The sequence below is a fragment of the Streptomyces sp. OZ13 genome (assembly GCF_052068155.1).
In the GTDB taxonomy this organism is placed as follows: domain Bacteria; phylum Actinomycetota; class Actinomycetes; order Streptomycetales; family Streptomycetaceae; genus Streptomyces.
In genome coordinates this window covers 111,600-169,270 of record NZ_JBQHCZ010000008.1, presented here as the reverse complement: position 1 = coordinate 169,270, position 57,671 = coordinate 111,600, and the positions used below count along the sequence as shown (strand labels likewise).

At 71.8% G+C, this 57,671-nt stretch carries 37 protein-coding genes (2 of these 37 cut by a window edge); 5 read left to right on the top strand and 32 right to left on the bottom strand.

Annotation, left to right across the window (positions count from 1 at the left end):
• From ACTMTU_RS19940 to ACTMTU_RS19815, 26 genes are all read right to left on the bottom strand, one after another.
• Positions 1 to 1,150, bottom strand: the 5' portion of a protein-coding gene (locus tag ACTMTU_RS19940) for an arginine deiminase (RefSeq protein WP_441264845.1). It extends 80 nt beyond the left edge of the window; 1,150 of the gene's 1,230 nt are visible here — the first part of the coding sequence; its start codon is at positions 1,148 to 1,150; its stop codon lies off the left edge, out of view.
• Between the two features lie 100 nt (positions 1,151 to 1,250).
• Positions 1,251 to 3,551, bottom strand: a complete 2,301-nt coding sequence (locus ACTMTU_RS19935; RefSeq protein ID WP_441264844.1) for a hypothetical protein — start codon at positions 3,549 to 3,551, stop codon at positions 1,251 to 1,253.
• Positions 3,548 to 5,680 carry a hypothetical protein gene (locus tag ACTMTU_RS19930; RefSeq protein ID WP_441264843.1) on the bottom strand — a complete coding sequence of 711 codons (2,133 nt, stop codon included), beginning with the start codon at positions 5,678 to 5,680 and terminating at the stop codon, positions 3,548 to 3,550. Before ACTMTU_RS19930 ends, ACTMTU_RS19935 begins: the two co-directional genes overlap by 4 nt.
• On the bottom strand, positions 5,677 to 8,382 hold the full coding sequence (locus ACTMTU_RS19925; RefSeq protein ID WP_441264842.1) for a hypothetical protein: 2,706 nt from the start codon (positions 8,380 to 8,382) through the stop codon (positions 5,677 to 5,679). The genes ACTMTU_RS19930 and ACTMTU_RS19925 overlap by 4 nt, the downstream gene beginning before the upstream one ends.
• A gap of 2 nt (positions 8,383 to 8,384) precedes the next feature.
• Positions 8,385 to 11,843: a tubulin-like doman-containing protein gene (locus ACTMTU_RS19920; protein ID WP_441264841.1), complete on the bottom strand. Its 3,459-nt coding sequence runs from the start codon at positions 11,841 to 11,843 to the stop codon at positions 8,385 to 8,387.
• A gap of 52 nt (positions 11,844 to 11,895) precedes the next feature.
• Positions 11,896 to 14,268, bottom strand: a complete 2,373-nt coding sequence (locus ACTMTU_RS19915) for a VWA domain-containing protein (protein ID WP_441264840.1) — start codon at positions 14,266 to 14,268, stop codon at positions 11,896 to 11,898.
• Between the two features lie 12 nt (positions 14,269 to 14,280).
• Complete coding sequence (locus tag ACTMTU_RS19910) at positions 14,281 to 14,820, bottom strand: Pycsar system effector family protein (protein WP_441264839.1); 540 nt, start codon at positions 14,818 to 14,820, stop codon at positions 14,281 to 14,283.
• Positions 14,817 to 16,028 (bottom strand): hypothetical protein, encoded by a 1,212-nt coding sequence (locus ACTMTU_RS19905; protein WP_441264838.1) that lies wholly within the window; start codon positions 16,026 to 16,028, stop codon positions 14,817 to 14,819. The genes ACTMTU_RS19910 and ACTMTU_RS19905 overlap by 4 nt, the downstream gene beginning before the upstream one ends.
• Positions 16,025 to 18,343 carry a hypothetical protein gene (locus ACTMTU_RS19900; protein WP_441264837.1) on the bottom strand — a complete coding sequence of 773 codons (2,319 nt, stop codon included), beginning with the start codon at positions 18,341 to 18,343 and terminating at the stop codon, positions 16,025 to 16,027. The genes ACTMTU_RS19905 and ACTMTU_RS19900 overlap by 4 nt, the downstream gene beginning before the upstream one ends.
• Positions 18,340 to 19,251, bottom strand: coding sequence for a hypothetical protein (locus ACTMTU_RS19895; RefSeq protein WP_441264836.1), 912 nt, complete (start codon positions 19,249 to 19,251; stop codon positions 18,340 to 18,342). The genes ACTMTU_RS19900 and ACTMTU_RS19895 overlap by 4 nt, the downstream gene beginning before the upstream one ends.
• 69 nt (positions 19,252 to 19,320) lie before the next feature.
• Positions 19,321 to 20,049, bottom strand: a complete 729-nt coding sequence (locus ACTMTU_RS19890; RefSeq protein WP_441264835.1) for a Crp/Fnr family transcriptional regulator — start codon at positions 20,047 to 20,049, stop codon at positions 19,321 to 19,323.
• A gap of 357 nt (positions 20,050 to 20,406) precedes the next feature.
• On the bottom strand, positions 20,407 to 22,968 hold the full coding sequence (locus ACTMTU_RS19885; RefSeq protein ID WP_441264834.1) for a polynucleotide kinase-phosphatase: 2,562 nt from the start codon (positions 22,966 to 22,968) through the stop codon (positions 20,407 to 20,409).
• Positions 22,965 to 24,425, bottom strand: coding sequence for a 3' terminal RNA ribose 2'-O-methyltransferase Hen1 (locus ACTMTU_RS19880; protein WP_441264833.1), 1,461 nt, complete (start codon positions 24,423 to 24,425; stop codon positions 22,965 to 22,967). The genes ACTMTU_RS19885 and ACTMTU_RS19880 overlap by 4 nt, the downstream gene beginning before the upstream one ends.
• A 98-nt stretch (positions 24,426 to 24,523) precedes the next feature.
• Positions 24,524 to 25,426: a homocysteine S-methyltransferase gene (gene mmuM, locus ACTMTU_RS19875; protein ID WP_441264832.1), complete on the bottom strand. Its 903-nt coding sequence runs from the start codon at positions 25,424 to 25,426 to the stop codon at positions 24,524 to 24,526.
• Between the two features lie 15 nt (positions 25,427 to 25,441).
• On the bottom strand, positions 25,442 to 26,365 hold the full coding sequence (locus ACTMTU_RS19870; protein ID WP_441264831.1) for an LLM class F420-dependent oxidoreductase: 924 nt from the start codon (positions 26,363 to 26,365) through the stop codon (positions 25,442 to 25,444).
• A 56-nt stretch (positions 26,366 to 26,421) separates the two neighbouring features.
• Positions 26,422 to 26,907, bottom strand: a complete 486-nt coding sequence (locus ACTMTU_RS19865) for a DUF6099 family protein (RefSeq protein WP_441264830.1) — start codon at positions 26,905 to 26,907, stop codon at positions 26,422 to 26,424.
• Positions 26,908 to 27,096: 189 nt separating this feature from the next.
• Positions 27,097 to 27,429, bottom strand: coding sequence for a nucleotide pyrophosphohydrolase (locus ACTMTU_RS19860; RefSeq protein WP_441264829.1), 333 nt, complete (start codon positions 27,427 to 27,429; stop codon positions 27,097 to 27,099).
• On the bottom strand, positions 27,426 to 28,634 hold the full coding sequence (locus ACTMTU_RS19855) for an AAA family ATPase (protein WP_441264828.1): 1,209 nt from the start codon (positions 28,632 to 28,634) through the stop codon (positions 27,426 to 27,428). The genes ACTMTU_RS19860 and ACTMTU_RS19855 overlap by 4 nt, the downstream gene beginning before the upstream one ends.
• A gap of 56 nt (positions 28,635 to 28,690) precedes the next feature.
• Entirely contained in the window at positions 28,691 to 29,089 is a 399-nt protein-coding gene (locus ACTMTU_RS19850; RefSeq protein WP_441264827.1) for a cell division protein SepF, read from the bottom strand.
• Positions 29,090 to 29,275: 186 nt separating this feature from the next.
• Positions 29,276 to 34,663 carry a pullulanase-type alpha-1,6-glucosidase gene (pulA, locus tag ACTMTU_RS19845; RefSeq protein WP_441264826.1) on the bottom strand — a complete coding sequence of 1,796 codons (5,388 nt, stop codon included), beginning with the start codon at positions 34,661 to 34,663 and terminating at the stop codon, positions 29,276 to 29,278.
• Between the two features lie 89 nt (positions 34,664 to 34,752).
• Positions 34,753 to 36,453: a carbohydrate-binding module family 20 domain-containing protein gene (locus ACTMTU_RS19840; RefSeq protein ID WP_441264825.1), complete on the bottom strand. Its 1,701-nt coding sequence runs from the start codon at positions 36,451 to 36,453 to the stop codon at positions 34,753 to 34,755.
• A gap of 635 nt (positions 36,454 to 37,088) precedes the next feature.
• Positions 37,089 to 38,147 (bottom strand): LacI family DNA-binding transcriptional regulator, encoded by a 1,059-nt coding sequence (locus tag ACTMTU_RS19835; RefSeq protein WP_441264824.1) that lies wholly within the window; start codon positions 38,145 to 38,147, stop codon positions 37,089 to 37,091.
• Positions 38,135 to 39,784 (bottom strand): glycoside hydrolase family 13 protein, encoded by a 1,650-nt coding sequence (locus tag ACTMTU_RS19830; protein WP_441264823.1) that lies wholly within the window; start codon positions 39,782 to 39,784, stop codon positions 38,135 to 38,137. Before ACTMTU_RS19830 ends, ACTMTU_RS19835 begins: the two co-directional genes overlap by 13 nt.
• A gap of 83 nt (positions 39,785 to 39,867) precedes the next feature.
• Positions 39,868 to 40,719, bottom strand: a complete 852-nt coding sequence (locus ACTMTU_RS19825; RefSeq protein WP_441264822.1) for a sugar ABC transporter permease — start codon at positions 40,717 to 40,719, stop codon at positions 39,868 to 39,870.
• Complete coding sequence (locus ACTMTU_RS19820) at positions 40,716 to 41,726, bottom strand: carbohydrate ABC transporter permease (RefSeq protein WP_441264821.1); 1,011 nt, start codon at positions 41,724 to 41,726, stop codon at positions 40,716 to 40,718. Before ACTMTU_RS19820 ends, ACTMTU_RS19825 begins: the two co-directional genes overlap by 4 nt.
• Before the next feature lie 19 nt (positions 41,727 to 41,745).
• Positions 41,746 to 43,020 (bottom strand): extracellular solute-binding protein, encoded by a 1,275-nt coding sequence (locus ACTMTU_RS19815; protein ID WP_441264820.1) that lies wholly within the window; start codon positions 43,018 to 43,020, stop codon positions 41,746 to 41,748.
• A gap of 394 nt (positions 43,021 to 43,414) precedes the next feature.
• Here ACTMTU_RS19815 and ACTMTU_RS19810 point away from each other — a divergent pair, with 394 nt between their 5' ends.
• Positions 43,415 to 44,461 (top strand): LacI family DNA-binding transcriptional regulator, encoded by a 1,047-nt coding sequence (locus ACTMTU_RS19810; protein ID WP_441264819.1) that lies wholly within the window; start codon positions 43,415 to 43,417, stop codon positions 44,459 to 44,461.
• Positions 44,458 to 45,378, top strand: a complete 921-nt coding sequence (locus ACTMTU_RS19805) for a carbohydrate kinase family protein (protein ID WP_441264818.1) — start codon at positions 44,458 to 44,460, stop codon at positions 45,376 to 45,378. The genes ACTMTU_RS19810 and ACTMTU_RS19805 overlap by 4 nt, the downstream gene beginning before the upstream one ends.
• A 95-nt stretch (positions 45,379 to 45,473) precedes the next feature.
• On the opposite strand, the gene ACTMTU_RS19800 is transcribed toward ACTMTU_RS19805, so the two are convergent.
• The 3 genes from ACTMTU_RS19800 to ACTMTU_RS19790 form a co-directional block, all read right to left on the bottom strand.
• Complete coding sequence (locus ACTMTU_RS19800) at positions 45,474 to 46,385, bottom strand: carbohydrate ABC transporter permease (protein ID WP_189471791.1); 912 nt, start codon at positions 46,383 to 46,385, stop codon at positions 45,474 to 45,476.
• The gene (locus ACTMTU_RS19795; protein WP_441264817.1) at positions 46,382 to 47,392 is read right to left on the bottom strand and encodes a carbohydrate ABC transporter permease; all 1,011 of its coding nucleotides are present in this window, start codon (positions 47,390 to 47,392) and stop codon (positions 46,382 to 46,384) included. The genes ACTMTU_RS19800 and ACTMTU_RS19795 overlap by 4 nt, the downstream gene beginning before the upstream one ends.
• 106 nt (positions 47,393 to 47,498) lie before the next feature.
• A complete protein-coding gene (locus tag ACTMTU_RS19790) occupies positions 47,499 to 48,848 on the bottom strand; it encodes an ABC transporter substrate-binding protein (protein WP_441264816.1) in 1,350 nt (449 codons plus the stop codon).
• A 454-nt stretch (positions 48,849 to 49,302) separates the two neighbouring features.
• Here ACTMTU_RS19790 and ACTMTU_RS19785 point away from each other — a divergent pair, with 454 nt between their 5' ends.
• Positions 49,303 to 50,328: a LacI family DNA-binding transcriptional regulator gene (locus ACTMTU_RS19785; RefSeq protein ID WP_441264815.1), complete on the top strand. Its 1,026-nt coding sequence runs from the start codon at positions 49,303 to 49,305 to the stop codon at positions 50,326 to 50,328.
• 99 nt (positions 50,329 to 50,427) lie between these two features.
• On the opposite strand, the gene ACTMTU_RS19780 is transcribed toward ACTMTU_RS19785, so the two are convergent.
• Positions 50,428 to 52,680: a glycoside hydrolase family 9 protein gene (locus tag ACTMTU_RS19780; protein ID WP_441264814.1), complete on the bottom strand. Its 2,253-nt coding sequence runs from the start codon at positions 52,678 to 52,680 to the stop codon at positions 50,428 to 50,430.
• Between the two features lie 492 nt (positions 52,681 to 53,172).
• Here ACTMTU_RS19780 and ACTMTU_RS19775 point away from each other — a divergent pair, with 492 nt between their 5' ends.
• The gene (locus tag ACTMTU_RS19775) at positions 53,173 to 54,585 is read left to right on the top strand and encodes a GH1 family beta-glucosidase (protein ID WP_441264813.1); all 1,413 of its coding nucleotides are present in this window, start codon (positions 53,173 to 53,175) and stop codon (positions 54,583 to 54,585) included.
• Positions 54,586 to 54,748: 163 nt separating this feature from the next.
• Here ACTMTU_RS19775 and ACTMTU_RS19770 read toward each other — a convergent pair whose 3' ends face one another.
• Together ACTMTU_RS19770 and ACTMTU_RS19765 are read right to left on the bottom strand one after the other, a co-directional pair.
• Positions 54,749 to 55,582, bottom strand: a complete 834-nt coding sequence (locus ACTMTU_RS19770; RefSeq protein WP_441264812.1) for an SDR family oxidoreductase — start codon at positions 55,580 to 55,582, stop codon at positions 54,749 to 54,751.
• Positions 55,573 to 56,319 (bottom strand): SDR family oxidoreductase, encoded by a 747-nt coding sequence (locus tag ACTMTU_RS19765; protein ID WP_441264811.1) that lies wholly within the window; start codon positions 56,317 to 56,319, stop codon positions 55,573 to 55,575. The genes ACTMTU_RS19770 and ACTMTU_RS19765 overlap by 10 nt, the downstream gene beginning before the upstream one ends.
• 560 nt (positions 56,320 to 56,879) lie before the next feature.
• Here ACTMTU_RS19765 and ACTMTU_RS19760 point away from each other — a divergent pair.
• Positions 56,880 to 57,671, top strand: the 5' portion of a protein-coding gene (locus ACTMTU_RS19760) for an MFS transporter (RefSeq protein WP_441264950.1). It continues 474 nt past the right edge of the window; the window shows 792 of its 1,266 coding nt (coding positions 1–792); it begins with the start codon at positions 56,880 to 56,882; the stop codon falls past the right edge of the window.

The following is a 57,671-nucleotide window of genomic DNA, read 5'->3' as shown; positions in this document are numbered from 1 at the left end:
CGATGACCTCGATGCCCTGCTTGCGCAGATGGGTGTTGGTGGTCACATTGCGCTCGTAGGCCACGACGACGCCCGGTTCCACGGCCAGGACGTTGCAGCCGTCGTCCCACTGCTCACGCTCGGCCGCGTGCACGTCCTGCGTCGCGGTCAGCACGCGGACGTCCTTCAGGCCGATCGCGGCCGCTATGGCGTCGTGCATCCGCTCCGGCGGATGGTCGCTGACCTTGAGCCCCCCGCCCTCCGCCGGTTCGATGGTGTACGAGCGGAGCATGCCGAGGCCCGCGTACTTGGTGAACGTGTCGCCGTCGACCATGGTCATGACCGTGTCCAGATGCATGAAGGCCCGTCGCTTCGGCATGTCGAGGGCCACGATCGTGCGGGCCGAACCGGCCGCGAACAGACCGCGGGCCAGCATCTCCACGGCCTGCGGTGTCGTGCGTTCGCTCATCCCGATCAGCACAGCGCCGTTGCCGAGCACCAGCACATCGCCGCCCTCGATGGTGGACGGGTAGTCGTCCTGCCCCTCCGACCAGTGATGGAACGGGCCGGCCTCCGGGCCGACGAAGAGCGGATGGTGCTTGTAGATCGCCTCGAAGTGCACCGTCTCGCGCTGGCGGGCCGGCCACCGCATCGCGTTGATGGCGACGCCGTCGTAGATCCAGGCCGAGGTGTCACGGGTGAACAGGTGGTTCGGCAGCGGATGGAGCAGGAAGTCGTCCAGATCCATCACATGGAAACGCACCGACGTCGGCTCGGAATGGCCCGCGAGGAACTCCCGTTTGGTCATCCCGCCGACCAGGGCCTCCACAAGGGCGGCGGTGGGCAGTTCGTCGAAGGCGGCCCGCAGGTGATCCGTGGCGAGCGGGCCGTACTCCTTCTCGTCGAAGACCCGGTCCAGCACGAGCTTCCTGGCTTCGGGGATCTCCAGCGAGTCGCGCAGCAGATCACCGAAGAGATGGACCTCCACCCCCCTGTCGCGCAGCACGTCCGCGAACCCGTCGTGCTCCTGCCGGGCGCGGCGCACCCAGAGCACGTCGTCGAAGAGCAGTGCGTCCTTGTTGCTCGGCGTGAGCCGCTTCAGCTCCAGATCGGGCCGGTGCAGCACGACCCGGCGGAGCCGCCCGGCCTCGGAGTCGACATGGAATCCCATGTCCCCATCCTGGCCGTGCGGGCCCCGGGACACACGCCGTACGCCGATCTTCGGCCGCTCTTCCGTCGCGCTTCGGGCGCCGTTCCGCCGCGGGGGGCTTTCAGGACGCCACGGCGAGGACCACGATGAGGACCACCAGCACCACGCCGAATCCGCCGAGGGCGAGGACGAATCCACGCCCGTTCCCGCCCGTCACACCGGCCGAGCGGTGCCCACCTCGGGACGGCCCGAGGCCGTCGGTCCCGGACCGCACCGTTTCGCCGGGCGGATAAAGGGTGCGGGTCTGCGGCTGGGCGGTGGCACGGCCCGGAGGCTCGGGCTCGCGGCGGGGCGGCTCGGGTGTTCGGCGGGCCGGCTCGGGGCGGTGGGGCGGCTCGGGTGTTCGGCGGGGCGGCTCGGGGCGGTGGGGCGGCTCGGGTGTTCGGCGGGGCGGCTCGGGGCGGTGGGGCGGCTCGGGTGAGCGACCGGCGGACCCCGCCGGCCACTCCGGCACTTCCCGGTACTCCGTGGGGCCGGACGGCTGTTCCGGGGCGGGGGGCCGGTGTTCGAGCCGCTCCGGCGGCCGGGCGGGAGGCTCCGGCGGCTCGTGCGTGACCCGGTCGGGCGGCGGCCCGGGCAACGCCATCGACCGGCGCACCAGCGCCTGCCACACCGGCAGCGTGATCCCGGGGTCACTGCGGCCGGTGAGGATCTGCTCGGCCGCCCCGCGCCCGATCGGGTCGGTCCCGCCGCACAGTTCGGGCAGCAGTCTCTCCAGACGGTTCCCCACATCCGGTTCGGCGGCGAACGGCCGCACGGCCCATCGGTACAGCGACGCCGCGTTCGCGGCCCGGACCGGCTCGTCCGGGCCGCCCCGGGCCGCCGAGGCACCGCGAGAGAGATACAGCCGTCGGCCGAGGACCGCGTCGCACATGCGCTTGCGCTCACCGGCGGTCCAGTCGGGCCAGCCCTCCGCGATCCGGCGCACGACCAGGGTCAGCACGTCGTACGAGGGGTCGCCCTCGAGCACCGTCAGCAGGTCGCCGTTGCCCGACTCCCGGATCGTGTCGGTGAGTTCACGCTCGTCGCGGCAGGTGGCCAGCCGCGCGGGCAGTGAGCCGGTCTCCCTGGGGGCGGAGCGACGGCCGAGGACCGGCCGCCGGCGCCGCTCCCCGTCCGGCTCCGGCCAGGTGGGACGCACGACGGGAAGCCGCCCGGGCGGCCCGGGAGCCGGCGCCGCCGGCGGTCGGGTGTCCTGAACGGGCGACGCGGCGAACGGCGTTGCCGCCGGGGCGGAGGTGGACGGCTCCGCGCGGTACCCCGCGGACCTGGACGGCTCCGCACCGTACTCCGTGGACCCGGACGGCTCCGCTCGGTGCGCCCCGGACGCCCGCGCCTCCCCCGAGCGGTACGACGCCGGCGCGGACGGCTCGTTCGCGTAGTACGTCTCGGCCGCGGACGGCTCCGGACGGTACGTGCGGGGCCCGGACCGGTCGCGCCCGGCGCGGCGCTCGAGCGCGGCCAGGGCGTCCTCCGAGGCCTCCAGCAGCGCACGGCCGTCCCTCACCGCCGCGCCACGGGGAAGCGCCCTCGACAGCGCGTCTGCGAGCTCGAACTCGTCCGCGTCGCCGCGTTCGACCGCGTACAGATAGGCGCGTACCAGGCGCTCCGCCACCTCCTGCGGCCGGCCCTCCGGCGCCTGGAGCGGGTCCGTGCGCACCCTCGGACCGTCCTGGTCGGGCGAGCTGGACCAGCGGCTCACGAACATGAACCTGATCCGGCGGCTCTCCGCCGTGTCGTGCGTCGCGAACGTCCACGGCTGCGGCAGGACCTTGCCGAAGATCCCGTACAGGGCCCACAGCAGCAGGCACGGCCCGTCGTCGCCCGCGCGGTCCAGCACGGTGTGCAGCGCGGCAGGGTCACGCAGCACCTCCGCCGCGACCGCCGTCAGTTCGGCCTCCGTCCGGCGGAGCCCGCCGGACAGCCGCCTCCCGCCCTCGAGGGCCGACCGTTCGAGGGCGCCGAGCGGCACCGGGTCCAGCGCGCCGCGGACCTCGCCGAGCGCGATGCCGCTGCCCTCCCAGTCCCAGGTGTGCAGCCCGAGGCAGGTCTCGGGGCCGAGGCTCCGCTCGGCCCCGTACAGGGCGTGGCACAAGGTGTCCTGGCGGCCTCCGAGACCGCGCCCGGACGTACGGTGCACCAGCAGCGCCGTCGCCGAGTCCTCGCTCACCAGACGCACCAGCGCCGGGGCCGTGCCGGGGCCCGCCGACCTCAACAGGTGCGTGACGGGCCGGAACAGCCGTACGACGTCGCTGCGTTCGCCGGACCAGGCGACCGGGCCGAAGCCCGTGTTGCCCATCGGGTTGGTGGCGTCCCAGCGGAAGACGATCTGGTCCACGGTCCCGGTGTGACGTGACGTCATACCCCTGTCTCCCTCAACTCGGCTCCGGGCAGGAGCCCGCACATCGCGAACACGGACAGCAGCGGGGCGAGGACCCGGCGCGGCCGCACGCCGTGCGGGAAGGTCTCGCCCCTCTCCTGGCCGCCGGTCGCCGCCACGAAGTGCAGCGTGCAGCGGGCGCAGTCGTCGAACGGCTTCAGCCATGCCTGGCTGCCGTGGTGCCTGACGAAGGCGTGGACGTCGCGGCTCTCCGCGCGCAGGGTGCTGTCGTCCAGGACCGCCGGCAGTCCGCGGGCCAGCCAGCGGTCCACCGAGGGGTCGAAGCGGACGAGGTCGCTCTTGTTCAGTGCCACGGCCGCGGGGGCGGTGATGTACGGGCCGGTGCGCGGGATCCGGCCGAGCACGGTGGCGAACGCCTCGTCGCCGAGGTCGCGCTGGACGAGTCCGGTCCGCTCGCGCACCGGGTCGAGCTGGGGCAGCCGCAGGGCCCGCAGCGGGTCGAGCACGAAGATGAACGCGCCCACGCCCATGAGGAACCGGGTCACGTCGCTGTTCTGCGCCAGGTCCTCTCCCGCCAGGTCGAAGAAGACCACGGGCCGGGTCACCCCGTGCCCGGTGACCAGCAGACCGTCCGCGAACTCGGCGAAGCGCACCTGTCCCGTACGGCGCAGCACCTCGCCGCGGTGCAGCGGGTGGACCGTCTCCGCGAGGTACTCGCGGTGCTCCTCCGGGTTGAGCGGCAGGCACTTGAGTCCGTACGGCTCGAGACCGCCCTGCTCGATCTCACCGAGCATGGCGGCCAGCAGATGGGTCTTGCCGGCGGCGGAGCTGCCGACCATGGCGACGGTGAGCGGCTCACCGCTGGTGAGGTAGGGCACGGGCAGCCGGTGCGGCTGGTTCTCGTCCGCGTGCGGGCACATCTGGAAGGCCTGGCGCAGGGCGTCCTGACGGTGCATCGGACGGTACTCCGCGCTGAGGTCGAGTTTCCTGGGCTCCTTCTTGCTGTCGAGCGTGAACAGCTGCGTCTCGTCGTAGTGCACCGGCAGCAGACAGTGCGGGCACAGCGGGGGCCGGGTCGGCAGGGGAACGTCAACGGGGCCGTCGTGCCGGGGTTCGGCGGCCGGTCTGGGGGCCGGTGGACGGCCGCCGCCCAGCAGCCGCCGCAGCGAGCGGCGGGGCGGAGGGTCGACCAGCTCCACGTACACCTGCTCCTGGTCCGCCGGGGCGGCGAGACCGAGCCGGTCCCGCTTCTCCGCGAGCCTGGCGTCGAACTCCGCACGGGCGCGGCCGAGCGGGTCCGGGGCGGAGGAGACGACCGTCAGCGGATCGCCGACGTTCAGCAGGCGCATCAGCTCGGCCGGCGCCGCCCGCATCTCCGCAAGGGGAGCGAACGAACCGCTCTCGCTGAGCGCAGCGAGCCTGCCGAAGTCGGCCAGGTCCTCCGGAGGCGCGGTCGCGTCCCCGGGACGGCCGGACAGCAGGAAGTACATGAGCCGGGCCACCGACCACAGGTCGTCGCGCGGATCGGCGGTGCCCGCGCCGTCCCGCTGCTCCGGCGCGGCCCACGGCGCCGCACCGAACGCCTCGCGGGGTTCGCCGATCCGCTGGGTGCGGTACAGCTCGCCCAGCCGCACATGGGTGCCGTCCCAGCGGACCGTGTGGGGGTTGATGTCCCGGTGCACCAGCTGGACGTTCTCCAGCAGGCGCACCGCGAGCGCCAGCTGGCTGAGCACCTTGTGCTGTTCCGCCACGGTCAGCGCGCCCTGCCGGGCGGCGACGGGCCGGCCGGCGTGCACCTTGTAGAGGACGAAGGGTTCCGGGGCGTCGAGATGGAACCCGACGAGGCGGGTGAACAGCTCGCTGTAGGGCTCGGCCCCGTGCTGCCGCTCCACCGCGACCGCCGCGCTGACCTCCCGCTCGAGCGCGCCGTAGGCGTCGGCGCTGCCGTGCGCGGAGCGCGGCAGCCGGTACTGGATCACCCGCCAGCCCTTGCTGAGGGTCACCTGCCGGGCCAGCAGCGGCGCCCGCTCCGGCAAACGGACGTCGTCGGAGAAACCGGCCGAGAAACGGACGGGGTCCTGGCGGTGGGTGTAGAACTCCAGCTCCTCCACGTCCTCCGCCGGCGCCCCCGTGTTGTGCGGCACGGTCATCGCGTTCCGCCCTCCTCTCCCCTGACCGACCTGACCGTGTCCGGGCGCATCGGCATCAGCCTGAGCACCCCGGCGTGCCTGCCGCCCGCCGTCCACACGACGTCCTCCGCGGCGCCCGGCCACGCGTCCTGGCCCATCTCCGGCTCCGCCCCGCGCCGCAGGGCCTCCGGCGCGAACCGGAACCGCCTTGCCGCGTGCGGGTCCTTGGAGAGCAGCCGCCGGTGCTCGGCCCCGCACAGCGGGACGGCGTGCTCCGTGCCGCCGTCGGCCAGGAGGCGGCGCACCCGGTCGGAGGAGACCCCGAGCAGACCGGCGATGCCGGGCCGGTTCCCGGGGTCAGGGGCGTACGGGGGCGGCGCGGCGACTGCGTCCCTGATCAGCCTCCGGTGCTCCTCGTCGAGGAGTTCGTTCATCAGTGGGCGCAGCGGCACGCCGGCCGCGGTCGCCGGTTCACGCTCCACGGCTGCCCAGCGGGAGGCGAGGATCAGCGCGGCGCCGTGGGTCAGGTCGCCGACCAGCGTGTCGACCAGTTCCGGGCCCCCGTCACCGGTCTCCCGTTCGAGCCAGGGCGGGCCGTCGCCGTCGGAGCGGGACGGCCACAGGCTGCGCAGGGCGAGCGGCTGCTCCTCGACCCCGGGTGGTCGTTCCTCGGCGGCGTGCGGTCGCGTCCCGGCAGTGTGCGGCACGGGGCGGCCGCCGGCGGCCGGGTCCGCGGCGGCGTCCGCGGGGTGGCCGTCGTCGAAGGCCGGGCGGAAGCCGGAACCGGCCCCGGGCGCGGCGTCGCCGAAACCTGGGCGGAGGCCCGGACCGAGGTCCGCGCCGGGGCCCCGCCCCGTATCCGGGCCGAAGTCCCCTGCTCCGTACGGGCCGTGGACAGTGCTGTCGTCCGAGAAGGCAGTGTGCGAGGCCGGGTCCGGGACGGTCGGTTCGGCCCGGTCGTCGTCGGCGTCGCCCCAGCTGTCCCAGTCGAAGCCGCCCGCCGGCCCGGCGGAGGGACCGGCCGGTTCGTCCACCGGCAGCGCCCGGTCCGCGGACGGACCGGCGCCCAGCCTTTCCTCCACGGTGTCGGCGAGTGACCCCACCAGCACGGCGACGGCGCGTGCCGCGTCGGAGCAGTGGTAACGGGCGTCGGCAAGCAGCCAGTCGTGCACGACGGTGTCCGCCAGCAGTTCGTCGACCCCTTCCACGGCTCCCGCGGCGAAGGCCCAGTCCGTCTGCCCCCACCAGTCGTCGACCGCCGCCGTCCAGTCGCGTATCGCCAGCAGCACCAGCGCGGTCAGCGCGAGGGCCAGGGCGATCGCGCCCGCCCAGACCGGCAGGGACAGCGCCGAGCCGGCGAACGCCCCGGCCACCCCGCCGACGGCGCCCGCCGCGAGGCGGGTGAGGGCGCGGGTGTCGCCGCCCCCGTCCAGACGCCCGTCCCGGGAACGACCGGGACGGCGCCGCAGCATCAGTGCGGCGAGAGCCGCGCCCGCAGCCGCGCAGAGCGGTCCGGCGAACCACCCGATTCCCGGCCAGAGCCCGGCGACGCAGCAGATCAGCAGGGCCAGGCCCGCGTCGGCCGCCCACGGGCGGCGCATCAGGAACGGTGGCGGCAGCGGGAGTTCCGCGACCCGCTCCGGCAAACAGGTCTCGTCGAGCCGGCGCAGTCTCGCCGTGCTGCCCGCCGGCGCCGACCGGCCGGAGAGCGCGTTGAGCGTCGCCGCGACGGACCGCAGGGGCAGCCGCTGCCGGAGGAGGCGCTCCGTGTGGTCGCGCAGCGCCGGTCCCACGCTCGCGCGGGTCACCTCCGGCACCTCCGTCAGTTCGATGCCGCGATCGAGCAGACGGCCGCGCTGCTCGGGGCGGACACGGTCGCCGCCGCCGTCGCCGAGCGCACCCGCGACCTCTGTGCGGTACGCGGCCAGCGCGTCGGCGAGGCCCTCGAAGCGTGCGGGGAGGTCGGCCTCCTTGCCGGCCCCGCCGAACAGACCTGCCGCGCCCCGGATCGCCTCGTAGGTCTCCCTGGTGTCGTGCAGGGCGTCCATGCACTCCTCGTGCCGGGTGTCGATCCGGCCACCGGGGGTCAGCCACGGCCGGTCGGCGAGGCTGCGCGGTACCGACCGGCCGAGGAGGAGCGACAGTTCGGGGCTGAGGCCGTCCTGCCGGGTCCCGCCGGACGCGGCGCCGCTCTCCGGCGGGGTGACGGATACGGGCAGGTCCTGGCCGGTGAGGTGCTCCAGCGCCTGCCGCCAGGCCCGTGACCGCGCCTCCTCCGTCAGGTCGTGCTCCAGTACGTGCACGGCGGGCACGGCGACGCCGTGCGGCACGTCCGCCAGTTGCCCGAGGACGCAGTCGAACACGGCCGGTTCCACGAGGAGTTCCAGCAGCGGCCGCAGCGACGCGTCGAACTTGTCGGTCCCCGGCGCGGCGCCCACGAGCGTGTCGGGCAGCCACAGCACACCGGCCTCCGGCGGGCCGAGCGGCAGCGGCCGGTGGAGCTGCCGCTGTCCGGGGGCACCGGTCGCGAGGCAGAGCAGCCGTGCGGGTCCGTAGGAGTAGAGCTGTTCGTAGCGGAGCTGGTGGTCCACGAGGTCCGCCGCGCCGTCGATGACGAGGAACCGCCGCGTGCGGTCGTGTTCCGTCTCCTTCAGTGCCGCGGTCACCGGCGCCCCGTGCCGCAGGTCCACGACGACGGCACGGGCCGGGCGGTTCTGTTCCATGGTCACCATCGGTCGCCGTCCTGGTCGTGGCCGTGCCGGCCCCAGTCGCCTTCGTCCCAGGGGTCGGTGGGGCCCGGCGGCTGGGTGCGGGCGGCGTCCTCGTCCCGGCGGGGGCCTGCGGCCGGTTCGTGGTCGTAGGGGTACGCGTCACGGTCCTGGCCCGGGTCCCGTCGGCCGTGGCCCACGTCGCCCCGTCCGTGGCCGTCGTCCTGTCCGTCCGCGTACGTCCGTTCGCGGCGGGGGTCCGTGCGCGGGTCGGGTCGCGGCTCGTTGCGCGGCTCGTTGCGCGGTTCGTTGCGCGGCCCCGGGACCGGCGCGTCCTCCTGGCGGCGTGCGGCCTCGCTCTGCGCGACGCGCTGGTCGAGCGCGCGCAGGTTGGGCCGGGTGGGGCGGGTGGCGCCGGGGAAGCGCATGTCGAGTGCGCCGGGGAAGGTCTGCTCCCAGAAGTCGCGCAGCGGGACGAGCCATTCCTCGTCCTCGGCGCCGAACTGCCCGCTCAGCTCCTTGATCAGGGCGAGCTGGCGGGGCGCCACCTCGTGCACCAGCCGGCGGAACAGCGGCGAGGGGGCCTCCGGTGTGGTGGCGAGACCGACCGGCTGGGCGCTCATCAGCCGCTCGCACACCTCCTCGACGATCCGGCCCTCGTCGAGCAGCGCCCACTGCTCGTAGGCCCGCAGCAGTCCCGCCCAGCTGGAGACGCTGTTGTCGAAGGCCTCGAGGCGCAGCGTCATGGTGGCCGCGCCGCCCTCCTGGAGGCGGATGCGGATCTGCTCGGGCGAGTCGGGCGATCCCTTCACCTCGACGAGGCCGTTCCAGACCGCGCACAGGATGCGGTGCAGGATCCGGCGCCGGTCCTCCTCGGTGCTGGCCAGCCAGTCGTCGCGGTAGCCGAGGCGCTGGCGCCAGTGCAGGAAGTCGTCCACGCCGGCGGCGTCCCGGGCCTCCGCCCACAGCCGCAGCACGTGCCGCACCTCCGACACGTCGGTGAGGCTCATGCCGCTGCGGAACAGCACGACCGTGATCGACTCCGTGTCCACGGCCCGGAATTCGGGCACCGTCCCGTACGGAAGGCGCAGTTCACGCTTGAGGAACGCCGCGGCGCCCGAGCCGGCCTCGCTCTGCGGGTGCACGATGAGCACCTTGAGCGGGCCGCTGCCGTCCGGCTCGAAGCCGACCGGCAGCAGCCCGACGAGCTGGGAGCGGAACTGCTCCAGCCATCGGGTGTCCACCTTCGCGGCGGCGTCCTCGTCACCGGCCGCGGCCTGCAGCAGCACCCCCAGCGACGGCAGCAGCGGACGGTCGCCGAGCACGCTCGACTCCACGAACAGTCCCTTGACCCGCCGCTCGATGACCTGCTTGATCTCCTTGACGCCGGCCTGCGGCGAACGGCGCACGGACTCCAGGGCCCGCATCCAGTCGTCGGGCCGGATCAGCTTGGCCACCAGGCGGGCGGCGCCCGGGTTCTCCGGCAGGTCCTCGTGCTGGTAGAGCCGGCGGATCACGTCGTCGTAGAAGGCGGCGAGGGTGTTCTGCGGGGGGAGCAGGTACAGCACGCCCTTGCGGTCCTTGCGGTAGAGCTCCTTGCGCCGCTCCGCGAAGAACTTGCGCTCGTCCTCCTCGTGACCGCGCAGCGCCTTGACCAGCTCGCCGATCTCCTTGGTGGTGCGCAGCAGCGGGGGCCGCCAGCGCGACTCCTGGTCCTTCCAGCCGCGGTGCCACTTCTGCCGGGCCCGCCACCGGTACCAGGCGTCCTGCTCGTCGAGGGCGTTCTGCACGTCGGGGTCGCCCCAGCGGGCCGGTACGAGGCCGCCGACCGCCCGCTTGATCAGCGGGATCTGCGGCGGGTGGACGTCCACGCCCTCACCGCGTTCCGGGTCGTTCCTGCGGTTGTCCAGCATGCCGACGAACCCGGCCTCCGCGACCCGCTGCGGATGGCCGGGCAGTCCGGCGAGCAGCCTCTCCAGCCTGAACGGGTCGATCACGCCGAGCAGTTCGCGGCAGCCCGAGCCCGGCCGGAACTCCTCGACCAGCCGCGGGATCTCGGCGTCCAGTTCGCGCTGGAGCCTGCCGAGCGCGTCGTCCATGTCGCCGAGCCGGTTCCGCAGGGCCTGCATGATGGCCCTGGTGCCCTTGGGCAGCGGGTCGGGCGGCACCACCACCGGCGCCTCCCTGGTCCACAGCCGCCCGATGGCGGAGCGGTCGAACAGGTCGCGGACCCGCTCGGTGCCGTCGTCGGCCGGCTTGCGTGCCTCCTCGTCCATCGCCCGCACGGCCTGCGCCAGCAGCCGTCCCGCCACTATCTCGGCGAGGTCGTCGACCGGAACGGTCAGTGAGGCGGCCAGGCTGGTCGACATGGACCGGTGGCCGATGCCCGACCTGGACGGCTTGGAGCGCTCCACGCTCTTGTTGACGAAGCTCGCCGCGAAGGACTGGTAGTCGCCCTCGGTGCGGCCCTGGCTGTTGTCGTCGCCGAGTTCCGTGCCGATGAGGGACATCACCATCGCGGTGATGGAGCGGCGCAGGTCCTCCGGTTCGATGCCGGCGGTGCGGCTGAACAGGAACGCGGTCTGCACCGTCGAGGGGCGCAGCGTGACGAGCCCTTCGCCCGGGTACCGGACGCCGAGCGAGCCCTGCTCCTCCACGTCGCCGAAGTCGGACCGGGCACTGGGCACGTTCTGGTCGTCGACCAGGCGGGAGAGGTCGACCAGGGCGCGGGACGAGTTGAGTTCGGCCTCACGGCCGCCGCCGGCCTCCGGCGGGAAGGCGGAGGGCATGACTACCAGCGGGTAGATCTTGACGCCCTTGACCTTGGACCTGCGGAACTCGTGTCCGATCAGATGGATGAAGTCGTAGAAGATCCCGGCTCCGGTGCCGCCGGCCACGGAGAACGCCACGAACACGTCGCAGCCGCGGATCTGTCCGCCGCCCATCTCCCGCAGGTCGCCCTGCGAGTTGCTGATCGCGCCGATCGCCTCACGCAACTGGCGCAGCACCGGCTCGAGTCCGCTGCGCAGCGTCGCGAACAGCGCCGACCTGCCCACGGTCGGCAGCTGCCCGGCCCCGGTGTGCAGGGGCGCGACCCGGGGCTGCCGCTCCTGGGGCGGCAGCCAGTGGTGGGTCTCCTCGTGCAGCGCGACCCGCAGCATCCGGGCCACCTCGGGCGAGCTGTCGTAGTCGCTGGGCAGCAGGTCGTGGATGATCCGTGAGGTGCGGGCGTGCGCGGCGGTCTCACCGGCCTTGAGGCCGGCCGGCTGGAGCCGGTCCAGTTCGGACTCGCTGAAGTCCGCGTAGACGAACTGCAGGCAGTCCGGCAGCTGGAACGGCAGCCGGCGGCCGTCGGTGACCAGTTTGTTGCCGTCGGGCCCGCACAGCTCCCGGCGCAGTCCGCGCTCCAGGTCCGCGCCGATCCTGGCGCCCGTGCCGCCCAGACCGACGTAGAGCATGGGCTGGTAGATCTTCATGTCTGTCTCCCCTTGCGCCGCCGTGGACGGGCGCTCGTGGCCGAGAGGTGGGTCAGAAGTTGGGGTCGGGAGGGGTGGTTCCGCGTCGCGGCGGGGCGGCGGAGGCGTCGCCCCGGGTCCGTCCGCCGCGGGCGGTGCGATCGGAGGAACCCTGGGGCCGCGCGCCGCGAGGTCCCGGCACCCGCCGGCCGCCGAAGGGGCCGCCGCCCTGGCCCCGGCCCTGTCCGTCACGGCCGCTCCGGCCCGTTCCGGAGGCGGTACGGGCGTCACCGACGACGAGTTCGAACCCGTCGGCCAGACCGGCCGGCTGACCCTGCCCGATGGCCCGTTCCGGTCCGCCGGGCGGCTTGAGCAGCAGTTGTCCGGCCGTCGTGCGCCGCAGACGGTACGCCTGGGATCCTCCGCCGCGCCTCAGCGCCGGTGCCCCGCCGCCGGAGCGGCCGACGGAGAAGAGGAACTCCCCGCCGGGGCTCTGGCCGGCCCTGATGGTCAGCGTGTCGGGGCGCTGCCCCTCCGCCCGCAGTTCGAGCCGTACGCCCGAGAGGTCCCGCCGTCTCGCCCCTGCCCGCCGCCGCACGGCGACCACGGCGGCCAGCGCGCACAGCAGGAGCGCCGCGCCGCTGAAGGCCCACCACCACCTGTCCCACAGGGTGGGTTCGGCGGTGACGCGCACCCCGAGGAAGACGTTGTCCACGACCCGGCCTCCGTCGCCGAGGTCGGTCACCGTGATCCGTCCGGACAGCTCGCCCAGGGGGACGTCCGGGCCGAGGGTGACGGTGAACGGGGTGGAACTGCCGCCGGGTGCGGCGTTCACCGTCGCCGGGCTGATGCGCAGCGCCGATCCGGGCGGCTGGTCGGCGAGGGAGAGCCGCAGGGTGTGCGGTCCCGAGTCGTTGTTGGTGACGTCGAGCGTGCCGCTGACCGTCTGCCCGGGGTGGACGTCGCCGCGGTCGACGCTCAGCCCGGCGGTGAGCACCGGGGTGCCCTGCGAAATGCGGGCGTGCAGGGGCCGGCGGTCGCTGGTGATGCCGGGTGCGGTCATCTCGGTGGTGAGCCGCAGTTCCCCGGAGGCGGTGGCCGGGACGGTGAACCGTCCGGCGTAGCGGGCGTCCTCGGCCCGCTCGTCGGGCTTCTTGCCCCCGTCCGCGAGCGGTACGACGACCGGGTCGAAGCCCGCGCCGGTCATCCGGGCGGAGACCCGGATGCCCTTGAGCTGCTCGGGGTCGGTGATCACCACACCGCGCCGGGTCTGCATACGGACCTCGACGACGGCCTCCTCCCCCGGGCGGGGCGAGGCCGGGCTGAGCGTGACCGCGGAACGGAGCCTGCCCTGCCAGATGGCGCGTACGGCGACCTCGCGATCGCGGTGGCCCTCCGGCGCCTCGATATGGATCCGCCACTTGCCCGGCAGCGGGTTCTTCACCCGCAGCGCCTCGACCGGCCCGTCCTGTCCGCTGGTCTCGAAGGCGGAACCGTCGAACTCGCCCTGGGTCGGCACCCGCCGGCCCTTGGGGTCGTAGTAGGTGACGGTGACCTTGGGGTCGTGCTTGCTGACCGTGAGGGAGCCGTCGGTGGCGATGGGCGGGATGGTGACGGACAGGTCGGCGGGCGGTTTGCCGACCGTGCCGTGTGCGACACGGGCGCAGCGGGCGGCGGCGAAGGTCTCCTGGAGCGCCTTGTCGATCTGCGACGAGCTGTCGACCACACGCATCTTCGGGGCGGCGTCGGGCAGGTCGGCGCAGCCGCCTCGGAATCCGCCCTCGGCCATCCTGGTCAGCGCGGCCCGGTCGATGCTGTCGCCGAAGCCGAGCGGCCAGATCTGCACGGACTCCCGCCGCGCCCTGGCCAGTTCCTCCGTCAGGCGCTTCTCGCCGTTGGCCTGGCGGCTCGCCTCGTCGGTGCCGTATTCGGGGCTGTCGGAGACGTCGAGGCGGCCGTCGGTGAGCAGGAAGACGACCTTGGGGATCTCCTTGTCGCCCTTCTCCGCCAGCCGGTCGACGGCCTGCCGTACGGCCGCGGGGAAGTCGGTGCCCGGTCCGGTCTTCTTGTCGTCGCGGTGGGCCAGTTGCTGCACGCAGTCGCTCAGCCGCTGCCGTCCCGCGGTGTCGGCCGTGGTCAGGGCGCACACTTCGCTGACCGGTGACTGGCCCGGTTTCTCCGAGCTGCCGAAGCCGATGACTGCGGCGCGGGAACGTGCGGAGATCTCGCCCTGGGTGATCAGCGAGGCGGCTTCCACCTCACGTGCCAGGTCCTCGTCGGACAGGCTCTCCGACTGGTCCACGACGACCGCGAAGTCGATCGGGTCGGGCCCGTCGGACGCCGGCGCGGCCGCCCTGCCCAGGGGGCCGGCGGCCTGTCCCGGCGCCGCGGCCGGAAGCATCAGGAGTGCGCAGACCAGCACCGGCACACCTGTCTTGCGGAACATTCTCATCGTCTCTCACCACAGCTCGCCGAAGAGGACCAGCAGCGCGCCGAGGGTCAGCGTGCAGACCCCCGTGCGCAGCCACCGGTATTTGGCGGCCAGGACCGCCCCGTGCACCCGTGCCTGGCCGACCAGCCAGCGCACGACGTCCTCGCCCGACTCCGAGAGCCGGACGAGCAGTTCATCGGTCGGCGTGCCGACCGCGAGATCGCGGAGGAAGGTGGTGTCCGCGCCGGTCCGCGTGCGCGGCAGTATCACGCCGACGAGCATCAGCACGCCCGCCGCGTAGAGCAGCAGCCCGGCGGTCACGACGGCTGCCGCCGCCCGGGACGCCGGCAGCGGGAGTTCGTTGCGCGAGAAGGCGACGGCCAGTGCGGCGACCGCTCCGGAGAGCAGGATCGCCGCCTTGGCGTCGGCCCGGCCGATGTCCTCGCGTACGGAGTTCAGCAGCCGCTCGGCGACGAACCGTACGTCGCCGCCGGGGTCGGCGCCTGACCCGCTGCCGGGGCCCGGAGGCGCACCGGCGCCCGGGCCCGGCGGTGCGCCGCCGTTCACTCGTCCCCCCAGTCGTCGAAGTCCGCGCTCGGGCGGGCGCCGCCCGAGCCGGCAGCCGGCCGCGAGTCGCGGTCCCGCTCCGCGGACGACTGCACCCGGGTGGGCTCGTATACGTGCCCGTCGTCGGGGGCCGGGCCGGCGGCGTCCTCCGGCTCCTCGTCCCAGAACGGCCGCCTCGGCTCCGGGGTCTCGTCCCTCCGTGGGGTGAGCGCGGGCCGGCCGCCCTCGGGGGACGTGAGCACCCGGTCGGTGACCCTGCCGGTCACCCTGCTGCTGTTGTCCCGCAGATACCGGAGCACCTCGTACATCTGCTCGCCCACGTCGTGCCGTTCCAGCATTCCCGCGTCGAGCAACCGGTTGAACAGGTGCAGATAGTCGGCCTGGCCCTCCCGTTTCTCCTGCCGGATCGCCTGGCGGATCTCCCACACCTTGTCGGGGTTGCTCGCCATCAGATGGGTGATCTCGGCCTCCTCGCCGCGCCGCAGGACCTCCTCCAGCTGGGCGGCGCGCTCCGCGACGCGTTCGCGCTCGTACCGGTCCTTCCGCCGGTCCGCCTCGGCCTGCGCCCGGTCCTTCTCCATCTCGAAGGCGACGTCGTCACGCTCGGCGACCCGGTCCCTGACCTGGTCACTGAGGTCGATGAAGACATGCACCCGGGTACGCAGGCCGAGATCGGCGCCCAGATCCATCCGGCCTGCCCGCAGTTCGGCCTGGACGGCCTCCTCCGCGCGCTGCGCCTCCGTCAGCCGGAACCGCCGGGACACCTGGCGCAGCCCGTACAGCAGATCGCCGTGCAGCATCTCGCGTACGTCCCAGACGGCCTTCTCGACCACCAGCCGCGGGTCGTCCACCTCCCACTGCACCTCGGCGCGCGTCTTGAACGACTGGGCGTCGCCGGCCGCCGGCAGGGCGAGGTCGAAGGCGGTGACATGGCGCCCGAGGATCACCTCGAAGACGGCGCGGGGTCCGCCGAACCAGGGCTTGTCGTGGTCCTCCCTGCGGCTCGGCCACAGCACGCTGTGGCCCCCGTTGGGGTACAGGTACACGGCCGCCACCTGGCCGCTGCGCGGCGTGTACGGCAGGACGCACTCCCGCAGCAGCGGCCCCTTGCGCGGCTCGGCGGCACCGGCCTGCTCGTCCGCGCCTGCTCGCTCGTCGGGCCGGAACGGCTGCTGCGCGGACGGTTCTCCGGCGCCTGACGGGGTCATCGCATCGCTCCTTCCGCCGCCGCGTCCCAGAGTTGGCGGGCGGTGTTCTTGTCCAAGGGGTCGTCCTCGTCCCGGACCAGCCGGGCCAGCAGGTGCCGCACCCGGTCGCGGTCCCTGCGTTCCACGGTGATCAGCGGGAGGAAGCCGCGGACCACCTCCAGTTGGGCGGGGTCGTCCGCACACTGGCGCAGGACCCGCCCGAGGGCCTCGAGCGCCACCTCGCCGGAGCGGGCGGTGCCGAGGGTGAGGCTCACCAGGTCGGCGAGCTTGCCGACCAGGGGTTCATGGGTGGCGAGCAGGGCCACGAGGAGCGGCCGGCGGGCGTGCTCCTCCAGTGCCTCTGTCTCGTCGAGACCCCACAGATACGTGGTGCGCGTGGTCAGCGTGCCCAGCACGCTCAGCAGCACCAGGTCGGCGAGCTCCCGCTGTCCGCCGCGCAGCCAGGCGCCGAGACGGGCGACGACCGTGGCCGGCTCCGCGCCTGCCAGCAGCCGGGTGACGCTGAACGCCGCGTTGGACAGCGTCGTCACATCGCCGGCCCGGACCGCCTTCGCCAGCGCGTCGAGGGAGGCGCGGACGGAACCGGCGGCCATGCCGTACCCGTGGGCCAGCAGGGCCGTCGTCACCAGTGCCTCGTCCCCCGACGTGGCCCACTCCTTCAGCAGCGCGCCGACCGCGGGCCGTACGGACGCGTCCCTGGACGCCTCCGCCAGCGCGGTCGCGGCCGACATCTGCTGGACGGGGCTGTCCACGGCGGCCATCGGGCCGATCAGTTCGCCCGCCCCGTGGACCCAGTCCCAGGAGCAGAGCACGCCGGCGGCGACGGAGGCACGCACCCACACCTGGGGCCGCGGGTCGTCGCACAGGGTCCGCAGCCAGCGCACCACCGGACCGCGCGCGTTGTGGTAGCCGTTCCACACCTCGCGCAGGACGGCGGTCGCGAGGGCCTCGCCCTGGAAGCGGACGGCGCGCACCGGGATCTGCGCGTCACCGAGGTCGAACTCCGCGTCCTCCACGACCGCCCGGGCCAGGGCCGGGCGGTCGTCGGCATGGGTGCCGAACAGCCGCCGTCCGACGGGCTGTTCGGGATCCAGCGTGACGGACATCTCCCAGGCGAGCTGCTCGGCGGCCTCCGCGGCGAGGCCGTAGGGCGAGCCGTTGAACACGGCGACGGCGATACGGAAGGCCGCGGCGCCCAGCGCGGGACCGGCCTCGGGGAGGGTGCCGGGACGGTCGGCGCCGGCGAACCACGCGCGGGCCTGCGCCCGTACGAAGGTGGTGCAGCGGTCGAGGAGTTCGTCGTCGCCCAGTTCGCCGCGCCAGTGGCGGGCGAGCAGCTCCGCGAGACCGGCGGCCTCCTTGGGGCGCAGTTCGTCGAGTCCGAGCGCGCCCTTCAGGTCCTCGCGGCGGGCCAGTGCGCGGCAGGCGTCGAGGGCCTCCGGTGGTTCGCCGAGCAGCTGGATGCGCAGATGGCGGTGGAGGACCTCCTCGGTCCCCGGCGGGCGCAGCTGCATCCCGTAACGGCCGCGCAGCAGCCGGTCGGCCAGGTCCCCGCTCTCCACGAGGACGACGCCGAACGCCTTGGCGGTGAGCAACTGCCTGCTGAAGCGGTCCAGGTGCAGTTCCGTGAGCCGGCCCGGGTGGCGGCCCTCGTCCCGGCCGTCGCCGCGGGTGCTCCGGCCGGCCTCCCGGTGCAGCTCGTCGGACGGGAGTTCCAGCAGGTGCCCGTACTCCTCCTTGAGCATGTCACCGGAGATCCGGTGCACGGCCTCGCTGGGATCCAGCCGGGTGACCTGGTTGTCGGTGAGTTCGGAGAGCAGGGCGAGGGCCGTGGCGGTGCGGCCGCTCCCCCGTTCTCCGCACAGGACCAGCAGCCCGCACTCGCGCAGCCTGGTCCGCATCCGGCCGTATCCGGGGGTCTCGCAGTAGACCCCGGCGAGCCGGCGCAGTTCCTCCGCGGGGACGGGGCCGTCGAGCATGGCCGGGCCGGTGCCGGCGCCGAACTGGTTGATGAAGTAGTTGCCGTGGAAGTACTGGCCGTCGTCGCCGAAGGTGACGACCCGCTCCGCCTGCCGCGGTGCGAAGGTCCGGCGTGCCGCGTGGGCGGTGCCGGATCCGCCGGTGCCGCCGGCGGATCCCATCGGGCTGCGGCCCGCCGTGGCGAAGGGGTTGGGCGGTTCCGGAGCCGATTCCGCGGCGTCCTGCGCGGCGGCCTCCGCGTCCGGTTCCGCGGGTTTCCGGTCGGGTGCGGGGGCCGGCTTCTGCTCGTCCGCCGGGGCGTCGGGCGGCGGGGCCTCCGGCTGGTCGTTGCTCATGCGGCACCGTCCCCGTCGGGGGCGGCCGGGCCGCGGTCCTTGCGGATGCCGGTCACCTCACCGTGGAACACGTTGTTCTCGAACGAGGCCACGTCGCCCTGGGCGTTGATGTGGGTGACGGTCGTGCCTGCCGTCCTTGCCCGGTCCCTCCGGCCGGCCACGCCGGTGGTGCCCTTCGTGCCTGTGGTGCGGGACCCCGGCGGGTCCGGAGGCGGTGGGCCGTCCCCCTGTACCGGCCCACCGCCGGTCTCGGTCCCCGGTCCGCCCGCGCCGCCCGTGCTCCGGTGCTCCGCGCCCGGCTCCGCTGCGGGCCGGTCCTCGGGCAGTGGGGGCGCGGGTAACCGGGGGATGTGGAACCAGGCGGTCTCGTCGGTCTCCTTGAGACGGACCCGCGCGCTGCGGTACGTCTCCGGTTCGACGTAACGGCCCCCCTCGGCCACCACGTTGGCGTAGAGCCAGTCGGAGACGACCAGCAGCAGGTCGCTGCCGGGGGCGAGCTCCATCGTCCGCCTGGCGACCGGGCTGTCGCAGAGCCGTGCCGCCACGTCCACGGCACGCCCCACCAGTCCCCTGCCGTCGTCGAGCACCGGGCCGGCGTTCATCCCGATCCTCAGCCGGAGGCGGTCGGCGCTGCCCGCGTTGTGCTCGCGCAGGCTCTGGAACAGCGTGTCGAGCCAGGTGCCGACCATCAGCGTCGGCGGTACGCCGGGGTCGAGCGCGGCGAGGATCCCGTCGCCGCGGTCCTCCTGGTGGACACGGTCCACCTCGACGCCCACGGAGGCGTAGGCCTCGGCGAAGGCCCCGTACATGGCGGCCCGCATACGCCTCTTGGCGTCGAGGCCCATGCGCCCCGAGCCGCAGGCGTCCCCGAAGACCACCAGTCTGTTCACGGCTGCTGCACTGCTCACTCGGACCCCCTGGGTGCTGTCGTCTCGGGAACAAGACTCGGTGCGTCGTGCGACGGGCGATGTAGCCGTTTACACAAGTGGCGGGCTTTTCTTCCCCGGTCCGCGCTGCGGCGGTTGCTCGCGGCCCTGCGCGAGGAGCCGCAGCAGGTCCATGTCGGTGACGATCAGCCGCCTGTGCGCGGTGCGGACGACCCCTTGTTCCCGCAGCAGCCGCAGCACTTTGGCGACGGCTTCCCTGGTGGCTCCTATGGCCGCCGCCAGGTCGTGCTGCGGCAGGGGCAGGTCGATGGCGGTGCCTTCGCCGTCGGTGCGGCCGACCCGTCCGCCGAGTTCGACCAGGCGGGCGGCGAGCCGCTGGAGCACGGAACCGGACGCCAGTGAGCGCCGCTCCACGTCCGAGCTGCGCAGGCGGGCCGTGAGCTGACGCATGATCAGCGCCGTCGCCTGCGGCCTGGCGGCGAGGAAGCTGCGGAAACGCTCGCCGGAGACGGCCACGGTGCGCACCTCGCCGAGCGCGGTCACCGTGGCGCTGCGCGGGCCGCGGTCCACGGCCGCAAGATCGCCCACGACCTCGCCGGCCCCGCGCAGGGCGAGGATGAGACGGCCGCCGCGGTCGGTGCCCACGGAGACCACGGCCCAGCCGGAGAGCACCAGGAGCACGAAGGTGCTGGTGTCGCGCTCCTCGATCATGACGTCACCGGACGCGTAGACGCGGGGCGCTCCGAGTGCGGTGAGCGTGGCGCGGTCCTGTGGAGTGAGGGCGTCGAGAAACGAACGGCCCCCTCCGAACAGACTCATCGACTCGCCCCCCGCAGCGGATGTGCTGGCCCTTCGGGGGACCACGTCCTTCGCCGGCGTTCCTTCCCGCGCAGTGGTCTCGCACGGCACTCCGTGCCACAGAGTTGACCAACCGTCACACTGCGTCGGGGCAACGACGCTATGGGCCGGTCATTGGTCGGTCAATATGATCTCGATGGAGCTTGGGGGCACGAGGGGGCGCATTCATCAACGCGCAGGCGCATGATCCTCAGCCGTACCTCTTGAACGAGCCCCCCGACGTACGAACGGCCTCGGGCGCCCGCCGGGCGCCCGAGGCCGTCACACGGCCGTCGCGACCGCATCGTCCGTGCGCCGCCCGCCCTCAGGACCCGCGGCTCACAGCCGCGGGTCCACCGGTTCCGACTCCAGGGCCAGCACGGCGAACACCGCTTCGTGGACCCGCCACAGCGGCTCCCCGTCGCCCAGCCGGTCCAGCGCCTCGAGGCCCAGGGCGTACTCGCGCAGCGCGAGGGAGCGCTTGTGGTTCAGGAACCGCTCCCTCAACCGCTCCAGGTTCCGCGGCCGGGTGTACTCGGGGCCGTAGATGATCCGCAGGTACTCACGGCCGCGGACCTTGATGCCCGGCTGCACGAGACGGCCCTTGCCGTCCCGCGCGAGAGCCTGGAGCGGCTTGACGACCATGCCCTCGCCGCCCCGCCCGGTCATCTCCAGCCACCAGTCGACACCGGAGCGCACCGACGCCTCGTCGCCCGTGTCGACGATCAGCCTCCTGGTGACCTGGAGCAGGCCGGTGGCGTCGTGCTCCACCAACTTGTCCAGCCAGGTCAGTTGCTCGTCGTGCGGGACCGCGGCGAGCGAGCGGCCCTCGGCCGCGAGGATCTGGAAGGGTGCGAGGCGCACTCCCTCCAGCCCGTCGGTGGTCCAGCAGTAGCGCCGGTACGCCTCGGTGAACGCGGCCGCGTCGGCGGTGCGCTCGCGCTGCCGGTCCAGCAGGCCCTCCACGGCGGCGCCGCGTGCGGCGGCGGCCTCCAGGGCGGCCGTCGCTGTCGGCAGCACGGCCCCTGAGGCCGCGCCGACCGCGGCGTACTGCGAGCGCAGCAGCCCGGACGCCTTGAGCGACCAGGGCATCAGCTCCGCGTCCAGCAGCAGCCAGCTCGTGTCGAGTTCGTCCCACAGCCCGGCGTCGGTGACGGCCGTGCGCAGGCGTCCCAGGATCTCCTCCGTGACCGCCGGGTCGTCGAAGAACGGCCGCCCGGTGCGGGTGTGCAGCGCTCCGGTGGGGCCTTCGACACCGAAGCGTGTACGCGCCGCGTCCGCGTCACGGCAGACGAGCGCGACCGCCCGCGAGCCCATGTGCTTCTCCTCGCACACGACCCTGGCGATGCCGTCGGACCGGTACTGGGCGAACGCCTCCGCCGGGTGCTCCAGGTAGCCGTCCTCCCTGGAAGTGGCCGTCGGGGCCATCGTGGGCGGCAGATATGTGAGCAGCCGCGGGTCGACGGCGAAGCGGCTCATCACCTCGAGCGCCGCCGCCGCGTTCTCCTCGCGCACGCCGATGCGCGCCATGTGCCGGGTCTCGACCACCCGCCTGCCCTGCACGTCGGCGAGGTCCAGCGGCCGCCCCTCACGGCCGCCTGGGGCCTCCGTGACGAGCGGTCTGACCGGCTCGTACCAGACCTTCTCGGCCGGTACGTCGACCAGTTCGCGCTCGGGCCAGCGCAGTGCGGTCATCCGGCCGCCGAAGACGGCGCCGGTGTCGAGGCAGATCGTGTTGTTGATCCATGAGGTGTTGGGCACCGGTGTGTGGCCGTAGACCACGGCGGCACGGCCACGGTAGTCCTCCGCCCACGGGTAGCGGACGGGCAGTCCGAACTCGTCGGTCTCCCCCGTCGTGTCCCCGTACAGCGCGTGCGAACGCACCCGCCCCGACGTGCGGCCGTGGTACTTCTCGGGCAGGCCCGCGTGGCAGACGACGAGCTTCCCCTCGTCGAGCACGTAGTGGCTGACGAGGCCGTCGATGAACTCCTTCACCTGCTCGCGGAAGGCGTCGTCCTCCTTCTCGAGCTGCTCGATGGTCTCCGCGAGGCCGTGGGTGTGCTGGACGTTGCGGCCCCGCAGCCAGCGGCCGAGCTTGTTCTCGTGGTTGCCGGGCACGCACAGGGCGTTGCCGGCGGCGACCATCGCCATCACCCGCCGCAGTACGCCTGGGCTGTCGGGGCCGCGGTCGACGAGGTCTCCCACGAAGACGGCGGTACGGCCCTCGGAGTGGGCGCCGTCCACATAGCCGAGCTTGCCGAGCAGGGTCTCCAGCTCGGAGCTGCACCCGTGGATGTCGCCGATGATGTCGAACGGGCCGGTGAGGTGGCGGAGGTCGTTGTAGCGGCGCTCGAGGACGATCTCGGCGCTCTCCACCTCCTCCACGCTGCGCAGGATGTGCACCTTGCGGAAGCCTTCGCGCTCCAGGCCCCGCAGCGAACGGCGCAGCTCGCGGCGGTGGCGGGCGATGACATGGCGGGGCATGCCCGCCCGGTCGGGCCGGCCGGCGTTGCGCTCCGCGCACACGTCCTCGGGCATGTCGAGCACGATCGCGATCGGCAGGACGTCGTACTGCCTGGCCAGCCCCACCAGCTGCCGGCGGCTCTCCGCCTGGACGCTCGTCGCGTCGACGACGGTGAGCCGTCCGGCCGCGAGCCGCTTGCCCACGATGTAGTGCAGGAGATCGAACGCGTCGCCGCTGGCGCTCTGGTCGTTCTCGTCGTCGGCGACCAGTCCCCGGCAGAAGTCGGAGGAGATGACCTCGGTCGGCTTGAAGTGCCTGCGCGCGAAGGTCGACTTGCCGGAACCGGTGGCCCCGACGAGCACGACGAGCGACAGGTCGGTCACCGGGAGCCGGCGGCCGGGCGCTGTCGTGCTTTCGGAGAGTGTCGTGCTGGTCATGCGGCCTTCGCCTCCTTCTCGGTGATCTCGAACACGGCCATCTGCGTGGGCGGGCCCACTTCGGGGTCGTCGGGCCCGACGGGCACGAGCCGTACGCCGTAGCCGTGGCGCTCCGCCACGCCCTCGGCCCAGGTGCGGAACTCCTGGCGGGTCCACTCGAAGCGGTGGTCGCCGTGGCGCACATGTCCGGCGGGCAGGCTCTCCCAGCGGACGTTGTACTCGACGTTCGGGGTCGTCACCAGCACCGTCCGGGGCCGGGCCGAGCCGAACACCGCGTACTCCAGGGCCGGCAGCCGCGGCAGGTCGAGGTGCTCGATGACCTCGCTCAGCACGGCGGCGTCGTATCCCGTCAGCCGCTTGTCGGTGTACGTGAGCGATCCCTGCATCAGCTTGACGCGGGACGCCTGCCGCTCGCCCATGCGGTCCAGCTTGAGACGTCGGCCCGCGACGGTCAGCGCACGCACCGACACGTCGACGCCGACGATCTCCGTGAACCGGGTGTCCTTCAGCAGGGCCTGCACCAACTGGCCCTGGCCGCAGCCGAGGTCGAGCACCCTGCTCGCGCCGGCCGTGTGCAGTGCCTCCAGGACGGCGGCCCTGCGCTGCTCGGCGAGCGGTACGGGGCGCTCCTCCGTGTCGGTGGTCTCGTCGACCGCGTTGTCGACGTCCTCGACGTCGAGGTCGTCGGCCTCGGCCAGCCGCACCAGTTCGAGGCGCTCCATGGCCCGGCGGGTCAGTCCCCAGCGGCGCGACAGGTAGCGGCTGGTGATGAGCTTCTGTTCGGGGTGGTCGGCGAGCCAGCCCTCACCGGCGCGCAGCAGCTTGTCGACCTCGTCGGGCGCGACCCAGTAGTGCTTGGCGTCGTCGAGGACGGGCAGCAGCACGTAGAGCTGGCGCAGCGCGTCGGCGAGCCGCAGCTCCCCTTCGAGCACCAGCTGTACGTAGCGGGAGTCGCCCCACTCGGGGAACTGCGCGTCGAGCGCGACCGGTTCGGCCTCCACCGTGCTCCAGCCGAGCGGCCCGAAGAGCGCCCGCACCAGCTCGGCGCCGCCGCGGGCGGGCAGCGCGGGCACCTCGACACGCAGCGGCATCGGGGCCTCCGCCCGCCCGGGCAGTGCGGCGCACACGCCGCGCAGGGCGCTCTTGAACACGGTGGTCAGGGCGACGGCCAGCAGTGACGACGCCGCGTAGGGGCGGTCGTTGACGTACTGGGCGAGCGCCGAGTCGGGGGCGCCGCCGCGGCCCTTGCCCTTGCCGCGCCGCACCAGGGCCACCGGATCCACCTCCAGGAGCAGTGCGGCCGTGCACCGCTCGGCGGACGCCTCGGGGTAGAAGACGTGCGCCGTGCCGTGCGAGGTGGAGAACGCCTGCGCCTTGTCGGGATGCTTGTGCAGCAGATATCCGAGGTCGGTCGCGGGGCGTTCAACGGTGCCGGTGGTACTGATCGTCAGGAACACGCGTTTGAGTATCGTCCTCATCGGCTGCCCCGACCAGGGGTTTTCGTCAGGGGACGGCCCGTGTCCGGGGCGCCACCGGGCGTGCCCGGCGCGAAGCTTCAAGGGCGCAGCAGCCGCGCGAGCTCCGCGATCTCGCGAGGGCCGACCCGGCAGCAGCCGCCTGCCAGGCGTGCCCCGGCGTCACGCCATGCGCGCACCATGCCCGGGTCGTACCCGAAGCCGCCCTGCCAGGACCGGGAGACGGCGTCCCACCGTTCGCCGCTGTTGGGGTACACGACGGCCGGCTTGCCGGTGACCTCCGAGGCGAGTGCGACCGCGTCCGGGGTCTCGCGCGGGTCGCAGCAGTTGACGCCCACGGCGATGACCTGGTCACGGCCGGCGCCGAGCGCGAACGCCTCCGCGAGCGGCTGCCCGGCGCGCGTGCGGCCGCCCGCGACGGTGTACGACAGCCACACCGGCACGCCGCACCCTTCGGCGGCGTCGAGCAGCGCCCGCGCCTCGTCCGTGTCGGGCACGGTCTCCAGGGCGAGCACGTCCGGACCGGCGGCGGCGAGCGCCTCGATCCGCGGCCGGTGGAAACGCTCCAGCTCGCGCACGCCGAGCCCGTACCGGCCGCGGTACTCGCTGCCGTCCGCGAGCATGGCGCCGTACGGTCCGACGGATGCGGCGACCCACACCTCATGGCCGGCGGCGTCCGCCGCGGACCTGGCCAGGCCGACGCTGCGGCCCAGCAGTCCGGCCGCCTGCTCCCGGTCGAGTCCCCGCCGGGCGAAGCCCTCGAACGTGGCCTGGTAGCTCGAGGTGATCAGCACCTGGGCCCCCGCCCGTACGTACGCCGTGTGCGCGGCGTCGACCTGCTCCGGGTCGTCGGCGAGCAGCCGGGCCGACCAGAGGCTGCCGGTCAGGTCGCAGCCCTGCGCCTGGAGCTGGTTGGACAGGCCGCCGTCCAGGACGACGGGGCCTTCCTCGAGGGCGGCGGCGAGCGTACGGGCGGGTTTCACGGTGCTCTCCCTCGGTCAGCTCAGCTGCGAGCTGACCTGCGACGAGATCAGTTCCAGGTGGTCGAGGTCGTCGAGGTCGAGGACCTGGAGGTAGAGGCGGGACGAGCCGGTGGCGGCATAGCGCCCGATCTTGTCGACGACCTCCGCGGGCGAGCCCGCCAGTCCGTTCGCCTTCAGCTCGTCCACCTCACGGCCGATCGACGCCGCGCGACGGGCCACCTCCGCGTCGTCCTTGCCGACGCAGACCACCAGCGCGTTGGAGTAGACGAGGTCGCCGGGGGCGCGGCCGGCCTTCTCCGCGGCGGCGCGCACCCGGGCGAACTGCCGCTCGGTGTCCTCGATCGAGGCGAAGGGCAGGTTGAACTCGTCCGCGTACTGGGCGGCGAGGCGGGGGGTGCGGGTCGCTCCGTGGCCGCCGATCAGCACGGGGATCTTCCGCTGGGCGGGCTTGGGCAGCGCGGGCGAGTCGGACAGCTGGTAGTGCGTGCCCTCGTAGGAGAAGGTCTTGCCCACCTCCGTGGCCCACAGTCCGGTGACGATCGCCAGCTGCTCCTCGAGCCGGGCGAACTTCTCCTTCGGGAAGGGGATGCCGTACGCCTTGTGCTCTTCCTCGAACCAGCCGGCGCCCAGGCCCAGTTCGACCCGGCCGCCCGACATCTGGTCGACCTGGGCGACCTGGATCGCCAGCACACCGGGGAGCCGGAAGGTGCCGGCCGTCATCAGGGTGCCGAGGCGGATGCGCTTGGTCTCACGGGCCAGTCCGGCCAGGGTGATCCAGGCATCGGTCGGCCCGGGCAGCCCGTCGGAGGAGCCCATGCTCAGGTAGTGGTCGGAGCGGAAGAAGGCGTCGAAGCCGAGGTCCTCGGTGGCTTTGGCGACGGCCAGCAGGGTGTCGTAGCTCGCCCCTTGCTGGGGCTCGGTGAAGATTCGAAGATCCATGGTTCCATCCTGCACCCTGGACTCCCGGCCCGGCGGCCGAAGGCTCCCTGTGAGCGTCAGGGCCCGGCGCGGCCGCGGACGGTTTCCGGTGGCCGGTCCGGTTCCCGTTCGGCGAGCCGGCGCAGCATGCCGCGTACCCGGTCGCTCGACTCGTCGGCGGCGTCTATCGTCTCGATGCACTGCCAGTAGAGCCCCTCGTCGTCCGTGGCGCAGGCGACGCCGACGAGTGCGATGCCGACGTCTCCGAGCAGGATGTTCAGGGCGAGTAACGTGGCCTCCGGGTCGGCCACTTCGGTCAGTCCCGTGGCCCGGACGGTACCGCTGCGTACCATCGGATGGTCGAGCACGCCGCACCCGCGACCGCCGATCTCGCTCAGCCCTCTGGCCTCGCCCCGCAGTTCCGGCGGGCCGACGAGCGCCAGACGGGCGCCGATCGCCTGCGCGAGAGCCTGGGCCTGCCATGCCTCAGCGACGATCTCCGGCACCGCGCGGCTCTGGGCCAGCGCATGACGGCACATTCTGACGAGCCGTTCCGCATCCATGTACGCACCCCCGTTCGTACGAAATTCTGCTCACTGAGTTCATTACCCAGAGTGAAGCCCATTGAGCCGGAAAGCCAGGGGAATTCGGAAATCTGTGGACAGCAAGGCCGTTGTGGATAACTCAACAACTCCGGAGAGTGACGAAGTAGCGTTGTGTGCCCGGTGGTACCGGCTGTTCCTCCCCGGTTCTCACTTCGGCGGGAAACGGATCTCGTTGCGGTCGATCTTCTCCGACAGCGCATGAAGGGCGTCGATCCCTAGCACCTCGCAGAACTGCAGCAGGTACGCCAGCACGTCCGCGACCTCGTCGCGCACCCGGTGCGCCCCCTCCGGCTCCTCCATCACCCGCGCCGACTCCTCCGGCGTCAACCACTGGAAGATCTCGACCAGTTCGGCCGCCTCGACGCTCAGCGCCACGGCCAGGTTCTTCGGCGTGTGGTAGGGCTCCCAGCCACGCGCCGCCGCGAACCCGGCCAGTCTGCGCTGCAGCCCTTCGACATCCAGCCCGTCGTCTCTCGTCACGGCACCAGGTCTACCACCGTCACGCCGTCGATCCCTCGCGCGCACGACGCGTCCGTGACGGTCCCCACCAGCCTGATGTGCCCCCGCGCGCACATCTCCGCCCCCAGCGCCACCAGTTGGCGGATCTGTTCGGCGTCGAGGCTGCGGTCGAAGCCGTCGGCGAGCACCGTGAGCGACTGATAGGCCACGGGCACCTCCGCCACCTGGTCCATGGCGAGCACGCCCGGCCCGGTGAGCAGCACCAGGGCGAGCCCCAGATACCTGAGCTCCCCTTCGCCGAGCCGTCCCACGGGTGTCGAACCCAGCGCACCGCCCCGCGCGAGCAGGGCACGCACCCGCCCGCCCGCCAGTTCCTCGACCGCGACGTCGGCCACGGCTCCCGCGCACCCCATCCGTGCCGCCGTCGCAAGCCTCGCGTGCCGCTTGGCGCATTCGCTGCGTGTGCGGTGCAGGACCTCGGCCAGGTTGTCGCAGCCGCGGCGCAGCCGCCCCGCCCCCGCCGGCACGGGCCGGCGCATCCGCTCCGGCCGGGGGTCGCATGCGAACACCGACCGCAGTGCCACCACGACCTGTTCGGCCGCGGCGAGCACCTGTAACTGCGCCTCGGTACTCCCCGCGACGCGCAACGGCAGCAGCGCGGTGCCGAGCCTGTCGTCGGGCAGCGGACCACGGGTGACGGTCGCGGAGCCCGCGGTGTGCCACGCCGCCTCCACGACGGACCGCGCGGGGTCACGCAGTGCCGTGGTCAGCAGGGTCCGGCCGCCGCCGGTGAGCCGTTCGCCCGCCACCCGCAGGGTCGGCTCGGTCTGCACGGCCAGGTCGAGCAGGACCGGCCCGGCCGGGCCGTCGACCGTGCAGCCGATACGGAATCCGCGCCGCCCCTGTCTGTCGGCGACCGCCCTCTCCGGGACGCATTCGGCCGGCTCGGGGAAGGCCGTGGCCAGGTCGCGGCCGGCGCCCAGGAGCGCCAGCGCCTCGCACGCCTCGAGCGCGCTGGACTTGCCGCTGCCGCTCGGCCCCGCGAAGAGTGTCATGGGGCCGAGCGGGAAGACGGCGGCACGGTGCGATCGGAAGGCGGAGAGCCGTAACTGTGTGACGGCGGGCCGGGCGTTGGTCCCGCGGCCGGGCGACGTCTGGGGACCGACGACCGGCGTTCGGCTCCCGATCGGCGTTCTCACGTCCATGACCTGCGTTTTCGTGTCCATGATCGGGACGGTACGCAGCCCTGGACACGCCGAACCGTTCCGCCTGAGGGACCTTCCTACGAATGAGGGACGGCCGCGGCCGCGGCCCCCTCGACCTCGGTGCCGACGGGTGCGAGCAGGAAGACGTTCCGGTCGACCCGGTGCATCTGGCACCCGAGTCCGAACACCACACCGCTGCTGAAGTCGAGGATCCGCTTGGCGACGTCGGTGTCGGCGCCGGTGAGGTCCAGCAGCACCGGCATCCCGGCGACCAGGTACTCGGCGACCTCGCGCGCGTCACCGAAGACCTGTACGCGCAGCACGATGAAACGACGGTGCTCGGCGGCCTCGTACTCCCGTGGGACCGTGACGTGGTCGACCCGCGACGGCCACTCGTTGCGGCCGCGCAGCGGGACGACCTGGGCCAGACCTTCCCACTGCTCGTCGGTGACGTCGTACCTCTCGTACCTACTCATGGGTCCATCCTCACCCCCCTCACCCGTTCGGCCCAACAGCGACACGGATGGAGGACCAGGAACCCGCCCGGCACCGTGCCCGTCGCGGGCACGACGCCGGGACCCCGGCCGTGAGAGCGCCCCGGAACACAGCGATCCCCTGGCCCGGAGTCCGGACCAGGGGATCAGGGGATCAGGGGCAGATGCTCAGCCGCGTTCGAAGACGGCGACCGTGCGTGCCGGGACCGTGAAGGTGCCCGAACCCTTCTCGTACGCGGCCGACTTGACGGTCGGGTCCGCGCCCGCGCGCTGGACCGGGTGGAGGGCGTAGTCCTCGCCGGCCAGTGCCGCGACCCGCTGGGTCTGCTGCTGCGGACCGGCGTTGAACACCACGACCAGGTCGTCGAGCCGCATGGTGATCACGCCGGGGGTCTCGTCCTTGCCCGACAGCGGGAAGGACAGCGCCGACTGGACCTGCCCGGCGGTGGACAGACCGAAGGCCGGTTCACCGGTGCGGATCTTCAGCAGGTCCCGGTAGGCCGCGGAGGCGCCGTCGATCTCGGCGCAGCCCACGGTCAGCGACGGGTTGCTGAGCAGCGGCTTCGCGAAGCCCCACTTGGACTTGTTGTCGGCCGCCGGAGGCAGTCCGCGGCCGAAGCCGTTGCCGTCGCGGCAGTCCCAGTGGATGGCGTTGAACCAGTCACCGCTGTCGTACGAGTTGCGGTCCAGCGACTTGGACCGCAGCAGGTCCGAGCCTGCCTGGGACAGCGACGGCCCCTGCGACAGTGCCGACGTCGCCATCGCGAGCACCTGCATCCGGGCCCGGTCGGCCGGCGACGTGCCGGCCGGCAGCTTGAAGGCCAGGGCGTCGTACAGCGACTCGTTGTCGTGGGCGTCCGAGTAGGCGAGCGCGTCACCGGGCACGGCGGCGTAACCGGCCGGGGCGCCGTTGTAGTCGACCTCGGAGCCCTTGACGGTCCGGCCGCTGGTGTCGGTGAAGGAGTAGGACGCGAGGTTGCCGGACAGCCCGACCTTGATCAGGTCCTGGTAGTGCAGCAGCCGCGCCTTCTGCTCGGCCTCGGTGCCGTTGGCCTTCGAGGTGTTCGGGTCGGTGTAGAGACCGGAGGCGAAGCCCTGCACGCCCGGGTCCTCGTCGAAGGGTCCGCCGCCGCGGACGGCGTCGCGCGCCCGGTCGGAGAAGGTGGCGATGCCGGTGCCGGCCATGTTCTTCTGGGTGGCCTGGACGAACCGCGCGTCGTCGGCGATCTCGCCGAAGTTCCAGCCCTCCCCGTAGAGGATGATCTTCTTGCCGTCCACACCGTCCCGCTCGAGCGTCAGCTCGTCGAGCGCGGAGCGCACCGCCAGGATGTTCTCCTTCGGGTGGTGTCCCATCAGGTCGAAGCGGAAGCCGTCCACCTTGTAGTCACGCGCCCAGGTCACGACGGAGTCGACGACGAGCTTGCCCATCATCGCGTTCTCCGGCGCGGTGTTGGCGCAGCACGTGGAGGTGGCGACGCTGCCGTCGGCCAGCAGCCGCTGGTAGTAGCCGGGCACGACCTTGTCCAGTACGGACTTGTCCGACTGTCCCGCGGCCACGGTGTGGTTGTAGACCACGTCCATGACGGTGCGCAGGCCGTCCTCGTTCAGCGCCTTGACCATCTGCCGGAACTCGACCGTGCGCTTCGTGCCGTCCGGGTCGGTGGAGTACGAACCCTCGGGGACGGTGTAGTGCAGCGGGTCGTAGCCCCAGTTGAACGCGTCCTTCGCGGCCGCCGCGGCGACGCAGGCCTGCTGCTCCTCCGAGTCGGGTGCGTAGACCTTCAGTTCGCACTCGGGCTGCTGCTGGTCCGACTTCTTCTCGGGGATGGTGCCGATGTCGAAGGCGGGCAGCAGATGCACGTACGAGGTGCCGGCGCCGGCGAGTTCGCGAAGGTGCCGCGAGCCCTTGCTGTCCTTGTCGGTGAACGCGAGGTAGGTGCCCTTGTTCTCGGCGGTGGCGTCCGCGATGGAGAAGTCGCGGACGTGCAGCTCCTGGATCTGGGCGTCCTTCAGGGGCACGGCCGCGGGCTTCTTCAGCGTCGACCAGCCCTTGGGTGCGAGAGACCTGTCGGCCAGGTCGACGACGACGCTCTTCTCCGAGTCTGCCGTCAGCGCCAGCGAGTACGGGTCGGTGACCTTGTTGGTGACGACCTTCTGGACGGAGGGCGCCCAGACCTTCACGTTGTACCGGTAGGTGTCCCCCTTCCAGCTCTTGCTGCCCTTGACCGACCAGACGCCGCTCGCCTCGTCGCGGCGCATCGCGACGGTCCTCCCCTCGAGTTCGAGGGAGACGTGCTGGGCGGTGGGTGCCCAGAGCCGCAGTGTCGGCACGCCCTTGCGGTCGAAGGTGGCGCCGAGGTCGGCCTTGGTGGCCCTGGCCGCGTACACGTCGTCGAGCACTCCGGCGATCTGCACCCCGGTGGCCGTGACCACGGCTCCGTTGGCGGCGTACTGGGCCGCCACGAGCTGGCTCTTCAGCGCTTCCCGGATGCGGTCGCGGTCGCGCGGGTCGACCATGTGGGCGGTGTACTTCGACAGGTGCGGGAACTTGCCCTTCTGCGCGTCGGTGAGCTCCGTCCTCGCGAGTCGCAGCACGCGGCGGTCACCGGTGAGCGCGCCGTCCTTGACCGCGATCGAGCCGTCGCGCGAGTAGAGCAGGGCGCTGGAGGCGGCGGCTTCGCTGCCGTTCCAGGCGACCGTGTTCTCGTCGATCCAGACCGCCTGTGCCTTGGTCAGGTCCAGTGCCGCTCCGCCGCCCTTGGGCTGCGGCAGCAGGTACTTCTCCTGGCCGGCGAGCAGCCACACCTCGTGGCCGTGGGCCTTGAGGTCGAGCGACTGGTCGGACGGCAGGTCCTTCTCGTCGCCCTTGTGGAGGATGTAGCTGAGCGACGTGGCGCCGGGCGCCAGCGGCACCTCGTAGACCGCGCCGTACGCGTCGGTCCGCACCGGCTCCAGCGGCTTCGACCAGTCGGTCGGGTTCGCGGCGCCGGTCCAGGTGTGCAGGCCCCAGCCGGCGTGGTCGCCGTCGGCCCGCTTGTAGTGCAGGATCGCCTTGCCGGTGTCCTGGGGCGGGTAGGCGCCCTCGGGGGCCGTGTTCCGCACCTCCGGCTCGCCCTGCTCGATCCAGACCTCGCCGGTCCTGGACAGATCGATGCTGCGGTCGGCGTCGGTGTCCTTCACGCCGTCCTTGTTCACGGCGATGAAGCCGACGGAGGAGGCGCCGGGCTTGAGCTTGACGTAGGCGAAGGCGCCGTAGGCGTCACGGCCGGTGAACGGCTTGCCCGCGGGCCAGGTGGTGCCTTCGCCCTCGGCGATGTCGCCCCAGGTGTACAGGCCCCAGTCGTCGTAGTTCCCGTCGGCGCGCTTGTAGTGGACGATCGCGTAGTCGCGCTGGGTGGCGCTCGGCGGCTGCTCGACGGCCGGGGCGCCGCTGGTGGTGGCGGCCGTGGCACTCGCGGTACGGCCCGCGCTGTCGACGACGACGGCCTTGTAGCGCAGGGCCGTTCCGGCCGGGGCCGTGATGTGCTGGGTGACCTTGTAGGGGGCGTGGTCGGCGGAGCCGAGGACCTGCCACCTGCCGTTGCCGGTCTGGGCCGCGAAGACGACACGGTTCAGCTGCCCGCCGTCGACGTCCGCGGAGATCTCGACGGTGCCGGTGGCGCCGGCCTCCGGTGCCTCGAGCGTGATCGACGGCACGGCGGCGGGCGCGGCGAGCGGCCCGGCAGCCTTGAGGACGACGGAGGCAAGCGCGGGGACGGTCACCTCGATCTTCTTGTCGGCTCCGCTGCGGACGGTGCCGTCGGCGCCGTGGATCGCGGTGAAGTCCATGGCGGCCGAACCGGTCGGCACCTGGACGGTCTTCGGCTCCGTGGCGTTGTTGACCGCGACGACGTACTCGGTCGCCGCCCGGGCGTCGGTGCGGGAGAAGGCGTACACCGAGTCCTGCGCGTACCGCTGCTGCTGGATGCCGTCACGCAGCGCGGGGTGCGCCTTGGTGAGCTTCGCGAGTGCGGCGATCTGCCGGTAGAGCGGGTGCGACGTGTCGTACGCGTCCTCGGCGTGGGTGCGGCCGGTGCCGATCTGGTCGTCGTCCAGGAAGTCGGCGGTCTTCGAGGCGAACAGCGTCTGACGGGCGTCCTTGTCGCCGCCGGCCCCGGTGTATCCCTGCTCGTCGCCGTAGTAGACGACGGGGTTGCCACGGCTGAGGAACATCAGCTCGTTGGCGAGCCGGTAGCGCTTCAGCAGCTCGGCGTCGTCGGCGTCCTTGTTGTCCTGCGCCAGGAAGGTGCCGAAGCGGCCCATGTCGTGGTTGCCGAGGAAGGGCACGGATTCGTAGGCGTTGGCCTTGTCCGTGGTGTAGCGGTAGTCCTGCGAGAAGAGGTTCGCCAGCTTCTCGGCGGATCCGCCCTGCGAGGCGAAGGTGCGTGCCGCGTCCTGGAACGGGAAGTCGAGCGTGGCGTCGAGACGGCCCTGGGTGACGTACTTCGAGGTGATGGCCGGGTCAGCGGAGTAGACCTCGCCGAACATGAAGAAGTCGTCACGGCCGCGCTTCGCCGCGTACTCGTCCAGCGAGGTCGCCCACTGTGTCCAGAACTCGGTGTTGACGTGCTTGACCGTGTCGATGCGGAAGCCGTCGATGTCGAAGTCGCGGACCCAGCGCTGGTAGATCTTCTCCATGCCCTCGACGACCTCGGGACGCTCGGTCCACAGGTCGTCCAGGCCGACGAAGTCGCCGTGCTCGGAGGACTCGCCGGCGAAGGTCGAGTCACCGCGGTTGTGGTACATCTCCGGGTCGTTGAGCCAGGAGGGGACCTTGAGGTTCTTCTTGGCGTCCGGCACGACGGGGGTGCGCGGGAAGGAGTCCTCGTCGGTGCGGGGGAAGCGCCCGGTGCCGTCGGCGTAGTCGCTGTCGTCGAACGGCACGCCGTCCTCGGTCAGATAGGGGAAGGCGCCCTTGGAGAGGTAGCCGTACGACTTCTCCTTGTAGTCCACGACGTCGGCGGTGTGGTTGGTGATGACGTCGAAGAAGACCTTCATGCCCTTGGCGTGGGCCTTGTCGATCAGCCTCTCCAGGTCGGCGTTGGTGCCGAAGTGCGGGTCGACCTGGGTGAAGTCGGTGATCCAGTAGCCGTGGTAGCCGGCGCCCGCGTCCTTCCCCTCGCCCTGCACGGGCTGGTTCTTGAAGATGGGCGCCATCCAGATGGCGGTGGTGCCGAGACCCTTGATGTAGTCCAGCTTCTCGGTGAGCCCCTTGAGGTCACCGCCCTGGTAGAAGCCCTTGTCGGTGGGGTCGTAGCCGGTGGTGAGGCGCGAACCGGTCAGTCCGCCGCGGTCGTTGTTCCTGTCGCCGTTCGCGAAGCGGTCGGGCAGGACGAAGTAGAACTGCTCGCGGGTGAGGTCGTGGCGGGCCGGCTCCGCGGCGAGCGATCTGTCCGACGGCGGCTTCGGCGGTTCGGGCGCCGCGGCCGCCGGAAGGGCGGTCACGAGCGCCGCGACCGTCGCCGTCGCCGCGGCGGCGGCCACGATGTGGCGCAGCGGGACACGGGGGCGTATCAAGGCGGGTCTCTCCTGGATGAGGGTGGGTTGTGGTGCGAGTGCGGTGCCCCGCGCCCGGGGAGGGACGCGGGGCAGCACGGGGGGTGGCGTCAGTTGCGCCAGGTGTCGTTCAGCGTGACCTTGCCGGAGGACGGGACGGTGGCGGTGCGGTTGACGCCGCTCTCCCAGGTGACGTTGCCTGCTCCGTCCTTGCGGATGTACTTGTACTCGAAGGGCGTGCCCGCGGCGAGGTTCACGTCCGCCTTCCACACGGGGTAGGCGGCCGGGTCGAGCTTGACCGCGCCGGCGGGGTTCCAGTTGCCGAGCGCCGGCTGGTTGCCGGTGACGTAGATGTTCTGGCCGACGACCGTGGTGGCGTTGACGGCGAAGGACGCGCCCGCGCTCACCGGTCCGGGATCGGTCGAGCCGCCGCCGCAGTCCCGCGCGCCGGCGTGCAGTGCGACGGCGGTGCCGGCGCCGAGCGTGGCGGTGAACTGCCCGGAGCCGTTGACGGCGACGCTCCTGCCGCTCTGCACGTCGCAGTAGGTGCCGGACGGCAGGGAGGTCTGGAAGGTGCGGGTGAGCGCGGCGCCCTCCTGGTTGATGGCCACGTACGCCTTGTCGCCCCGCCCGAAGGCGATCTGGTCGGCGCCGTTGTCCCACCAGTCGGTGACGCCCTGGCCGCGGGCGGTGTTGCGGAAGCCGACCATCGAGGAGATCTCGCGCCAGGCGTGCTGGCACTTCCACCCGTCGCTGTAACAGCTGCTCACCGCTCCGCCGTTCGGCGGGCCGGCGTCGTGGTTGGTGAACTCGTAGCCGGAGTGGACGTCGGGCGAGCCGTACGGCCAGGCGAGCATGAAGACGTGGGCCAGTGTGTAGTTGGCCCCGTCCTTGTAGGTGAGGGTGTCGCCGCCGCGCTCCGTGTCGTGGTTGGCGACGAAGACGGCGGACTTCCCGGACTCCATGAAGCCCCAGCCCTCACCGAAGTTCTTCAGGTGGGCGAGGCTCCCGCCGGTGAAGACCTGCTTGAGGCCGCGTCCGTAGCGGAACTCCTGGACGTCGCCGCTGCCGAGGTACTCGCTCGGGGAGACGGCCTCGCCCGCGCCGTGGATGGCCTCGTGCTTCCAGTAGACGCCCGGGTTCGCGAGCTTGCCCTTGATGGCGGCCAGGTCGTCGGCGGGCATGTGCTTGGAGGCGTCGATGCGGAAGCCGTCGACGCCGAGCGACAGCAGGTCGTTCAGATATCCGGCGATCCGGCCCCGGACGTACTCCTCGCCGGTGTCCAGGTCCGCGAGCCCGACGAGCTCGCAGTTCTGCACGTTCCCGCGGTCCTGGTAGTTGTTGATCTGCGAGGTGCAGTTGTCCATGTCGGGCGAGGAGTACAGACCGGGGTAGTTGTACTTCGTGTACGCGGATCCGCCGGTACCGGTGCCGGAACCGGCGGACATGTGGTTGATGACGGAGTCGGCGATGACCTTGACGCCCGCCGCGTGGCAGGTGTCGACCATGCTCCGGAATGCGGTGCGGTCACCGAGACGACCGGCGATCCGGTAGCTGACGGGCTGGTAGGAGGTCCACCACTGGCTGCCCTGGATGTGCTCCTGGGGCGGCGAGACCTGTACGAATCCGTAGCCGGCGGGGCCGAGGGAGTCGGTACAGGCACGGGCGACCGCGTCGAACTTCCACTCGAACATCACCGCGGTGACGTCCTTGTCGCCGGGTGGGGCGGCCTGGGCGGTGCTGGGGGCCGTGACGGCGACGGCGGCTCCTGCCACAACGGCGAGTGCCGCGGCCACGGTTCTGCTGGCCATGATTCCTCCTGGGCTCACAGGAAGGTGCGGATGCGAGGGGTCAGCCTCGTGCGGCAACGCGCCGTGCCCGCAAGGCCTTGGGGATTTCTTGCTGCAAGAAGTCTGAAACTCGTTGCGGACGAGACCGTATGGCCCGTCCGGCCGCCGGTCAACCCTTCGGGCAGACTCCGGTGACATGCTTGAAAACCCACTGTTTCCTGGCCGCAAACTCTTTCGCAAGCCATTGCAACGGTGTTACGTTCAACCACGACTCCGGTCCGGTCGGCCGGGGGTTCCGGTCAGTGCCGGGGCCCTACGCGCCCGGCCGGCCGGGCCGGTCACCGGCTCAGGGGCCGGAGCGCCTCAACAGGCCCCGGAGTCACGGGTACCGGCCCCCCACCCCCACTCACCGGCCGATGCCCCACAAGCTGGAGGCCCGGGGCCGCAGACAGACCCCGCCGCAGCCCCGACCAGGGGCAGGCCCCGGGCTTCCGAACAGCCTTATGGCGCCGCCGCGTTCGCCTGAAGGCGACGGCGCCCCGGCCGATCGGCGCCGTCTCAGCGCCGCCACGCACCGTCAGTTCCCGCCGAAGCGCCCCGGCACCGCTCCTATCGCCGACGCGCTCCCGGCCGATCGGCGCCTGCCCGGCGCCGTCTCAGCGCCGCGGCGCACCCGTCGAGCCGCGCACCACGAGTTCCGGCTGGAAGACGAACTCCGTGCGCTGCACCGGGTTTCCGTCGATCTCCTCGACCAACGCGTCGACCGCCGCCGTCGCCATGGCCTGCACCGGCTGACGCACCGTCGTGAGCGGCGGGTCCGTGAAGGCGATGAGCGGCGAGTCGTCGAAGCCGACGACCGAGACGTCCCCGGGCACCTCGAGTCCCCGCGCCCGCACCGCCCTGATGGCGCCGAGCGCCATCAGGTCGCTGCCGCAGACGATGCCGGTGCACCCCTGGTCGAGCAGCAGGCCGGCGGCCGCCTGGCCGCCCTCGACGGAGAACAGCGTGCGCTGGATGAACCCCTGCGCCTCGTCCGCGCCCAGCCCCAGCATCGCCTGGAGAGCCTCGGTGAAGCCCTCGGCCTTGCGCAGCGAGGGCACGTAGCGGGTGGGGCCGATGGCCAGACCGATGCGCTCGTGGCCGAGTTCGACGAGGTGCCGCACGGCCATCCGCGCCGCGGACCGGTCGTCCGGCGAGACGAACGGCGCCTCCACGGCCTCGTTGTAACCGTTGATCAGGACGAACGGGATGCCACGGCCCGCCAGTTTCAGGTAACGGGAGGGGTCGGCCGTCGTGTCGGCGTGCAGCCCGGAAAGGAACACGATGCCCGTGACGCCGCGTTCCTCGAGCTGCTCGACCAGCTCGTCCTCCGTCGAACCGCCGGGCATCTGCGTGCACAGCACGGGCGTGTAGCCGTGGCCCGCCAGCACCTGTTCGATGACCTGCGCGAACGCGGGGAAGATCGGGTTCGTCAGCTCGGGGATGATCAGGCCGACGAGCCCGGCGCTGCGCTGCCGCAGGCGCACGGGCCGCTCGTAACCGAGCACGTCGAGGGCGGCCAGCACCTTGTGCCGGGTGGCGGCGGCGACGCCGGCCTTGCCGTTCAGCACCCGGCTGACCGTGGCTTCGCTGACCTGCGCCTGGAGGGCGAGGTCGGCGAGCCTCGGGGCGCCGTTTCCGTCGCCCCGAGGCAGCGGGATCGTCACACCGCCCACCAGACTGTGGTGTCGGCGGGCAGCTCCGCCATGTCGTCCACGATCATCACCGTCTCGTTGGCGAGCAGGGTGCGGCCGGGCAGCGGGACGCGGACCGTCGCACCGGTGGTGTTGGCGGTGCAGACGAAGCCGTCGCGGCGGAAGGCGAGCACGCCCTCGGGAGACTCCAGCCACTCCACGGCCGTCCCGGCGCCGAGGCCCGGGTGCTCACGGCGCACCGCGAGCGCGCTGCGGTAGAGCTCGAGCGTGGAGCCGGGGTCGCCGGTCTGCGCCTCGACGCTCAGCCCGCCCCAGGAGGCGGGCTGCGGCAGCCAGCTGCCGCCGCTGCCGAAGCCGTACGAGGAGCCTTCCACGGTCCACGGGATCGGCACCCGGCAGCCGTCGCGGTATCCGTCCTGGCCGGCCGCGCGGAAGAACGACGGGTCCTGGCGCACCTCGTCCGGGAGGTCGGTGACGTCGGGCAGGCCGAGTTCCTCGCCCTGGTAGATGTAGGCGGAGCCGGGCAGGGCCAGCATCAGCAGCGTCGCGGCGCGGGCCCGGCGCAGACCGAGCTCGCGGTCCCCTGCCGTGCGGAGCTGGGTGCCGAGGCCCGCCGGGTTGGCGAAGCGGGTGGCGTGCCGGGTGACGTCGTGGTTGGAGAGCACCCAGGTGGCGGGGGCGTCGACCGGGCGCATCGCGGCGAGCGAGCTGTCGATGACGGCGCGCAGCTCGGCGGCGTCCCAGGGGGTGCCGAGGTACTGGAAGTTGAACGCCTGGTGGAGCTCGTCGGGGCGCACGTAGTTCGCGGTGCGCTCCACGGTCGGCGTCCATGCCTCCGCGACGGCGATCCGGTCGTCCGGGTACTCGTCGAGGATGGTGCGCCAGCTGCGGTAGATCTCGTGCACACCGTCCTGGTCGAAGAACGGCATGACATCGTTTCCGAGCAGCTTGACCTGGTCGGTGCCGCCGAGGTCCGGCAGGCCCTCGGCCTTGACCAGGCCGTGCGCGACGTCGACGCGGAAGCCGTCCACGCCCATGTCCAGCCAGAAGCGCAGGATCGAGCGGAACTCGTCGGCGACGGCCGGGTTGTCCCAGTTGAAGTCGGGCTGCTCCGGGGCGAAGAGGTGCAGGTACCACTCGCCGTCCTCGGTACGCGTCCAGGCCGGGCCGCCGAAGATGGACTCCCAGTCGTTGGGCGGGAGTTCGCCGTTCTCCCCCTTGCCGGGGCGGAAGTGGTAGCGGGCCCGCAGCGGGGACCCGGGTCCCTCGCGCAGCGCGCGCTTGAACCACTCGTGCTGGTCGGAGGAGTGGTTGGGGACGAGGTCCACGATGATGCGCAGACCCAGTTCGTGGGCGTCACGGATCAGCGCGTCGGCGTCGAGGAGCGTGCCGAACATCGGGTCGATGGCACGGTAGTCGGCGACGTCGTAACCGGCGTCGGCCTGCGGGGACGCGTAGAAGGGGCTGAGCCAGACGGCGTCGACACCGAGGTCCTTCAGGTACGGCAGTCTGCTGCGCACGCCTTCGAGATCGCCCATGCCGTCGCCGTTCCCGTCGGCGAAGCTGCGCGGATAGACCTGGTAGATCACCGCGTCGCGCCACCAGCCCGTGTGCGTGCCGGACGTGGGGGCGGCGGGGGCAGCAAGGTGCTGGGTCATGTCATCCCTGGAGGTGATGGGGTGGGGTGCGACGCCGGCCCGGGGATCAGGCGCGGACCGGCGTCGCCGCTTCATACGAGTGGTCAGCCCTTGACGGCACCGGCGGACATACCGGTCACCAGATGCCGCTGGGCGAAGAGGAACACGAGCGCGGCCGGGATGGCGATGAGCACGGAGGCCGCCGCCATCGGGCCCCACTGGGCGCCGTACTGGTTGACGAACTTCTGCAGACCGCCCGCGAGCGTCAGGTTCTCGTCGCCGACCATGAAGGCGGAGGCGTAGGCCACCTCGCCCCAGGCGGTGATGAACGAGTAGAACGCGGTGACCGCGATGCCGGGCTTGGCGAGCGGCAGGATCAGCCGCCAGAACGTGCCGAACGGGGTGAGCCCGTCGACCTGGCCCGACTCGTCGATCTCCATCGGGATCGTGTCGAAGAAGCCCTTCATCATCCAGGCGCAGAACGGGACGGCGATGGTCAGGTACGTGACGACCAGGCCCACCGGCTGGTTGAGCAGCCCCATCGTGGCCATGATGTTGTAGATCGGCACGATCAGGACCGCGACGGGGAACATCTGGGTGATGAGCAGGGTCCACATCAGTCCGCGCTTGCCGGGGAACCGGAAGCGGCTGACCGCGTAGCCCGTGGTCGCGGAGACGAAGACGCCGAGGACGGTGGTGAGGCCCGCGATGAGCAGCGAGTTGCCGAACCAGGCGAGGAATTCGGATTCTTCGAGCAGGTAGGTGTAGTTCGCGAGGGTCGGTTCCTTCACGAAGTCCGTGGTGATCGCGTACTCCGCCGGCTTGAGGGAGGTCAGGAAGACCCACAGCACCGGAAAGACGGCGATCACGGAGGCCACGATCAGTGTGGCGTGCAGACCGACGGAGGCCAGCGGCGAACGGCGGCCGCGTCGGGACGTGTTCACGGCGGTGGTCACCAGACTTCTCCCTGCTTGCGGAGGACTCGCCGGTAGACCGCGGCGAAGAGCATCAACAGGACGAGGATCAGCACGCCCCACGTGGACGACTGGGCGAAGTCCCGCGGGCTGATCTCGAAGGCGAACTTGTACGCCTGGGTGACCAGGATCTGCGTCGCATCGCCGGGCCCGCCCCGGGTGAGCAGGAAGATCACCGGGAACATGTTGAACGTCCAGATGGTGCTCAGCAGGATCACGGTGGTGCTCACGGAACGCAGTCCGGGCAGCGTGATGTTGCGGAACCGCTGCCAGGCGCTCGCGCCGTCCATCTCGGCGGCCTCGTAGAGCTCGCCCGGGATGGACTGGAGGCCGCCGAGGAGGGCGACCATCATGAACGGCACACCCAACCAGACGTTCACGGCGATCACCGAGAACTTGGCCCAGGTCGGGTCGTTCAGCCACGGCACGGCGTCGATGCCGCCGCCCGCGAGGATCTTGTTGAGGAGTCCGTTGTCCTGGTTGTAGAGGAAGCGCCAGGCGAAGACGGAGACGAAGCCGGGCACCGCCCAGGGCAGGATCAGCAGCATCCGGTAGAAGGAGCGGCCGGCGATCCTGCGGTTGAGCATGTTGGCGAGGCCGAGGCCGAGGACGAAGGTGACCGAGACGCACGCCACCGTCCACAGCAGCGTCCAGCCGAGCGTGCCGAGGAACTGGTCTCCGGTCAGGGCCTCCGTGTAGTTCTCCAGGCCCACGAACTCGTAGGTGGCGGGGATCTCGTTGACGCCGATGCTCCGGGCGACGTTCCGCTCGTTCGCGTCCGTCAGCGACAGATAGATGCCGCGGAACAGCGGGTAGCCGATGATCACGGCGATCACGACGGTCACCGGGGCGACCATCGCCCAGGCGTACCAGTGTGTGGAGAGGGAACGCTTGAGCTTCCGCTCGGGCTTGCCAGTACCGCGGCTCCGGCCGCGGGCGACATCGCCCGCGGCCTTCGCCACCGACTGGCTGCTGGTGTCCACAGCCATCAGCCGGCCAACCTTCCTGTTACTTCCAGTCCTTCAGGAGCTTGCGGTAGGCGTCGCCCGCCGCCTTCGCGCCCTTCTCCGGGGTGGTCTGGCCGGTGAGGACCTTGGTGTACTCGGTCACGAGCGGGGCGAAGAGGCTGCCGGTCTCGGGGATCCAGGGGCGCTCGACGGCCTTGTCGACGACCGGGCGGAAGAAGCCGACGATCTCGTTGCTGGCGACACCGGGCTGCGAGTAGACCGAGGTGCGGGTCGGGAGCAGGTTGAGTTCCTTGGCGACCTGGGCCTGGGTCTCGGCGGAGGTCATGTACTCGGTGAAGGCGTACGAGGCGTCCAGGTTCTTGGAGCCCGCGTAGACCGCGAGGTTGTGACCGCCCTGCGGGGCGCCCTGGCCGGCCGAACCGGCGGGCACGGGGGCGACGCCGAGGTTGGCCTTGTCGGTGAACTCCGGGCCCGCGTAGGTGTCGGCGACGGCCCACGGGCCGTTGATCATCATGGCGACCTTGCCTTCCTTGAAGGCGGTCTGCATGTTGTTCCAGCCGTCGGTGGCGTCGGTCTTGGCGGCACCGGAGGTGACCAGGTCCTTGACGACCTTCATCGCCTTGACGCCGGCCTCGTTGTCGACCGTGATGCTCTTGTTCTTGGCGTCGACCAGGTCGCCGCCCTCGCCGTAGAGGAAGGAGAGGAACCAGTAGGCGTCGTCGCCGCGCAGGTAGAGGCCGGTCTTGCCGGTCTTGTCCTTGATGGTGGCGGAGACGGTCTTCAGCTCGTCGATGGTCTTGGGGACCTCGACACCGGCCTCCTTGAAGATCTTCTTGTTGTAGAAGATGCCCATGGAGTCGATGACCTGCGGCGCGGCGTAGGTCTTGCCGTTGTACTTGGTGGAGGCCGCGGCCTGCTTGAGGAAGTCGTCCTCTTCCTTCAGCGCGGCGGTGCCGTCGAGCGGCGCGAGGTAGCCGAGGTCGGCGAACTCGGGGGTCCAGGCGACCTCGGAGCGGATGACGTCGGGGGCGCCGGAGCCGGACTGGGCGGCGTTCTTGAACTTGTTCTGCGCCTCACCGAACGGCACGTTGACGTACTTGACGGTGACCTTCGGGTGCTTCTTGGTGAAGCCCTCGGCGATCTTCTTGAAGACCTTGTCCTCGCTGCCGACCGTCGAGGTGTCCCACCAGGTGACCGTGCCGCTGAGCTCGCCCGAGCTCTTCTTGCCGCTGTCGCCGCTGTCGTCCCCGCCGCACGCCGTCGCCGACACGGCCAGTGCCGAGACCAGAGCGATGGCCGCTATGCCACGCCGCATGTGAACTCCTTCAACTGATCCCGGAAGGGCGGAGGCGAAGACCTGCCTCCCGCCGTCCGCTCCCTCGCGGTGCCGGGTTGCCAGGAACGTAACAGGGCTGAAATCGCTTCGAAAGACCTTGCGGCAAATTTCTGCAAGGACGGGCGATCGTTACATCCGCGTGTCCGGAGAGTTGCCGAAGGATCGCTTGACACCCTCCTGGAGACCGGACCAGGCCCAGGGTGCGCCCCTGGACGGGCCCCTCGCAAGCACTCCGCAAGGCTTTGCAGCGATGTGACAGGTTTCATGCCTCGCGAGGCCCCGCCGACGGCGCCGGCCGCGACATGAGGCGATGAACCTGCCGATTCCCGCACCTGGTGGGCAATCCGACGTACGCCCGGTACAGTCCACTTCCATGACCGCGCGGCTCGCCGACATCGCAGCCCAGGCGGGGGTCAGTGAAGCCACAGTCAGCCGCGTGCTCAACGGCAAGCCCGGCGTGGCCGCGGCCACCCGCGAGTCCGTCCTTGCCGCCCTCGACGTGCTCGGCTACGAACGTCCGGTGCGGCTGCGGCAGCGCAGCGCGGGACTGGTCGGACTGATAACCCCCGAGCTGGACAATCCCATCTTCCCCGCGCTCGCCCAGGTCATCGGCCAGGCGCTGACCCGCCAGGGATACACCCCGGTGCTCGCGACCCAGACCCCCGGCGGGTCCACGGAGGACGAGCTCACCGAGATGCTGGTGGACCGCGGCGTCTCCGGCATCATCTTCGTCTCCGGACTGCACGCCGACACCACCGCGGACATGCAGCGCTACGACCAGCTGCGGGCCAAGGGCGTCCCGTACGTCCTGGTCAACGGCTTCTCGCCGAAGGTGCAGGCCCCCTTCGTCTCCCCCGACGACCGGGCCGCGATGCAGCTCGCCGTGACCCACCTCGCCTCCCTCGGCCACACCCGGATCGGCCTCGCGCTCGGCCCCAGGCGGTTCGTGCCGGTGCTGCGCAAGATAGAGGGCTTCCAGCTCGCCATGGAGGAGCGGCTCGGGCTGTCGCCCGAGGAGTCGCAGGAGCTGATCCAGCACTCCCTCTACACCCTCGAGGGCGGCCAGGCCGCCGCGGCGGCGCTGATCGCCAAGGGGTGCACCGCGATCGCCTGCGCCAGCGACATGATGGCGCTCGGCGCCATCAGGGCGGCCCGGCAGCAGGGGCTCCACGTGCCGAGGGACATCTCGGTGGTCGGCTTCGACGACTCGCCGCTCATAGCGTTCACCGATCCGCCGCTCACCACCATCCGCCAGCCCGTGCAGGCGATGGGGCAGGCGTCGGTGCGCGCGCTGCTGGAGGAGATAGGGGGCACACCCGCCCCGCACAGCGAGTTCGTGTTCATGCCGGAACTGGTGGTCCGCGGTTCGACCGCGTCGGCGGCCAAGCGGACCCCGGACCGGGACGGAGCCGACGGATGAGCGGTCCCCGCTACGACGTACTGGTCGTCGGCGGCACCGGCGTGGACACGATCGTCCGCGTCGACGCGCTGGAAGTGCCGCCGGGCGACTCGCTGTTCGTCCCCCCGGTGCGCGACTACGTGGGCCACACCGGCAACGGGGTGGCACTGGGCTGGCAGGCACTGGGCCTCGCCACCAAGTTCATCGACTTCCTGGGCGACGACGTCCAGGGCCGCACCGTGCTCGCCGCCTACGAGGAGCACGGTCTCGACTTCAGCCATGTCGTCTCCCCGCACGGCACGCCCCGGGGCATCAACCTGGTCGACCCGCAGGGCCGCCGTTTCTCCTTCTACGACGGCCGCCACCCCGCCGACCTGCGGCTCCCGCGCTCCTTCTACCTGCCTCACCTGGAGCGCGCCCGGCACGTCCATCTGTCGATCGTCGGCCACAACCGCGACATGTACGAGGACATCCACCGCCTCGGGATCACCAGCTCCACCGATCTGCACGACTGGGACGGACGCAATCCGCACCACCGCGGCTACGCCCTCGCCTCCGACTACGTCTTCCTGAGCGCCGCCGCGCTGCACGGCCGGCTCGAGAGGGTGATGCGGGACATCGTCGACGAGGGCCGCGCGCGGATCGTCGTGGCGACGGACGGCGCCGAGGGCTGCCATGTGCTGGTGCGCGGTGAGGACAAGGTCCGCCACTTCCCCGCCGTACGCCCCGAACGGCCCGTCGTCGACAGCAACGGCGCCGGGGACGCGTTCGTCACCGCGTTCCTGCACACGCTGTTCGAGGGCGGCGACGTGGAGCGGTGCGTGCTCGCCGGTTCCGTGTCGGGCGCCTTCGCCTGCGGCGCGGCCGGCACGCACACCGAGTTCATCGGCCTGCCGGAACTGCGCGCCGCGTGCGCGAGGGCGGCCCTCCCGGACTGAACGGGCCGGGCCCTGAACGGCCGCGCCGTCCCGGGACATGCGCCGGGGCCCGCAGAGCGCCCCACGCGCCCCACAGGCCCCGGCTCCCCTGCGTGTCAGCTCTTGACCGCCCCCGAGGTGATGCCGCCGACGATGTGCTTGCCGAGGAGTGCGAAGACCAGCAGCAGCGGCACGGTGGCGATGAACGCGCCGGTCAGCACGATCGCGTGGTTGACGGTGTGGTTGCCGGACCCGAGCCCGGCGAGGGCCACCTGGAGGGTGGGGGCGCCGTCCGGCGTGAGCGCGATGAACGGCCAGAAGAAGTCGTTCCACGCCTGCACGAAGATCAGCATGCCGAGGACCGCCATCGCCGGCCGGGCGATGGGGAAGACGACGTGCCAGATGATGCGCAGGCTGTGCGCGCCGTCCATCCTGGCGGCCTCGATGAGCTCCACCGGCAGCGCCTCGAGCAGGTACTGCCGCATGAAGAACACGCCGAAGGCGGCGACCAGGCTGGGCAGGATCACCGACTGGAGCTGGTTGACCCAGCCGAACTCGGTGATCAGCTGGTAGAGCGGGATGACGCTGAGCTGCGGCGGCACCGTCATCGTCGCCACCACGATCGCCAGGAGCACGTTGCGTCCCTTGAACCGCAGCTTGGCGAAGGCGAACCCGGCGAGCGTCGCGAACAGCACCGTGCTCGTCGCGACCGCGCCGGCGACGATCGTCGTGTTGATCAGCGCCTCCCCCATGTCCACCTGGTTCCAGGCGATGGAGAGGTTGTTGAACAGCTCCCGGCCCGGCAGCAGCGGGCTGGGGGCCTGGACCACGCGCTCGCCGGTGTGGGAGGCGGCGACCAGGTTCCAGTACAGCGGGAAGAGGGAGACGACCGCGGCGAAGACCAGCAGCGCGTACGTCAGCGGACCACCGTGGTGCTGACGGCCGGCCTTCTGGCCGAGCCGCCGCCTGCGGCCCCCGGTCGTGGCGGACGCGGCGGGCGCCGCGGTCCTGTTCAGCACATGGCTCATGAGCGTGCCGCTCCGTTCTTCTTCTGCGCGTTCGACCGGCTGAGCAGGCGCTGCACGAGTCCGATGGCCAGCAGCAGGAGCAGCATCACCCAGGCGATGGCGGACGCCTGGCCGAGCGCGCCGGTGACCCAGCCCTTCTCGTACATCAGCAGACTCAGCGTCTGGTACTGGTTGCCGCTGCCGCCGCCGATGCCGAGGCTGCCTCCGAAGATCAGCGGCTCACCGAACAGCTGGGTGGCGCCGATGGTGGAGACGACGATGGTGAACAGGATCGTCGGTTTGATCGAGGGGATCGTGATGCTGATGAACTGCCGGAAGCGGGACGCCCCGTCGAGTGCGGCCGCCTCGTAGAGATCGTTCGGCACGGCCTGCATCGCGGCCAGGTAGATGAGGGCGTTGTAGCCGGTCCAGCGCCAGGTGACGATCGTGGAGATGGCGATCTGGGCCGGCCACTTCTCGGTCTCCCAGTTGACCGGGTCGATGCCCACGTAGCCGAGCAGCTGGTTGATCATCCCGTAGTCGGTGTTGAACAGCTGGGCGAAGACGAGAGCGGCGGCCGCGATCGAGGTGGCGTACGGGGCGAGGATCGCCACGCGGTAGAAACCACGGCCGCGGATGCGGTAGTTGAGCAGATGCGCCAGACCGAGCGCCATCAGCAGCTGCGGCACCGTGGAGATCACACCGATGGTGAAGGTGTTCGCCAGGGCGTTCCAGAAGAAGTCGCTCTCCGCGAGCCGGGTGTAGTTGTCCAGGCCGCGCCATTCGGCCTCGCCGCCCAGCTCGACCTTCTGGAGCGACAGCCAGCCGGTGTAGAGGAGCGGGAACAGACCGAAGGCGGCGAAGACGAGGAAGAACGGAGCGACATAGACGTACGGGGTCGCCTTGAGGTCGATGCGGTACAGGCGGCTGCGCCAGCCGGACGGGTCCCGGTGCTTGGGGGCCCTGGGCGTGCCGGAGGAAGCGGCGATCACAGCGGCGCCCTTGTCGGGCTGGAGGGAGGTGGCCATCAGGCGCCCTTTCCCTGGTGAGTGGTGACGGAACGGCGGATGGCTTCGACGGCACCCGCGAAAGGGGCCGCCGGCTGCCGCGCGGGCAGCCGACGGGAGGCGGCGACTACTGATCGATCTTGTCGTCGACCAGCTTCTTCACGTTGTTCCAGGCCTTCTCGGGCGAGGTGCCACGCGTCTCGATGTCGAGGATTCCGTTGTCCGTCAGGAAGGTCTTCACCTGTCCGTCCCAGCGGCCGATCGGGGCGGGCTTGATCTGCTGGGCGGCCTCGGAGTAGATCTTGCCGACCGGGACGCCGGGGAAGTACTCCGGCTGGGCGTTCTGCACGGTCTCGGACTTGAGGCCGTCCGTGGTCGAGGGGATGTTGCCGTTCACGGCGAAGACCTTGGCCTGCTGCTCGGGCGCGGTCAGCCAGGCGGCGAGCTTCGCGGCCTCGGCGGTGTGCTTGCCCGCCTTGGGCACGGCGAGGAAGGAGCCGCCCCAGTTCGCCGGGACGGGCGCTTGGGCGATGTCCCACTTGCCCTTGTTGGCCGGGCCGGCCTGGTCCTTGATGATGCCGGTCATCCAGGAAGGACAGGCGACGGTGGCGAACTTGGAGTTCTTGAAGGCCGCGTTCCAGGTGCCCTTCTCGTCGAACTGCCGCAGCTTGGCGGTGAGTCCCCCCTGTGCGGCCTTGACGGCGGTGTCCCAGGCCTTCATCACGCCGAGGCTGCTCTCCCAGCGGAGCTTGCCGTCCTCACCGGAGTACTGGTCCGGCTGGCTGGAGACGACGGCGTTGAACAGACCGCTCGCCGAGTCGTGGAACGCGGTGCCCGCCGGCGCCTTGGCCTTGTACTTCTCGCCCTGCTCGATGAACTTGGCCCAGTCGCCCGCCCACAGCTTGCCGACCTCTTCACGGTCGGTGGGCAGCCCCGCCTTCTCGAAGAGGTCCTTGCGGTAGCAGATGCCCATCGGGCCGATGTCCGTGCCCAGCGCGACGGTCGAGCCGTTCGGGGCGGTGGCCTGCTTGACCTTCCAGTCGAGGAACTTCGAGGTGTCGACGCCTTCGGTCTTGCCCAGATCGACGAACTTCCCGGACATCGCCTCGCCGGTGGCCTCCGCGATGTAACCGACCTCGATGGCCTGGATGTCGGCGAGGCCGCTGCCCTGCGAGAGCCGCAGCTTCAGCGCGTCCCAGTACTTCTGGCCGTCGGCGACGTTCGTCTCTTCGATCTTGATGCCGGGGTTCAGCTTCTCGTACTCGGCGTAGAGCTTGGCGCCGGTCTTGTTGTCGAAGCCGAACGATCCGAACGTGCCCACACGAAGGGTGATCGTTCCGCCGCCCGAGCCCTCGTTGCTCTCGTCGCCCCCGGAGCCGCCGCATCCGGTGACGAGGAGGCCGAGGGACAGCAGACCCGCGGTGGTGAGGGTGACTGTGCGGCGTCTGCGCGGGACGTCACCGGAAGTTATGCGCATTCGAGGCTCCTACGACTGTTTTCGGCTGGTGGCGGGCCCAGAGCGACAGAGTGGGGCTGACGGCGAACAGGACCGGTCACAAGAGGGGAAGTGGAGGAAGCGGTGCAAGGGCAGGCCCGAGCGGGCCCGGCGGGCAAGTGGGAGCGCTCCCACTACTGCTTGGTTCGAAAGCTTCGCGGCGACGACACCCTCTGTCAAGGTCGGGCAGCAGAGCTTTATTGCTCCGAGATGTCGCCGGCGTGAGAATCTCCCCCCTTTCAGTGCGACCAAAGACCCTCAATCGGCCCAAATGGGCCGCCGCGCGCCACCACCGCCCGTGGCACGGCTCCCCCGGCCGGCGCTCCTCGACAAGCCGGAGCGGATGGATCAATAATGGGAGCGCTCCCGAACTCTCTGTCACCATGGTCTCCAGGGAGAATCGACGGATACCGCACCACCCCTCCGGAGGTCACGCATGGCAGCACGGGGCCGTTTCGGCCAGCCCACACTCGAGCAGGTCGCCGCCCTGGCCGGCGTCGGGCGGGGCACCGTCTCCCGGGTGATCAACAAGTCGCCCGGCGTGCGCGACTCGACCCGGCACGCCGTGGAGCAGGCCATCGCCGAGCTCGGCTACATCCCGAACCACGCGGCCCGCGCCCTCGCCGGCAGCCGCACCGACGCCGTGGCCCTGGTCATTCCGGAGACCGAGAAGCGGTTCTTCACCGAGCCCTACTTCTCCGAGATCATCCACGGCGTCGGGATGGGCCTCGCGGACACGGAGCTCCAGCTGCTGCTGACCCTGGTGCGCACGGAGCGTGAACGCGGCCGGTTCCTCCAGTACGCGAAGGCCCGCCGGATCGACGGCGTACTGCTCGTCTCCGTGCACCGTGACGACCCTCTGCCGGACCTGCTCTCCGAGATGGACATGCCCACCGTCCTCGGCGGCCGCCGCAGCAGCGACGAGACGGTCTCCTACGTCGACTCCGACAACGCCGGAGGGGCCCGGATCGCCGTGCGCCACCTGGCCTCGACCGGCCGCCGCAAGATCGTCACCATCACGGGCCGCGCGGACATGTACGTGGCCCAGTGCCGGCTGCGCGGTTACGAGGAGGCGGTTCGCGGAGCCTGCGAGGACTTCGACCCCTCCTGGGTGGCCGCGGGCGACTTCACCGAGGAGAGCGGCCGTCACGCCATGGCGGAGCTGCTGCGGCTCCACCCGGACCTCGACGCCGTGTTCGCCGCCTCCGACGTGATGGCCGCCGGCGCCCTGCACACGCTGCGCGCGGCGGGGCGCCGGGTGCCCGACGACGTGGCCGTCATCGGCTTCGACGACTCCCCGCTCGCCCAGCACACCGACCCGCAGCTGACCACCGTCCGGCAGCCGGTCGAGGAGATGGGCCGCACCATGGTCGGCGTCCTCCTCGACCAGATGGCCGCCCCCGGCGCGGCCTGGCGGAACGTGGTGGTGCGCACCGAGCTGGTGCGCCGGGACACGGCCTGACGGGCCGGCCCGCCGGCCGCCCCGCATCGGCTGCGCGGCGTCCTGCGGACCTGCCGGCCGAGGCGTGCCGACGCCCGTTGCGGACAAGGCCCGTTCCGCTCAGCGGCCGTGGACCTGGAACTCGTGGAGCGAGATGCCGTACGGGGTGGCCCGGACCCGGCCCAGCAGCCTGACGTAGCGCCCCTGACCCGCGACGGCGAGCTGCTGTGTGCCGCCCGTCGACGAGGTCGTCGCGTACAGCTCCGTCGAGGTGCCGAAGCCGGGGTCGTCGGAGACCTGGACCGTGAACGATCTGGCGTACGCCGCCTCCCACTTGAGCGTCAGGCGCGAGACGGTGCGGGACGACCCGAGGTCGACCGTGATCCACTGGTGGTCCTGGAAGGCGCTGCTCCAGCGGGTGTCGTCGCGGCCGTCGACCGCCTGCCCGGGCGCGAGCCCGCTGTTCTCCGAGGACGACGCCCACGCGGGGCGGCCCTGGGAGAGCAGGGACTCCTCCGGCTGCGGGCCCGGGCCGCCGTTCGAGAGCCGGTCCGCCGTGCGGTCGAGGTACGTCGCCGTCCATGCGAGCGGCGCGTTCCAGTTGATGGTGTTCTCCTTTGAGCCCCAGGCCTCCGGCGCGGTGTCCGGACCGGCGTAGGACTTCGCGGCCGGCCTCCCGGTGGGCGTCGCCGGGTCGTTGATGTTCTCGTTGTTGGGCCCGCCGGAAAGCCAGCCCTTCGGATAGGGAGTACCGGGGTACGCGCCCCAGGCGAGCCGGTCGTGCAGATCGGTCTCCGCGTACTCCCCGTAGCCCGTGATGTAGGACAGGCGCATCGCGTTGTTGCCCATGAGGTAGTCCATGGCGCGGTGCATGGCCTTCAGGTACCGGACGTCGTCGGTCAGGTCGTGGGCGGTGCCGAGGAGGAGCATCCGGTTGGCGATGAAGGAGTTGGAGCCCCAGGGGTACTTCGCGGAGCCGGGGATGAGGGCCGGGTAGCCCTCGGCGTTCAGTGTGGTGACGACCGAGTCGGCGAAGGCCGTCAGGCTTCCGCGCATCCTGGCGATGTCGGCGGCGGGCAGGTCGGCCGCGACGGTCAGCAGGGAGAGCGTTCCCGCGGTGGCGACCTCCGCCCAGTCGAACTGGGCGACCTGGCCGTAGTGGGGCGATCCGGTGACGGCGGAGCGGTAGCCGGCGGCCGAGCCGTCGGCGCGCCGGTGGGCGGTCAGGTAGAGCTCGGCCGCCGCGGCGTACCGGTCGTCGCTGTTCCTGGTGTCGGGGTAGTCGCCGCCGCCCTCCGCGTCCGAGTCGACCGCGTAGTCGACGTCGGGCATGGCCTCCGCGCGCTGCCAGGCGGTCCTGGCGCTCGCCCAGAGAGCGTCCGAGCGGGCGGGGTCGTACTGCCGCAGCACCCGGGCGAGCTGGGCGTTCGTGCGGGCGACCGCGTAGGTGGCGTTGGTGGACGGCGGCATGGCGGAGCGGGCGAGGGCGTTCTCCGCGCCGATGTCGGTGACGGGGAAGGCGCTCCAGGTGTGGTTGTGCACCTTGTGGGAAGCGAGGCCGGTGGAGGGCAGCATCCCCGCCATGAAGCGCGAGCCGTACTCGACCTCGTCGAGGATGTCGGGACGGCCGTTGCCGCGCTCGGGGACGGGCAGGCTGCCGTCGCCGTAGGCCGCGGGGTCGCGCTCGTAGAGGTTGAGCAGCGTCCAGGCGGAGATGGCGTGGTTGACGGGGTAGATGCCGAAGTCGCCGGCGTCGGCCCAGGAGCCGGCGGCGTTCAGCCGCTCGCCGCCGCACCAGGCGTTGTAGCAGGGCACGGAGCTGTCGCCGGGGTGGAGCGCGGCATGGGCGTGGGCGCCGTGCTGGAGGTACTGGCCCTCGACCGGGGTGCCCATGCGGTGGAAGTAGAAGTACTGCATGGCCTCGCGGCCCAGCTGGGGATAGAGGGCCTTGTCCTGGATGGTGAAGGCCACGCTGGATCCGGCGCCGTCGACGCTGAGGCGGTAGTCGCCGGCGCGGGTGACCGAGGAGAAGTCCGCCTGGTGCACATGGTCGCCGGAGGCGGGGTCGCTGCCGTGCACACGGGTGGTGCCGGAGGCGACGACCGCGTTGTCCCCGGCGCCTCGCAGCTGCCAGGAGAGCGGCGACGTCGAGGCGGCCACGACGGTGGCGACCTTGTCGGCCGCGGTGAGGTAGCCGACCTGGTTGACGCGGACGGGACTCGGGTCGCTGCCGGCCGCCGCCGCGGGGGCCGCTGCCTCCGCCGCGACTCCTGAGGCCGGAGCGAAGAGGGTGGCGGTGAGCGCGGCCGCGAGGGCGGCTGCCGCGCCGGAACGGCCGAGGCGTCGTGGTCGCGGGTGCGGGGCGCGGGACATCGTACGGGCCTCCTGGGTGGGGGACGGAAGCGAACGCGTGCGGATGGTTCACGGCGGCTCTTCGCGACGCAGCATCGGGAGCGCTCCCATCAAAGACACCTCGCCGGCCGAGTCAGGGCGGTCGGACCAAGATGGACGGGAGCGCTCCCATACGAGCGCCGCGACCCTCACGGGAGCCCGGCCCTTCACGACCGGACACGAAAAAGAGGGCCGGCACCACTTGTGCGGCGCCGCGGACCAATGAAGCGGCTCCCGCGGCCCATGTCAATGACCGCGGCAGAACCCCGCACTCTTGACAACCCGCGCCCGCTGACCGAATCTCATGGGAGCGCTCCCATTCCGGCTGACGAACAGCTCTGGTCTTTCGCCTGCCCCGCCGCAGAGCTGCCGGTCGCCGGAGCGGGAGCGCTCTTCAGCAGCTCCACCCAGTTCGTGCCCGGTGGCCGCGGGCGCCCCGCGGCCGACCGGCGATCGACCGATCAGAGGATGACGATGACCGCAGAGAACGATCCGGTTCCCGCAGGGCTCACGCGCCCGCCGGCCGCATCGGCCTTTCCACCGGGATTCCTGTGGGGAGTGGCCACGTCCGCGTACCAGATCGAAGGCGCGGTGAGCCAGGACGGCCGTGGAGCGTCGATCTGGGACACGTTCTCCCGCACGCCGGGCAAGGTGGCGAACGGCCACAACGGCGACGTGGCCGCCGACCATTACGCGCGCTACGAGCAGGACGTCGCCCTGATGTCCGAACTGGGCATGGGTGGTTACCGGTTCTCCGTGGCCTGGCCGCGCATCCAGCCGGACGGGCGCGGTCCGGCCGACGCCCGGGGCCTGGACTTCTACAGCAGGCTGGTCGACTCCCTGCTGGAGAAGAACATCCGGCCCGCCCTCACGCTCTACCACTGGGACCTCCCCCAGGCCCTGGAGGACGAGGGTGGCTGGCGGAACCGCGACACGGCCTTCCGGTTCGCCGAGTACGCCCAGCTGGTGAGCGAGGCGCTCGGCGACCGCGTGAAACTGTGGGGCACGCTCAACGAGCCGTGGTGCGCGGCCTTCCTCGGTTACGGCAACGGCATCCACGCGCCCGGCGCCGTCGACCCGGCCGGTTCGCTGATCGCCGCCCACCACCTGCTGCTCGGCCACGGCCTCGCGGTCCCCGCGGTGCGCGCCGCGGCGCCCGACGCCGAAGTCGGGATCACGCTCAACTTCTATCCCGTGGACGCCGATACCGAGAGCAGCGCCGACCTGGACGCCGCCCACCGCATCGACCTGCTCCAGAACCGTCTCTTCCTCGACCCGGTGGTGGAGGGTGCGTACCCGGCGGACGTGCGGGAGCACTTCGAGCGGGTGTGCGGCACCGGCCACATCGAGCCGGAGGACGAGAAGATCATCGGGGCGCCGGTCGACTTCCTCGGCGTCAACTACTACACGTCCTACCGGGTCGCCGGCGGCGGCGAGCCCTCCGGCCCGTCACCGTGGCCCGGCGCCGAGGACGTGCGCTTCCTCGACCGCGGTCTGCCGAGGACCGGCATCGGCTGGGAGATCGACTCCGACGGCCTGCGCCGGCAGCTGGTCCGGATCAGCCAGGACCATCCCGGCCTGGCCATGTACATCACCGAGAACGGCGCGGCGTTCGACGACACCGTCGACGCCGACGGCCGGATCGACGACACGGACCGGATCGCCTACATCGACGGCCATCTGCGGGCGGTCCACCGGGCCATCGAGGAAGGGGCCGACGTCCGGGGCTACTTCCTGTGGTCGCTGCTCGACAACTTCGAGTGGGCCGAGGGCTACGGGATGCGGTTCGGCATCGTGCGCGTGGACTTCGAGACGCAGCGGCGCACTCCGAAGCAGAGCGCCCTCTGGTACGGGAACGTCGCCGTCGCCGGCGGCCTCCCCGACTGACAGCCGTTCCCGTGCCGCGGCACGGGAACGGCCCGCAACACCGCGGCCCGCGCGACACGGCCGCAGCACCACGGCACGGCCCCCACCGACGAGGCCGCTCCCGCATGAGGGGGCGGGAGCGGTCCTCATGGTCGCCGGGGCCGGTACGGCTCGGGCCGCTGCCTCAGGGCCTGCGCCAGGAGTCGTCCTGGAGGTGCGATCCTGCCATGGGGCCCATCCGCAGCATCCCGCCGTCGACCGACCACGACGCTCCGGTGACGTAAGCCGCGTCCCGGCCCGCGAGGAATGCGATGACCGCCGCGACCTCCCGTGCGTCGCCGGGGCGGCGCAGCGGGATGCCCGGCCGCTCCTCGGCGTGGACGTCCGTGTCCTCCTGGCCGGTCATGGGAGTGGCGATCTCCCCGGGCGCGACGGAGTTGACCGTGATGCCGTGTTCGGCGAGTTCGAGGGCCATCACCTGGGTGAGCAGACCGAGACCGCCCTTGGCCGCGCAGTAGGGGGCGGCGCCGACCCTCGGCTGATGCTCGTGGACCGAGGTGACGTTGACGATCCTGCCGCCGTCCCCCTGGTCGATCATGCGGCGGGCGGCCCGCTGACCGCACAGGAACGGGCCGACGAGGTCCACGTCGACGACCTGGCGGACCGTGTCGAGATCCACGTCGAGAAAGGGTGTGGCGGTGCCGGTGCCGGCGTTGTTGACGAGCACGTCCACCCGTCCCAGTTCACCGGCGAGCCGGTCGATGACGTCGGCGGCGCCGGGCAGGACCGTGAGGTCCATCCGGGCGACGGCGGCACGGCGGCCGTGGCCGCGTACCTCCTCGGCCGTCTCCTGCGCCCCCTCCTGGTCGGTGTGGAAGGTGATCCCGACGTCCATGCCCGCCGCGGCCAGCCGCACGGCGGTGGCCCGGCCGATGCCGGAGTCGGCGCCGGTGACGATGGCGACCGGCCGGCCGGCGCCCGGCGAGGACGGGGCGGCTGCTCCTGGGGTCACGGCCATGAGGGCTCCTTGCGCGGCACGACGACCAGTTCGGAGACCGCGCTGGTGTCCGGCACGGACAGGGCGTAAAGGACGGTGTCGGCGACGATGTCGGGGCTCTGGAGCATGGTCAGGTCCGCGTCCGGGAAGCGGTCGAGGATGAACGGGGTCGCCATGCCGCCGGCGATGATGCCGGTGACGCCGATCCCGGGACAGTCGCGCTGCGCCTCCTGGAACAGGGTGTGGGTGAAGGCGCGCAGCCCGGACTTGCCGGCCGCGTACGGTCCCGCCTCCGTCCAGGTGCGGTTGGCCGCGGTGGAGAGGATGTTGACGATGTGACCGCCGCCACGCGCGACCATGCGGCGGTAGGTCTCCAGGCAGAGGAACATCGGGCCGAGCAGGTTGGTGGTGATCACCCGGCTCACCTCCTCGGCGGTCAGGTGCTCGATCGACTTGCAGACGTCGACGGCCGCGTTGTTGACGAGGAGGTCGACCCGGCCGCCGTCCTCGTCCAGCTCGCGGAAGACGTCCGCGACCGCGGCGGAGTCCCGTACGTCCAGCGCCACGAACTCCGCCTTGCCGCCCTGCCGGGCCAGGTCCTCGCACAGTTCCTCCGCGAGGTCCCTGCGTACGTCCGCGACCAGGACGCTCGCCCCCGCGCCGGCCAGCCGGCGGCTGATCGCCGCGCCAAGGCCTCTCGCGCCGCCGGTCACCAGGGCCTGCCTGCCTTGAAGGTCGACCTGCACTCCGCTGCTCAATGCTCTGCCTTCCGTCCGCGCCCGTTCGGATGCCGCTCGGCGTGCGGCTGACACGGCATCGGCTCCGGTGGGTACCTGCCGCACCGCATCCACTCCACTGTGACGCGCGCTACTGTCTCCGGCACTCGCGCGATGCCTCGCGCGCCCGCTCGAAAGGGCCTGTGAGCAAGCACACCAGAAGTGCCCGATCCCAGTGCGCGCAAGGGTTCCGGCCCGTCGCGGGCACCGTGGGCGGGGTCGCTCGAACCGCTTCTCCGAAGCCGTCTGCCACGATGGGCTGCGCCCTGCCGGGGAGCGCCTTTCGCCGTCAACGGACGTGCGGGGGGACAGTCTTCCGTAGTGGGGAGCCGTCAAGATCCGGTGGAGCGACCGCGCAGTGCAGCCGGTGTTCCGAGCTTCCGCCGCATTCCGCCACATGGGTCCCTCGGGGGCTCGTCACCCGAGTGTTCACCGTGCCTTCTTCTTCCTCCGCCCCATCCGCCTCCCCGGCTCCGTCCGGCCGTCTCGCGCAGCGCCTGCTGGGCGACCGTTCGCCGTGGCGCTGCCTCAAGTACCGCAGCATGCGCTGGTGGTCCGTCGCGAACTTCGTGTCGAACGCCGGTACGTGGATGCAGCTCACCGTGCAGAACCTGCTGGTGCTCCAGATCACGGGGTCGGCCGCCGCGACCGGACTCTCGATGTCCGTGCAGGCCGCGCCCGGGCTGCTGATGAGCCTCGCCGGCGGCGCCGCCGTCGACCGCTGGCCCCGCAAGCTGACCGCGGCAATGAGCCAGGCGCTGCTGGGCGCCGTGGCGTTCACGACGGCGTTCCTCGTGGCGATGGACCAGCTGAACCTGGGTGTCCTGATGGCGCTCGCCGCTGTCACGGGTGTCATCGCCACCGTCGACGGCCCGGCGTGCGCGCTGCTCGGCAACGACCTCGTCCGGACGGAGGACGTTCCCTCCGCGATCGGCGTCGGTTCGCTGGTGCACAACGCGGGCCGGCTGGCGGGCGCGGCGCTCGCCGGTGTGACCGTCGGCTTCCTCGGCACGGCCGCCGCCTATGCGGCCAACGGGTTTTCCTTCCTCTTCGTGACCGCCGTCATACCGTTCCTGCGCCCCGTGGCGGGCGCGGTCCGCGCCCGGTCGGAGCGCCGGACCGAGAAGGCCGCCGCCGCACAGGATCCGGGCGAGGACATGAGCATGCGCGAGGGCCTGAGGTACTTCATGCGCAGGCCGAGGCTGGTCGCGCTCGCGGGGATCACCGGGCTGAGCGCCGTCTTCGGACGTAACTACCAGCTCACGCTCGCCGTGCTCGTGGTCGGGCCACTGGCCGGCGGTGCCGGGGCCTTCGGCACCGTGTCCACCGTGCTC

What these genes read in the sequence shown, in the direction of transcription:
- ACTMTU_RS19855 (WP_441264828.1), bottom strand. Translation starts at nt 28,634, where the DNA reads ATGGACACGAAAACGCAGGTCATGGACGTGAGAACGCCGATCGGGAGC.
- ACTMTU_RS19775 (WP_441264813.1), top strand. Translation starts at nt 53,173, where the DNA reads ATGACCGCAGAGAACGATCCGGTTCCCGCAGGGCTCACGCGCCCGCCG.
- ACTMTU_RS19780 (WP_441264814.1), bottom strand. Translation starts at nt 52,680, where the DNA reads ATGTCCCGCGCCCCGCACCCGCGACCACGACGCCTCGGCCGTTCCGGC.
- ACTMTU_RS19885 (WP_441264834.1), bottom strand. Translation starts at nt 22,968, where the DNA reads ATGACCAGCACGACACTCTCCGAAAGCACGACAGCGCCCGGCCGCCGG.
- ACTMTU_RS19805 (WP_441264818.1), top strand. Translation starts at nt 44,458, where the DNA reads ATGAGCGGTCCCCGCTACGACGTACTGGTCGTCGGCGGCACCGGCGTG.
- ACTMTU_RS19815 (WP_441264820.1), bottom strand. Translation starts at nt 43,020, where the DNA reads ATGCGGCGTGGCATAGCGGCCATCGCTCTGGTCTCGGCACTGGCCGTG.
- ACTMTU_RS19925 (WP_441264842.1), bottom strand. Translation starts at nt 8,382, where the DNA reads ATGGAACAGAACCGCCCGGCCCGTGCCGTCGTCGTGGACCTGCGGCAC.
- ACTMTU_RS19770 (WP_441264812.1), bottom strand. Translation starts at nt 55,582, where the DNA reads ATGGCCGTGACCCCAGGAGCAGCCGCCCCGTCCTCGCCGGGCGCCGGC.
- ACTMTU_RS19850 (WP_441264827.1), bottom strand. Translation starts at nt 29,089, where the DNA reads ATGAGTAGGTACGAGAGGTACGACGTCACCGACGAGCAGTGGGAAGGT.
- ACTMTU_RS19810 (WP_441264819.1), top strand. Translation starts at nt 43,415, where the DNA reads ATGACCGCGCGGCTCGCCGACATCGCAGCCCAGGCGGGGGTCAGTGAA.
- ACTMTU_RS19840 (WP_441264825.1), bottom strand. Translation starts at nt 36,453, where the DNA reads ATGGCCAGCAGAACCGTGGCCGCGGCACTCGCCGTTGTGGCAGGAGCC.
- ACTMTU_RS19930 (WP_441264843.1), bottom strand. Translation starts at nt 5,680, where the DNA reads ATGACCGTGCCGCACAACACGGGGGCGCCGGCGGAGGACGTGGAGGAG.
- ACTMTU_RS19790 (WP_441264816.1), bottom strand. Translation starts at nt 48,848, where the DNA reads ATGCGCATAACTTCCGGTGACGTCCCGCGCAGACGCCGCACAGTCACC.
- ACTMTU_RS19795 (WP_441264817.1), bottom strand. Translation starts at nt 47,392, where the DNA reads ATGGCCACCTCCCTCCAGCCCGACAAGGGCGCCGCTGTGATCGCCGCT.
- ACTMTU_RS19865 (WP_441264830.1), bottom strand. Translation starts at nt 26,907, where the DNA reads ATGGATGCGGAACGGCTCGTCAGAATGTGCCGTCATGCGCTGGCCCAG.
- ACTMTU_RS19935 (WP_441264844.1), bottom strand. Translation starts at nt 3,551, where the DNA reads ATGACGTCACGTCACACCGGGACCGTGGACCAGATCGTCTTCCGCTGG.
- ACTMTU_RS19785 (WP_441264815.1), top strand. Translation starts at nt 49,303, where the DNA reads ATGGCAGCACGGGGCCGTTTCGGCCAGCCCACACTCGAGCAGGTCGCC.
- ACTMTU_RS19870 (WP_441264831.1), bottom strand. Translation starts at nt 26,365, where the DNA reads ATGGATCTTCGAATCTTCACCGAGCCCCAGCAAGGGGCGAGCTACGAC.
- ACTMTU_RS19915 (WP_441264840.1), bottom strand. Translation starts at nt 14,268, where the DNA reads ATGTTCCGCAAGACAGGTGTGCCGGTGCTGGTCTGCGCACTCCTGATG.
- ACTMTU_RS19830 (WP_441264823.1), bottom strand. Translation starts at nt 39,784, where the DNA reads ATGACCCAGCACCTTGCTGCCCCCGCCGCCCCCACGTCCGGCACGCAC.
- ACTMTU_RS19905 (WP_441264838.1), bottom strand. Translation starts at nt 16,028, where the DNA reads ATGACCCCGTCAGGCGCCGGAGAACCGTCCGCGCAGCAGCCGTTCCGG.
- ACTMTU_RS19920 (WP_441264841.1), bottom strand. Translation starts at nt 11,843, where the DNA reads ATGAAGATCTACCAGCCCATGCTCTACGTCGGTCTGGGCGGCACGGGC.
- ACTMTU_RS19820 (WP_441264821.1), bottom strand. Translation starts at nt 41,726, where the DNA reads ATGGCTGTGGACACCAGCAGCCAGTCGGTGGCGAAGGCCGCGGGCGAT.
- ACTMTU_RS19890 (WP_441264835.1), bottom strand. Translation starts at nt 20,049, where the DNA reads ATGAGTCTGTTCGGAGGGGGCCGTTCGTTTCTCGACGCCCTCACTCCA.
- ACTMTU_RS19800 (WP_189471791.1), bottom strand. Translation starts at nt 46,385, where the DNA reads ATGAGCCATGTGCTGAACAGGACCGCGGCGCCCGCCGCGTCCGCCACG.
- ACTMTU_RS19900 (WP_441264837.1), bottom strand. Translation starts at nt 18,343, where the DNA reads ATGAGCAACGACCAGCCGGAGGCCCCGCCGCCCGACGCCCCGGCGGAC.